Annotated in this window: 54 protein-coding genes (1 of these 54 cut by a window edge); 35 read left to right on the top strand and 19 right to left on the bottom strand. The window is 39.8% G+C overall.

Annotated features, from left to right (window positions below):
• Nucleotides 1–110: 110 nt before the first annotated feature.
• The 6 genes from J7E57_RS17865 to J7E57_RS17840 all read left to right on the top strand — a co-directional run bounded on the left by J7E57_RS17865 (nt 111) and on the right by J7E57_RS17840 (nt 9473).
• Complete coding sequence (locus J7E57_RS17865) at nt 111–707, top strand: RNA polymerase sigma factor (RefSeq protein WP_215131591.1); 597 nt, start codon at nt 111–113, stop codon at nt 705–707.
• A 164-nt stretch (nt 708–871) separates the two neighbouring features.
• The gene (locus J7E57_RS17860; protein ID WP_215131590.1) at nt 872–1864 is read left to right on the top strand and encodes a FecR family protein; all 993 of its coding nucleotides are present in this window, start codon (nt 872–874) and stop codon (nt 1862–1864) included.
• A gap of 181 nt (nt 1865–2045) precedes the next feature.
• The gene (locus tag J7E57_RS17855; RefSeq protein WP_215131589.1) at nt 2046–5429 is read left to right on the top strand and encodes a SusC/RagA family TonB-linked outer membrane protein; all 3384 of its coding nucleotides are present in this window, start codon (nt 2046–2048) and stop codon (nt 5427–5429) included.
• Nucleotides 5430–5440: 11 nt separating this feature from the next.
• Nucleotides 5441–6820 (top strand): RagB/SusD family nutrient uptake outer membrane protein, encoded by a 1380-nt coding sequence (locus J7E57_RS17850; RefSeq protein WP_215131587.1) that lies wholly within the window; start codon nt 5441–5443, stop codon nt 6818–6820.
• A gap of 39 nt (nt 6821–6859) precedes the next feature.
• A complete protein-coding gene (locus J7E57_RS17845; protein WP_215131586.1) occupies nt 6860–7981 on the top strand; it encodes a TlpA disulfide reductase family protein in 1122 nt (373 codons plus the stop codon).
• A gap of 4 nt (nt 7982–7985) precedes the next feature.
• Nucleotides 7986–9473, top strand: a complete 1488-nt coding sequence (locus J7E57_RS17840) for a redoxin domain-containing protein (RefSeq protein ID WP_215131585.1) — start codon at nt 7986–7988, stop codon at nt 9471–9473.
• Nucleotides 9474–9546: 73 nt separating this feature from the next.
• On the opposite strand, the gene J7E57_RS17835 is transcribed toward J7E57_RS17840, so the two are convergent.
• Together J7E57_RS17835 and J7E57_RS17830 are read right to left on the bottom strand one after the other, a co-directional pair.
• Complete coding sequence (locus tag J7E57_RS17835; RefSeq protein ID WP_215131584.1) at nt 9547–10209, bottom strand: Crp/Fnr family transcriptional regulator; 663 nt, start codon at nt 10207–10209, stop codon at nt 9547–9549.
• A gap of 72 nt (nt 10210–10281) precedes the next feature.
• Complete coding sequence (locus J7E57_RS17830) at nt 10282–10479, bottom strand: cold-shock protein (protein WP_215131582.1); 198 nt, start codon at nt 10477–10479, stop codon at nt 10282–10284.
• 378 nt (nt 10480–10857) lie between these two features.
• Between J7E57_RS17830 and J7E57_RS17825 the strand changes: the two genes are divergently transcribed.
• From J7E57_RS17825 to J7E57_RS17755, 15 genes are all read left to right on the top strand, one after another.
• Entirely contained in the window at nt 10858–10935 is a 78-nt protein-coding gene (locus J7E57_RS17825) for a potassium-transporting ATPase subunit F (RefSeq protein ID WP_082035969.1), read from the top strand.
• Nucleotides 10936–10974: 39 nt separating this feature from the next.
• Complete coding sequence (kdpA, locus tag J7E57_RS17820) at nt 10975–12693, top strand: potassium-transporting ATPase subunit KdpA (protein WP_215131581.1); 1719 nt, start codon at nt 10975–10977, stop codon at nt 12691–12693.
• 128 nt (nt 12694–12821) lie between these two features.
• Entirely contained in the window at nt 12822–14849 is a 2028-nt protein-coding gene (gene kdpB, locus J7E57_RS17815) for a potassium-transporting ATPase subunit KdpB (RefSeq protein ID WP_215131580.1), read from the top strand.
• A 104-nt stretch (nt 14850–14953) separates the two neighbouring features.
• Entirely contained in the window at nt 14954–15514 is a 561-nt protein-coding gene (locus J7E57_RS17810; protein WP_215131579.1) for a K(+)-transporting ATPase subunit C, read from the top strand.
• 172 nt (nt 15515–15686) lie between these two features.
• Nucleotides 15687–16757, top strand: a complete 1071-nt coding sequence (locus J7E57_RS17805; protein WP_215131578.1) for a porin — start codon at nt 15687–15689, stop codon at nt 16755–16757.
• Between the two features lie 145 nt (nt 16758–16902).
• On the top strand, nt 16903–17148 hold the full coding sequence (locus J7E57_RS17800) for a hypothetical protein (protein WP_215131577.1): 246 nt from the start codon (nt 16903–16905) through the stop codon (nt 17146–17148).
• Between the two features lie 7 nt (nt 17149–17155).
• Nucleotides 17156–18286 (top strand): sensor protein KdpD, encoded by a 1131-nt coding sequence (locus J7E57_RS17795; protein ID WP_215131576.1) that lies wholly within the window; start codon nt 17156–17158, stop codon nt 18284–18286.
• A 339-nt stretch (nt 18287–18625) separates the two neighbouring features.
• On the top strand, nt 18626–18985 hold the full coding sequence (locus J7E57_RS17790) for a hypothetical protein (RefSeq protein WP_215131575.1): 360 nt from the start codon (nt 18626–18628) through the stop codon (nt 18983–18985).
• A gap of 254 nt (nt 18986–19239) precedes the next feature.
• Nucleotides 19240–20034 carry an SDR family NAD(P)-dependent oxidoreductase gene (locus J7E57_RS17785; RefSeq protein WP_215131574.1) on the top strand — a complete coding sequence of 265 codons (795 nt, stop codon included), beginning with the start codon at nt 19240–19242 and terminating at the stop codon, nt 20032–20034.
• A gap of 158 nt (nt 20035–20192) precedes the next feature.
• Nucleotides 20193–21287 (top strand): hypothetical protein, encoded by a 1095-nt coding sequence (locus J7E57_RS17780; RefSeq protein WP_215131573.1) that lies wholly within the window; start codon nt 20193–20195, stop codon nt 21285–21287.
• Nucleotides 21288–21398: 111 nt separating this feature from the next.
• A complete protein-coding gene (locus J7E57_RS17775; RefSeq protein WP_251029963.1) occupies nt 21399–22001 on the top strand; it encodes an RNA polymerase sigma-70 factor in 603 nt (200 codons plus the stop codon).
• A 10-nt stretch (nt 22002–22011) separates the two neighbouring features.
• Nucleotides 22012–22971, top strand: coding sequence for a FecR family protein (locus J7E57_RS17770; RefSeq protein ID WP_215131572.1), 960 nt, complete (start codon nt 22012–22014; stop codon nt 22969–22971).
• Nucleotides 22971–24707 (top strand): STN and carboxypeptidase regulatory-like domain-containing protein, encoded by a 1737-nt coding sequence (locus J7E57_RS17765; RefSeq protein WP_215131571.1) that lies wholly within the window; start codon nt 22971–22973, stop codon nt 24705–24707. The genes J7E57_RS17770 and J7E57_RS17765 overlap by 1 nt, the downstream gene beginning before the upstream one ends.
• A gap of 594 nt (nt 24708–25301) precedes the next feature.
• Complete coding sequence (locus J7E57_RS17760) at nt 25302–25892, top strand: YdeI/OmpD-associated family protein (protein WP_215131570.1); 591 nt, start codon at nt 25302–25304, stop codon at nt 25890–25892.
• A gap of 52 nt (nt 25893–25944) precedes the next feature.
• A complete protein-coding gene (locus J7E57_RS17755; RefSeq protein ID WP_215131568.1) occupies nt 25945–26910 on the top strand; it encodes a helix-turn-helix transcriptional regulator in 966 nt (321 codons plus the stop codon).
• Between the two features lie 13 nt (nt 26911–26923).
• On the opposite strand, the gene J7E57_RS17750 is transcribed toward J7E57_RS17755, so the two are convergent.
• Together J7E57_RS17750 and J7E57_RS17745 are read right to left on the bottom strand one after the other, a co-directional pair.
• The gene (locus J7E57_RS17750; protein ID WP_215131567.1) at nt 26924–27394 is read right to left on the bottom strand and encodes a DinB family protein; all 471 of its coding nucleotides are present in this window, start codon (nt 27392–27394) and stop codon (nt 26924–26926) included.
• A 91-nt stretch (nt 27395–27485) separates the two neighbouring features.
• Complete coding sequence (locus J7E57_RS17745; RefSeq protein ID WP_215131566.1) at nt 27486–27878, bottom strand: winged helix-turn-helix transcriptional regulator; 393 nt, start codon at nt 27876–27878, stop codon at nt 27486–27488.
• Nucleotides 27879–27970: 92 nt separating this feature from the next.
• Between J7E57_RS17745 and J7E57_RS17740 the strand changes: the two genes are divergently transcribed.
• Nucleotides 27971–28711: an SDR family NAD(P)-dependent oxidoreductase gene (locus J7E57_RS17740; protein ID WP_215131565.1), complete on the top strand. Its 741-nt coding sequence runs from the start codon at nt 27971–27973 to the stop codon at nt 28709–28711.
• 53 nt (nt 28712–28764) lie between these two features.
• Here J7E57_RS17740 and J7E57_RS17735 read toward each other — a convergent pair whose 3' ends face one another.
• Together J7E57_RS17735 and J7E57_RS17730 are read right to left on the bottom strand one after the other, a co-directional pair.
• Complete coding sequence (locus tag J7E57_RS17735) at nt 28765–29475, bottom strand: LytR/AlgR family response regulator transcription factor (RefSeq protein WP_215131563.1); 711 nt, start codon at nt 29473–29475, stop codon at nt 28765–28767.
• A 17-nt stretch (nt 29476–29492) separates the two neighbouring features.
• A complete protein-coding gene (locus J7E57_RS17730) occupies nt 29493–30554 on the bottom strand; it encodes a sensor histidine kinase (protein WP_215131562.1) in 1062 nt (353 codons plus the stop codon).
• Between the two features lie 233 nt (nt 30555–30787).
• Here J7E57_RS17730 and J7E57_RS17725 point away from each other — a divergent pair, with 233 nt between their 5' ends.
• Nucleotides 30788–31246 carry a hypothetical protein gene (locus tag J7E57_RS17725; protein ID WP_215131560.1) on the top strand — a complete coding sequence of 153 codons (459 nt, stop codon included), beginning with the start codon at nt 30788–30790 and terminating at the stop codon, nt 31244–31246.
• A 122-nt stretch (nt 31247–31368) separates the two neighbouring features.
• Here J7E57_RS17725 and J7E57_RS17720 read toward each other — a convergent pair whose 3' ends face one another.
• Entirely contained in the window at nt 31369–32130 is a 762-nt protein-coding gene (locus J7E57_RS17720; protein ID WP_215131559.1) for a response regulator transcription factor, read from the bottom strand.
• An 85-nt stretch (nt 32131–32215) separates the two neighbouring features.
• On the opposite strand from J7E57_RS17720, the gene J7E57_RS17715 reads away from it, so the two are divergent.
• Together J7E57_RS17715 and J7E57_RS17710 are read left to right on the top strand one after the other, a co-directional pair.
• On the top strand, nt 32216–32464 hold the full coding sequence (locus J7E57_RS17715; RefSeq protein WP_215131558.1) for a hypothetical protein: 249 nt from the start codon (nt 32216–32218) through the stop codon (nt 32462–32464).
• Between the two features lie 5 nt (nt 32465–32469).
• Nucleotides 32470–33201: a DUF3667 domain-containing protein gene (locus tag J7E57_RS17710; protein ID WP_251029962.1), complete on the top strand. Its 732-nt coding sequence runs from the start codon at nt 32470–32472 to the stop codon at nt 33199–33201.
• An 83-nt stretch (nt 33202–33284) separates the two neighbouring features.
• On the opposite strand, the gene J7E57_RS17705 is transcribed toward J7E57_RS17710, so the two are convergent.
• The 6 genes from J7E57_RS17705 to J7E57_RS17680 all read right to left on the bottom strand — a co-directional run bounded on the left by J7E57_RS17705 (nt 33285) and on the right by J7E57_RS17680 (nt 39091).
• On the bottom strand, nt 33285–34838 hold the full coding sequence (locus J7E57_RS17705; protein WP_215131556.1) for an FAD-dependent monooxygenase: 1554 nt from the start codon (nt 34836–34838) through the stop codon (nt 33285–33287).
• Nucleotides 34839–34914: 76 nt separating this feature from the next.
• Complete coding sequence (locus J7E57_RS17700; protein WP_215131555.1) at nt 34915–35730, bottom strand: helix-turn-helix domain-containing protein; 816 nt, start codon at nt 35728–35730, stop codon at nt 34915–34917.
• Between the two features lie 201 nt (nt 35731–35931).
• Complete coding sequence (locus J7E57_RS17695) at nt 35932–37335, bottom strand: sensor histidine kinase (protein ID WP_251029961.1); 1404 nt, start codon at nt 37333–37335, stop codon at nt 35932–35934.
• Nucleotides 37271–37945 carry a response regulator transcription factor gene (locus J7E57_RS17690; protein ID WP_215131554.1) on the bottom strand — a complete coding sequence of 225 codons (675 nt, stop codon included), beginning with the start codon at nt 37943–37945 and terminating at the stop codon, nt 37271–37273. The genes J7E57_RS17695 and J7E57_RS17690 overlap by 65 nt, the downstream gene beginning before the upstream one ends.
• A gap of 5 nt (nt 37946–37950) precedes the next feature.
• Entirely contained in the window at nt 37951–38802 is an 852-nt protein-coding gene (locus J7E57_RS17685) for a hypothetical protein (protein ID WP_215131553.1), read from the bottom strand.
• Between the two features lie 4 nt (nt 38803–38806).
• The gene (locus J7E57_RS17680; RefSeq protein ID WP_215131552.1) at nt 38807–39091 is read right to left on the bottom strand and encodes a hypothetical protein; all 285 of its coding nucleotides are present in this window, start codon (nt 39089–39091) and stop codon (nt 38807–38809) included.
• A gap of 194 nt (nt 39092–39285) precedes the next feature.
• Here J7E57_RS17680 and J7E57_RS17675 point away from each other — a divergent pair, with 194 nt between their 5' ends.
• Together J7E57_RS17675 and J7E57_RS17670 are read left to right on the top strand one after the other, a co-directional pair.
• A complete protein-coding gene (locus J7E57_RS17675; protein WP_131030679.1) occupies nt 39286–40083 on the top strand; it encodes a DUF4382 domain-containing protein in 798 nt (265 codons plus the stop codon).
• 31 nt (nt 40084–40114) lie between these two features.
• Entirely contained in the window at nt 40115–40621 is a 507-nt protein-coding gene (locus tag J7E57_RS17670; RefSeq protein ID WP_215131550.1) for a hypothetical protein, read from the top strand.
• A gap of 51 nt (nt 40622–40672) precedes the next feature.
• Here the strand turns inward: J7E57_RS17670 and J7E57_RS17665 are convergent, their stop codons facing one another.
• From J7E57_RS17665 to J7E57_RS17655, 3 genes are all read right to left on the bottom strand, one after another.
• Nucleotides 40673–40843: a quinol oxidase subunit 4 gene (locus J7E57_RS17665; RefSeq protein WP_215131549.1), complete on the bottom strand. Its 171-nt coding sequence runs from the start codon at nt 40841–40843 to the stop codon at nt 40673–40675.
• A gap of 66 nt (nt 40844–40909) precedes the next feature.
• Nucleotides 40910–41401 carry a cupin domain-containing protein gene (locus J7E57_RS17660; protein WP_215131548.1) on the bottom strand — a complete coding sequence of 164 codons (492 nt, stop codon included), beginning with the start codon at nt 41399–41401 and terminating at the stop codon, nt 40910–40912.
• Between the two features lie 108 nt (nt 41402–41509).
• Nucleotides 41510–41761 (bottom strand): hypothetical protein, encoded by a 252-nt coding sequence (locus J7E57_RS17655; protein ID WP_215131547.1) that lies wholly within the window; start codon nt 41759–41761, stop codon nt 41510–41512.
• A 471-nt stretch (nt 41762–42232) separates the two neighbouring features.
• Between J7E57_RS17655 and J7E57_RS17650 the strand changes: the two genes are divergently transcribed.
• Nucleotides 42233–43108: an alpha/beta fold hydrolase gene (locus J7E57_RS17650; RefSeq protein ID WP_215131545.1), complete on the top strand. Its 876-nt coding sequence runs from the start codon at nt 42233–42235 to the stop codon at nt 43106–43108.
• 445 nt (nt 43109–43553) lie between these two features.
• On the opposite strand, the gene J7E57_RS17645 is transcribed toward J7E57_RS17650, so the two are convergent.
• The 3 genes from J7E57_RS17645 to J7E57_RS17635 form a co-directional block, all read right to left on the bottom strand.
• Nucleotides 43554–44669: an acyltransferase family protein gene (locus J7E57_RS17645; protein WP_215131544.1), complete on the bottom strand. Its 1116-nt coding sequence runs from the start codon at nt 44667–44669 to the stop codon at nt 43554–43556.
• 216 nt (nt 44670–44885) lie between these two features.
• On the bottom strand, nt 44886–45359 hold the full coding sequence (locus J7E57_RS17640; protein WP_215131543.1) for a hypothetical protein: 474 nt from the start codon (nt 45357–45359) through the stop codon (nt 44886–44888).
• A 63-nt stretch (nt 45360–45422) separates the two neighbouring features.
• Complete coding sequence (locus tag J7E57_RS17635) at nt 45423–45845, bottom strand: SMI1/KNR4 family protein (RefSeq protein ID WP_215131542.1); 423 nt, start codon at nt 45843–45845, stop codon at nt 45423–45425.
• A gap of 168 nt (nt 45846–46013) precedes the next feature.
• Here J7E57_RS17635 and J7E57_RS27475 point away from each other — a divergent pair, with 168 nt between their 5' ends.
• The 7 genes from J7E57_RS27475 to J7E57_RS17605 all read left to right on the top strand — a co-directional run.
• The gene (locus tag J7E57_RS27475; protein WP_371823070.1) at nt 46014–46331 is read left to right on the top strand and encodes a DUF6660 family protein; all 318 of its coding nucleotides are present in this window, start codon (nt 46014–46016) and stop codon (nt 46329–46331) included.
• A gap of 115 nt (nt 46332–46446) precedes the next feature.
• Nucleotides 46447–50823 carry a CusA/CzcA family heavy metal efflux RND transporter gene (locus tag J7E57_RS17630; protein WP_215131541.1) on the top strand — a complete coding sequence of 1459 codons (4377 nt, stop codon included), beginning with the start codon at nt 46447–46449 and terminating at the stop codon, nt 50821–50823.
• A 12-nt stretch (nt 50824–50835) separates the two neighbouring features.
• Nucleotides 50836–52005: an efflux RND transporter periplasmic adaptor subunit gene (locus J7E57_RS17625; RefSeq protein ID WP_215131539.1), complete on the top strand. Its 1170-nt coding sequence runs from the start codon at nt 50836–50838 to the stop codon at nt 52003–52005.
• A 125-nt stretch (nt 52006–52130) separates the two neighbouring features.
• Nucleotides 52131–52976, top strand: a complete 846-nt coding sequence (locus tag J7E57_RS17620; RefSeq protein WP_215131538.1) for a sugar phosphate isomerase/epimerase family protein — start codon at nt 52131–52133, stop codon at nt 52974–52976.
• Between the two features lie 218 nt (nt 52977–53194).
• Nucleotides 53195–54022, top strand: coding sequence for an AraC family transcriptional regulator (locus J7E57_RS17615; protein ID WP_215131537.1), 828 nt, complete (start codon nt 53195–53197; stop codon nt 54020–54022).
• Nucleotides 54023–54131: 109 nt separating this feature from the next.
• Complete coding sequence (locus tag J7E57_RS17610) at nt 54132–56597, top strand: outer membrane beta-barrel family protein (RefSeq protein WP_215131536.1); 2466 nt, start codon at nt 54132–54134, stop codon at nt 56595–56597.
• 292 nt (nt 56598–56889) lie between these two features.
• Nucleotides 56890–57671, top strand: the 5' portion of a protein-coding gene (locus J7E57_RS17605) for a Gfo/Idh/MocA family protein (RefSeq protein WP_215131535.1). 337 nt of this gene lie beyond the right edge of the window; only the first 782 of its 1119 coding nucleotides appear in the window; it begins with the start codon at nt 56890–56892; its stop codon lies off the right edge, out of view.

Genomic DNA, 57671 nt, shown 5'->3' with positions numbered 1-57671 from the left:
TCCTATGAGTTGTTTTTAAATTCAATGTTATTTAATGAATGAGATCTTTTTGCACTGCAAAAACACTTCGTTAACCAAGAAAACCTGCTTTGAAAATATTATATTAGTATATGCAAAATAAGGAATTGGGAGGGGAACGAGATTTAATGCTCAAAATAGCTGTTGGCGATCAACAGGCCTTTCGCTTGATCTTTGATGCTTATAAAAATAAGGTTTTTTCTTACGCCAACCGCTACCTTAAATCTAAAGAAAGAGCTGAAGAGATCGTTCAGGAAACCTTCCTTAAAATTTGGTTAAAAAGGGAAAATCTGAATGCCATTGAAAACTTTGGTGGCTACATTCGAAGAATTGCCGTTAACCTTACTTTAGACTTGCTTAGGGCTATTGCCGCTGAAAACAAAACATCAGACTTACAGAAAGTTGTGTGGAGCGAGCAGGACACAGGGACTGAAGATGCCATTATGCGGAAAGATGCGCAAAGCTACGTTGATCAATTACTGGCCAAACTCCCTAAGCAACAAGGATTGGTTTACCGCATGTGCCATATTGAAGGGATGAAACAAAAAGAAGTTGCAGAAATACTTCATATTGCACCCGCTACTGTTAAGGTTCATTTAAGAGAAGCCCTAAAAACATTGCGCACCATGGTTGGTGAAAATAATGCTGTACCACTCATCTCTTTCGTTTTTCTGGGACTATTAAAATAAGCGCTCCATCAATTCTATTGGATTTTGCTAAGATTTAAGTTGTTTTCTTAGTATTAGATTGTTTTTTTTTTAAAAAACTTTTTTTTGACTACCTCTTTTTGTGTTTCACAAACGTCAACTATTAAAACGAACAAAATAATATCTTTTCTATATCGCCCATTTGTATGAAAAATGAAGAAATAAGTGAACTTCTGGAGAAGTATGCTCAAAATACGATCTCCGAAGAAGAAAAGAGCGTTTTATTTAATCATCTTAACGCCTCAAGCAATGTTGAATTTGAAAAACGCTTAATGGAAAATGATTGGGATTTATTTCAATCAGACGAAACTATAACAGAAAGTAAGGCCAGTAAAATTTTTAATGAAATTGTGGGCGGGGAAGAAAAGAAGTCGTTTAAATTAAATTTTGGCTGGATAGGTTGGGCCGCTATATTATTAATTGCAGGTTTTTCTACTTTCTATTTTTTAAAGCCTGCAACACAGAAAATAACAGCTAAAGCCAATATAGCAGTTGTTAATGTAGTAGCAGACATAGAGCATAAAAAAATAGTATTACCGGATGGGAGTACAGTGATATTAAATAATGGTGCGGTTTTGCTGTATCCCCAACACTTTGATGGCGATACCAGAGAAGTTACACTTAAAGGAGAAGGATATTTTGATATTGTTCATGATTCGGCCAAGCCCTTTATCGTTTATGCTGGAAAAGTTAAAACAACTGTTTTGGGCACCGCTTTCAATATTAAAGCTATTGACGGACAGAAGGTTGTGGTAACGGTAACGCGTGGAAAAGTAAGTGTGCAGGATCATCAAAAGCTTTTAGGGGTACTTACACCTAATCAACAGCTAACCTTTGATGAAAAAAGAAAAATGCCAAGCCTGACCAAAGTGATATCGCAGGAAGTTGTCGACTGGCAGGCAAAAGATATTTTCTTTGAGGACATTACGATGAAAGATGCCATTGATCTACTAGCCAAACGATTTGGAACCAAAATTACATTTGTAGATGACCGGGGCAAAAATTGCCGTTTTACCACTACTTTTCAGAAGGGTGAAAGCCTCGATGAAATTTTGCAGGTTATTACTTCTTTTAATAATGCAGCATACGTAACCAAGGCCAATGAGATTTTTATTTCGGGCAAGGATTGTAATAATTAAATAATAAATATCAACTAAAACCAAACAAACCGAACTACATGAAAGAACTCTACTATTTCCACATTTGATGAAAAAATCTCCCTGTCCTTGCAAGACAGAGAGATAAAATTTGCACTGTTCCAGCTGGAATTGGAACAGCATGTATTAAACAATTTAGGCATCATTTAAAACATTTAAAATTATGAAATTTTCTGCACAATCAGCAGAGGGCGGGAATCCCTGTAAGAAATTTTTCGCTTCCAAAAAATCACGATATCTAATTCGTCAGATTATGCGTTTAAGCTTTGTATTAGCTATAATAACCTTTGCCACCTCTTCATTAATCTTTGCTTCTGATACCAAAGGTCAATCGATCTCCAATATAGAAGTAGTGCTTGGATTAAATCATGAGAGTGTATTCTCTGCTATTGAAAAAATTCAAAAGCAAACACCTTTTATTTTTATTTATAGAAATACCGATCTTAAAGAACTAAAGGAAATAAATATCCCGGTGCAAAAACGTACGGTTCAGGAACTGCTTGATGTGCTGTTTAACTCCAAACGTTTTAAAATAACGCAGTTAAATAACAGAATTTTAATTTCTTCGATAAAACCAGAAGTTAAAGCGGTGCCTGTTGACATCAGAATTTCTGGTATTGTGGTAGATGAAGATGGAGTTCCCATCCCAGGGGTTTCAATAATGTTGAAACAAAGTAATAAGGTGAGTACAGCGACTGATAGAAACGGCCAGTTTGGAATTAACCTTCCGGATGAGGGAACGAAAGTGTTGCTTTTTACTTGCATTGGTTATCAGAATGCAGAACAGGTTATTGGCTCAGAAAATTCGTACAAGATTGTAATGAAACCTTCGGTAGGCAGCCTGAATGAAGTACAGATTATTGGTTATGGCACTACAACCAGAAAAACGAGTACCGGATCTGTTGCATCCATTACTGCAAAAGAGATTGAAAAACAACCTGTTGGGAATCCATTAGCGGCACTATCGGGCAGAATGTCGGGCGTATTGATTGCCCAGAACAATGGTGTTCCGGGAGGAGCCGTTCAGGTGCAGATCAGAGGTCAAAATTCGCTTTCCCAAGGAGGAATTCCATTATACGTAATAGACGGTGTTCCGTTTACCAATTTTAATGGGGGCTCTCCTGCAACAGATAACTTAAATGCTTTTGGAACTTCGGGTGCTAGTGGAGGTTTAAGCCCTTTTAGTATGATCAATCCTTCTGATATTGAACGTATTGATATTTTGAAGGATGCCGATGCGACTTCGATTTATGGTTCCAGAGCAGCGAACGGGGTGGTTTTAATTACCACTAAAAAAGGAAAATCGGGAAAAGTAAAAATTGGATTCAACCTTAACACTGGCCTTACAGAGGTGAACCGTTTTATCCCTGTGTTAGATCTTGAACAATACCTGGCCCTGCGGACAGAAGCATTTAAAAATGATGGTGTAACGCCGAACAGTAACAATGCCCCAGATTTGACGGTATGGGACAGAAACAGCTCAACCGATTTCCAGAAAATGTTTATTGGGAACAGGGGCCACATAAATGAAATTCAGGCTTCAATGTCTGGTGGTAATGAGCAGACGCGCTTTTTCTTCAATTCTGCATACCGCAGAGAAAGTACCGTGTTTTTAGGCGATAACAATGACAAAAGATTCTCTTCGAGATTGAATTTAGACCATAACTCGCTAAATAAGAAATTTACCGCTTCGTTTTCTGTTAGCTATACTAATGACAATACCAATATACCAACCGAAGATGTTTCATCAGTTTATAATTTGCCACCAAACCTTCCTCTTTACGATGCTACAGGTAAATTATTTTGGTCTACAAATTACACTAACCCCTTGGCAACTTTACTAAAGCGATACAGCGGAGTAACTAATAACTTAATTGCTAATGCCAATTTGAAGTATACCATTTTACAAGGTTTAACGGCCAAAGCAAATTTTGGTTATACGAATACCAGGTTGGATCAGACGGCTACAAATCCGGCATCAGCTCAAAACCCGGCAAACAACCCAACAAGTTCTGCTGATTTCACTAATCTGAATGCCCAAAACTGGATTATCGAGCCAACGCTTGATTATGTTAAAAATATTGGTGGAGGAGTATTAACTGCGCTTATTGGAACAAGTTTTCAGCAAAACACATCCAATGGTCTTTATCTTTCCGGCACAAATTACAGTAACGAATCGTTATTGGGCACATTGGGTGCTGCCGGTACCACTACGGTAAGGTACAACAATATTGTAAAGTATAAATATAATGCCGTTTTTGCGAAGCTAAATTACAACTGGCGTGAAAAATACCTTTTTAATGCGACTTTTAGAAGGGATGGTTCATCACGGTTTGGCCCTAAAAACCGTTTTGGAAATTTTGGTGCCATTGGTGCAGGCTGGGTTTTCTCTCAAGAAGATTTTATAAAAGATAATTTATCATTCTTAAGCTTTGGTAAATTGCGGGGAAGTTATGGTACTACAGGTAACGATCAGATTTCTAACTACCTTTATCTGCCCTTATATTCTTCATCAACTGCTTATCTTGGCAATGCAGCAACAAATGTAGGTAATCTCCCAAATGAATTTATCCAGTGGGAAACCACCAAGAAAATGGAGTTTGCTATAGATCTAGGTTTTTTAAAGGACAGGATTTCTTTTACTGCCAATTATTACAGAAACAGGTCAGCAGATCAAATCACTTCTAATGCTCTGGCCAGTCAAAGTGGATACAACAGTTATACGTTGAATTTACCAGCAACAATTCAAAACAAAGGTCTGGAACTTGAACTGAATACCAGCAATGTGCTGACAAAAGATTTTTCGTGGAAAACCTCTGCTAACTTTACTTTTACCAGTAATAAAGTTACTGAATTTCCAGGTCTGGATAAATCATTTTATTCCTCAACTTATATTGTAGGGCAACCAATCAATGTCATCCGTTTGTATCATTTTCTCGGCGTTAACCCCGCCAATGGAGCAGCGATTTATGAGGACAAAGATGGTGATGGTAGTATTACCGCTAACGATCGTTATATTGCAGATTTGGGAACGCCATTTTTCGGAGGTTTCAACAATACTTTCACCTATAAAAATTTTGAACTGGGCATATTTTTTCAATTTAACCACCGTTTTGGGGTTACTCAAATTGTAAACAACAGACCTGGCGCACTTGGCAACCAAAACGACTATTGGCTGGGAAGATGGACACCAACAAACACAAATGCCAACCTACCGGGAGCGTCGGCGACAGCGGGATCAGTAATCGCTGCTTCCTATAACAATTTCACATCATCTGATGCAGTATATGGGGATGCTTCATATTTAAAACTGAGATCTGTAAACCTATCGTACTCTTTGCCTACCGAATGGTTAAAGCAGATTAAAATGTCTAACTGTAGCATCTTTATTCAAGGCCAGAATTTATATACATGGGCAAAGAATAAGTACATCTTAGACACAGAAACAACTATTCAGGGCGGGCCTCCGGGTTTAGGTACCGGTACAATCAGTCAGGTATTACCCCCACTAAGAACCATTGTATTTGGTGTTAACTGTTCATTTTAACTGATAAAATCATGAAAAAAATATATAGAAATTTCTTTTATAAAATATTGATCCTTACAATAGTCTCAACTGTTTCTTCCTGCAAAAAATTTGTAGAACTGGGCGCGCCGCCAACTCAGGTTTTGTTCGAAGATGCCTTTAAAACAGATGCCGCTGCACAGAGTGTTGTGATGGGCTTGTATTCATTTTCATCGCAGGCTACCAATGGGTTAATTACGTCGCTTACTTTTTATTCTGGAGTTTCTAGCGATGATCTGCAATACAATGCTAGTAATGTATTGATCCAGGAATTTGCGAATAATGCCATAACCAATACTAATGGCACAGCTAATACCATATGGGGAACAACTTACCAATTGGTTAAAAATGCTAATAACGCTATTAGTGGTCTCAGCGCTTCCACAACTTTGACCCCTTCTATAAAAAATCAGCTTTTGGGTGAAGCTAAATTTATGCGGGCGTTTGTGTATTTCCACCTCGTAAATCTATATGGAGATGTACCGTTACCATTAAAAGACGATTACTCGGCTTTTGAAAATGCAGTTTTGCCCCGTACATCAACAGCTAATGTTTATGTCCAAATTGTAAACGATTTAACAGAGGCACAAAGCCTATTGCCTACTGCTTATGTGGGCACATTTAGGGGCAGGGTAAATAAATATGCAGCAACAGCGCTTTTAGCTCGTGTTTACCTCTACCAAAAAGATTATGTAAATGCAGAAGCACAGGCTACACAGGTTATAGGTTCAGCGGTTTATACACTTCCGGCTCCAGAGGCGGCTTTTGTTAATACCAGTAATGAAATTATCTGGCAGATTGGTAATATTTCGGGTCTTTCTGTGCCTGGTGCTGCATATGTAACCTTGCCTTCGGTAATTCCAACTTATACGCTTGCAGATGTAACGTATCAAAGCTTTGAAAATACAACTGATTTACGCCGAACTAATTGGACAGTTACCAAAACAATTGGCGGGAAAACCTACTATGGTATAAGCAAATATAAAATAGGCACTGGAACTGGCAATGAATATAATGTTGCGCTTAGGTTTGCTGAACAATACCTGATCCGTGCTGAAGCCAGGGCACAGCAAAACAACCTTTCTGGCGCAAAAACAGATATCGATATGGTTAGAGCCAGGGCTGGCTTAGGTGGTGTTAGTGCTGCTTTAGATCAGGCGCAGATGTTAACAGCCATTGAACAAGAAAGAAAAGTAGAATTTTTTGGAGAATGGGGCCACCGCTGGTTCGATTTAAAAAGAACTGGTCGCGCAAATGTTGTAATTAGCGCATTAAAACCAACCTGGAAATCAACTTCCGTTTTATTCCCGATTCCACAGGCGCAAATCCTGATCAATACCAATTTAACTCAAAATCCAGGTTATCAAAATTAATTATTGGGAGCCTGTTTGGCTCCCATAACGATATCAATCATGAAAAAAACAATAAAATTAATAGCAACAGTTACCTTGGTCCTTTTGGTTGCAACTGCTTTTAACGTACAACGAGGATATAAATTAACGGGTAAGATAAAAGGGATAGATAAGGGATTAATTTATCTTTCGCATAACATTGGCGATAAAGAAATTAAGGATTCTACTGTTATTACTAATGGCAGTTTCGCTTTTAACGGTACAGTACCCGAGGTTAAAATGTATGCTTTAAAGCTTAAGGGTGGTAAGCAACAAAAAAACTTTCTTTTAGAAAATAAAGACATCTCGATAGTTGGCGATAAGGATTCGTTGTTTAAGGCCAAAGTGATCGGTTCGCCAGAAACCGATGTTTATTTTGGTTTTTATAATGGCCCTTGGAAATCGATAACCTCAAAAGCTGGTGATATTTACCGCCGTTTAGATAGTGCAAATCAAAAAGGTAAAGTAACCTTAAACCCGGCACAGCGTAAATCCTTCGATGATGAATTTAAAGCACTCGATGTGCTTAACCAAAATGCAATAAAAGCTTATGTAGAAGCAAATTCCTCTTCTGTAGCAGTTGCGGCAATTGTGGAAGACCGCTTTATTAATTATCCATATCCCGAGCAAGCAGCAGCCATGTATGCATTATTTGCCCCAGCGGTTAAAGTTTCATTTTACGGTAGAACCATAAAAGAAAGTTTAGCATTAACCAATAAAACTGCTCGGGGAAAACTGGCTCCAGATTTTGTAATGAATGATGTAGATGGAAAACCACTTAAACTTTCTGCACTTCGTGGAAAATATGTTTTAGTAGATTTTTGGGCAAGCTGGTGCGGTCCCTGCCGTAAAGAAAATCCGAACGTAGTTGCTGCCTACAAAAAATACCATGATAAAGGTTTCGAAATTTTGGGTGTATCGTTAGACAGTAAAAAAGAAGCCTGGCTAAAAGCAATTAGCGATGATGGTTTGGTATGGAAACATGTTTCTGAACTTAAAGGCTGGTCGAATACTGCAGCGGCATTGTACGGTGTAAAATCCGTTCCCGCTAGCTTTTTATTGGATAAGGATGGAAAAGTGGTTGCAAAAGATTTACGTGGAGAAGAATTGAATAACACATTATCAAACCTATTTAAAGATTAATCACATGAGCACACTAAATATCAGCAACAAAATGTTAAGATTGCTTTCTATCATCATTCTAGGAAGCGTTGGCGGTTTAAAAGCGCAAACCAAACCCGTAGATACAACGAGGATTTATCTAGACAAACTGGTAGCTTCGAAGGAACCTGCAGATAAAGTACTATTGGCAACCAAATTACAAAAACTGGCCGCTTCAGATCAGGAAAAAGATGTTGACCTGGCCATTAATTACTATTACCGGTTAAAAAACGTAAAAGCTTCCGATTCACTTGTTCAGGTTGAATTACAGAAGTTCCCTAAAGGTTCGAGAGCGAGGACGCAGGAAGCCAGCAAAATTTATGATGAGAAAACGGCACTGGCGAAAGAAAATGCCTATAAAATATGGATTAAGAAATTTCCGGTGTCGGGTTCTGGAGAAGAATTGATTGTGTACGATTATGCGGTATCGGCTATTGCTTCCGAATATGCCAAAGAAAAAAATGCGGCTAAGGCTATTGAGTATATTAACAAACTGCAGGTAGATTTTTGGAAAGGAAATGGGTTTGGTGGTATTGCAGAGGCTTTTTATAAAACCGGCGATTTAAAAAATGCAGCTGTATATTATAAAAAAGCCATGGAAAGTGCTAAAACTTATTATGATGGAAAGTTGCCTAACCAAAATTCATCCAAATTTGCCGCATCGGGTTACCCGGGTTTAACCATGACATATGCAGGTATTCTTTTCGAACAGAAAAAGTATAATGAAGCACTTATTTATGCCGATTTAGCAGCTAAAAATCCAAAAACTGCCTCTCCGAGATCGAATTTTCAATACGCCAAAATATTAATGGCATTGAATAAAAATCAGGAGGCTTATACTAAATTGGAGGAGGCCGTAAAATCGGGCAAGGCCAATGATGAAATGAGTAGTACCTTTAAAACACTTTATATCAAAGTAAAGGGAAGTGATGCGGGTTTCGATGCCTATGCTGCTGAAATCAGAAAAGGGATTCTCGCCAATCTACAGCAAAAACTCAATAAAGAAATCATTAATAAACCAGCTGTAGATTTTACATTAACCGATATTGAAGGCAAAAAAGTTACACTAAGCAGTTTAAAAGGTAAGGTGGTAATCCTCGATTTTTGGGCTACCTGGTGTGGGCCATGTAAGGCTTCTTTCCCTGCCATGCAAATGGCCGTTAATAAATATAAAGAAGATCCAAACGTGAAGTTTTTGTTTATTCATACCTGGGAGAAAACAGCCACCCCAACTCAAGATGCAAGCGATTATATTAAATCGCAGAAATATAGTTTCGAGGTATTAATGGATACTAAAGATCCTGATTCGAAAGCTAACAAGGTGGTTACTGATTATAAAGTATCGGGAATTCCTTCAAAATTTGTGATTGATCCTGCAGGGAACATCAGATTTAACCTGATGGGTTTTGATGGCAGCAATGAAGCTGCAGTAGATGAAATTTCGATGATGATTGATATGATTAAAAAAGGTTAAATCCTTCGTGTTTTACTAGAATTTTTAACCCTGTACAAATAACTGTACGGGGTTTGTTTTTTTAAAAGCGCCACTATTTCTCTATTAATACGGCAACATCGCGATGTACACTTTTATGCAGCTCTTTGCTTCTAACCCTGCTTAAGGTTTCTAATCTCATTCCTAAATAGCTTGCGAGATAGCGGAGCGGTATTTTGTTTAAGTCTACTTTTCCGCTTTCTGCCAGCTTTTGGTACCGCCGCAATGCATTGGGTATTCTGGCCAGTATAGATCTTTCGGATGCAGCATAGTAATGTACAGCTAACAGTTTTCGCCCGATAATGTTGGCTTCTTCGAAATGGGAATACGCATAGTCGATTAAAGTATAAGGAATGCGGATCAGCTCGCAATCTTCTAACGCCTGTAAATATTCTACAGAGTGGTTAGCTTGTAAATCAGGGTGACGAATAGCGCCTACAATATTATTTCCAAAACAAAACCAGGTGGTAATATCTTTGGTCCCATCTTTTATAAAACCACGAACAATGCCACTTTTTACAAAGTAAAGTGCTGCATTACTATCAACAGGGGAAACAATATGTTTATTCTTTCTGACTATGACCAGTGAGCAATGTTTTTCATACTGTGCAATAAGGCTATTGGAAAGCTTATGGTATTGTTCCATATACTGGAGAAGTGGCAGTACAAAAGAACTGTTGTTAGAATTGGGCATAATGTTATAAACTTTTAGGTTCAAAAAGTGATCTTTTTTGATAAATAATCATCCTGCTATTTTTATAATATACAAAAATAATATGAAAACGTGCATTTAAATATGTAATAATTGGCGAAGGTTGGTGGCCGTAAGCCCATGCGCCATTAGCTCGATTTTAAATTCTACCAGGTCGCCAGCAGTGATATTTTCATTAAGATTTGCTAAACAAAATGCAATTTCCTGTTCGTTTTCATCTTGTATAAGTCCAAAGCCAACCGATTGATCGATTTGTATTACCGTGCCCTTTCTCATTATACGTCTGTTTGCATTTAACTAACATACGTGTAATGTGGCTACAAAGTTTTTTGGCTCTCCTAGTCTTAGCGGGATGCTAAGACCAGCGTTAGGCTGTCGTTTCTTCTCAGCAATGACGAACTAATTTTTCCCAAATGAAAAAAACCTTTCCAAAATGGAAGGGTTTTTTTATGCCTAATTTAAATTTAAAAGCCTTTTTTGTTTGTAACTATTTGTAAATCATTTGTTTGTGATTTATTTTTCTTTTGTGGTATAAGAGTTGGCTAATGGCATGTAAAATCAATACAATCATGACCATACTCTTTTTTTTAATCCTAATCCTGCTCTGCTGGGCTACTTACAAATCAATCGACTGGTTCGAAAAAATCTAATATTATGATCGCATTATTTATTATCGCCATCGCCGTATTTATCTATATGATCTACGTGCTGATCAAACCCGAAAAATTTTAATCTTTTCTCCTGTACGGAGCGCAATTAACAAATCAAAAAATGAATACTGAATTAACAGGCATTATCGCCACCTTCCTGCTCACCCTGGTCATCGCAATACCATTGGGTAAATACCTGGCTAAGGTTTTTGCAGGAGAAAAAGTCTGGACAGATTTTTTAAAGCCATTGGAAACTGGTATTTACAAGCTTTCCGGAATCAATATTAAAGAACAAATGAACTGGAAACAGCAGTTAAAAGCACTGCTTACCATTAATATATTATGGTTATTTTACGGCTTTTTTGTACTCATCTTTCAGGATAAACTTCCATTCAATCCGGATGGCAACCCTGCGATGACGCCAGATTTGGCTTTTAACACCATTATCAGCTTTGTTGCCAACTGTAATCTGCAACATTATTCAGGCGAAAGTGGTGTAAGTTACCTTACCCAGCAATATGTGCTCATGTTTCTTCAGTTTGTAAGTGCGGCAACCGGTATTGCGGCTGCAGTAGTCCTTTTCAAAGCTTTTAGAGATAAAACAACAACTGAGCTCGGTAACTTTTGGGAGTTTTTTGTAAAATCTATTACCCGTTTATTGTTGCCCTTATCGCTTGTGGTTGCTTTAATCTTAACTTTTAATGGTACCCCGGCAAGCTATGAGGGTAAAGATCAATTTATTTCCCTACAAGGCGATACCGTCCATGTTTCGAGAGGACCTGCTGCTCAAATGATTGCCATTAAACATTTAGGCACTAATGGTGGAGGTTATTTTGGGGCCAATTCGGCACATCCATTTGAAAACCCAAGTTATTTTACCAATATGGTTGAGCTAATTGCGCAGGTAATCATTCCTATTGCAATGGTAATTGCATTTGGTTATTTCATCCGCAGGAAGAAACTAGCATGGACCATCTTTGGTGTTATGACCATCGGTCTGTTTATGCTGCTCATCCCGATGCTCAACTCTGAGCTAGGTGGTAATCCGGCATTGGCCAAAATGGGGATTTCCCAAACCACTGGTGCTATGGAAGGAAAGGAAGTCCGCTTTGGTCCCGCTGCCTCTGCTTACTGGGCTACTGTAACGACAATTATTTCTACCGGATCGGTAAATAGTATGCACGATAGTACAATGCCAATGTCAGGCACATGGCAATTACTGGGAATGATGATCAACTCATTCTATGGAGGTTGCGGTGTTGGTTTATTGAATTACTTCATTTACCTCATTGTTGCCGTATTTATTTCAGGCTTGATGGTGGGAAGAACACCGGAGTTTCTTGGGCATAAAGTAGAGGCTGGAGAGATTAAGATTGCGGCGATTATCACTTTGTTAAGTCCGTTTTTGATCCTTGCCGGAACAGCCATTGCAAGTTATGTTTTTACAAGTCATGGTGATGCCGCATGGGCAGTGCAACCTAAAAGCTGGCTCAATAACCCTGGTTTCCATGGATTCTCAGAAATGTTATATGAAATGACTTCATCCAACGCTAACAACGGCTCAGGGTTTGAAGGATTGGGCGATAACAATATCTTCTGGAATCTATCTACCGGTATTGTGATTTTCCTTGGTCGTTTTTTACCGATTATCGGCCCTGTTGCAATCGCTGGATTATTAGGTGCTAAAAAATTCATTCCTGAATCGGCCGGTACGCTTAAAACAGATACCAAAACCTTTGCCCTGATGACTTTTGCAGTTATTCTGGTACTGAACGCATTATCTTATTTCCCTGCCTTGGCACTAGGTCCTTTGGCAGAATATTTTACCATGCTTAAATAAATGAGAATTGTCACATTGATCCTGTCGAAATGCAGTTGTCAAAGGTCTTTCGACAAGCTCAGGATGACAGACCACACATAAATCTGTGAAATCAATTAAATCTGTGAAATCACATAATAAATAAAAAAATGAAACCCAATAATAAATTGTTCGAACCTGCCTTGGTGCAGACCGCACTAAAACAATCTTTCATCAAGCTCGATCCAAGGGTAATGGTCCGCAATCCGGTCATGTTTACCGTCGAAATCGGAACAATGGTAATGGCTTATGTGACTATATATTCTTTTAGTCATAGCGGACAAGGATCGCCTTTATACAATTTCTTCATCTTTTTAATTTTATTGCTTACTGTGCTGTTTGCAAACTTCGCCGAGGCCATTGCAGAGGCAAGAGGTAAAGCACAGGCTGATAGTCTCCGTAAAACAAGAGAAGAAACACCTGCAAAAGTACTATTGGCTAATGGAACCATCGAAATCCGTTCATCCAACCAGTTAAAAAAAGGCGATGTGTTTCTTTGCGAAACAGGCGATACCATTCCAACTGATGGAGAGATTATTGAAGGTATTGCCACTATTGACGAATCGGCCATTACCGGTGAGTCTGCTCCTGTAATTCGCGAATCAGGTGGTGATAAATCTTCGGTAACAGGTGGTACAAAAGTATTATCTGATGAGATTAAAGTTCAGGTGAGTACTGCCCCAGGCGAAAGCTTCTTAGATAAGATGATCGCCTTGGTTGAAGGTGCATCGCGTCAGAAAACACCAAACGAAATTGCTTTAACCATTTTACTGGCCAGTTTTACCCTGGTGTTTATCATCGTATGTGTAACGCTGAAACCTTTTGCCGATTATGCCAATACACCGATTACCATTGCCGCGCTGATCTCGCTGTTTGTATGTCTGATCCCAACCACCATAGGCGGACTTTTATCTGCCATTGGTATTGCCGGAATGGACAGGGCATTAAGAGCCAACGTAATTACCAAATCGGGTAAAGCGGTAGAAACTGCGGGTGATATTGATGTATTGCTTTTAGATAAAACTGGAACGATCACTATTGGTAACCGTAAAGCGACCAATTTTTATCCAACAGCAGGTGTAAACATTAAAGCTTTTACTGATGCCTGTTTGCTGAGCTCTTTGGCCGATGAAACCCCAGAGGGAAAATCAATCATAGAACTGGCTGCTGAGCAGGGTGTTAAATCTGACGGAACACCTCAGGGATCTACTTTTATCAAATTTACTGCCGAAACCCGCTCAAGCGGATTAGATACCCTTGACGGAAGAAGAATTAGAAAAGGGGCTTTCGATTCGATCAGGAATATCGTAGAAAAAGCTGGAAATATTTTTCCTTCCGATATCGAAAATCATGTAAAGGCCATTGCTACCAATGGAGGAACGCCACTTGTGGTGTCTGAAAATGAAAAAGCCCTTGGCGTAATCGAACTTCAGGATATTATTAAACCAGGGATCAGCGAACGTTTCGAACGTTTAAGGAAAATGGGTGTGAAAACCGTGATGGTTACGGGTGATAATCCATTAACAGCTAAATATATCGCAGAGAAAGCTGGTGTTGACGATTTTATTGCTGAGGCCAAACCCGAGGATAAAATGAACTACATCAAAGACGAACAGAACTTAGGTAAACTGGTAGCAATGATGGGAGATGGAACCAATGATGCGCCTGCCTTAGCACAGGCAGATGTTGGTGTAGCCATGAATAGTGGAACACAGGCTGCAAAAGAGGCTGGTAATATGGTCGATTTGGATAACGACCCAACTAAACTAATCGAGATTGTAGAAATTGGTAAACAGTTGCTAATTACACGTGGTACACTAACCACTTTCTCCATTGCGAATGATGTGGCCAAGTATTTCGCCATCGTTCCGGCATTGTTTATCGCTTCAATTCCTGCCTTGCAAAGCCTGAATATTATGGGGCTGCACTCACCAGAATCAGCTATCATGTCGGCTGTGATTTTTAACGCCATCATTATTCCAATCCTGATTCCACTGGCATTAAAAGGTGTGGCTTACAAACCTATCGGCGCAACTGCTTTATTGCGCAGAAACCTGTTTATATATGGTATTGGTGGTGTAGTAGCCCCATTTATTGGAATTAAAATAATCGATTTATTGGTCGGTCTATTTGTGTAAAGGAATCCGTCATTCCCGCGTATGCGGGAATCGTAATGCTAGAGCTTTAAGATTCCCAATCAAGTTGGGAATGACGCATCAAACAAAAAATTAAAATTATCATCATGAAAAAGTATATCATTCAATCTATCCGCTTAACCCTGGTACTATTGGTACTGTTATGCGTAATATATCCCATTACTGTGGCCTTTATTGGAAAAATGTCTAAAGGCAACGGTGGAGGAGAGAAAATCACCAAAAATGGTAAAACAGTTGGTTATGCGTTGCTGGGTCAATCGTTTACCAAACCGCAATATTTCTGGGGAAGACCATCAGCGGTTGCTTACAATGCAGCGGGTTCTGCAGGTTCTAACAAAGGGCCATCCAATCCCGATTATTTAAAGGAAGTGCAGTCTCGTATTGATACCTTATTAAAATACAATCCGGGCATCAAAAAAACAGATATCCCAGCCGATATGGTTACCGCATCAGGAAGCGGGCTTGATCCAAATATTTCGGAGCAAGGCGCCGCGATTCAGATCCAGAGGGTTGCAAAAGCCAGAAATATAGACGCGAAAAAGGTGAAAGAACTTATTGCCATGAATACCCTCAAACCATTTATGGGTGTTTTTGGCCCTTCGTCGGTAAATGTGTTGAAATTAAACCTTGCCCTTGATGAGCTTTAATGGTGGTTTAGCGAGAAATCGTCATCTCGACCGTAGTGTCCCAAAGGAACTCCTTCGGAAGAGAGATCTAATTAAACCCGTTTAAAGATCTCTCCATTTCACTGCGTTCCAGTCGAGATGACGATCGGACTATATCTTACCCAATAAAACAATCTGATAAAATAATATACAGATGAAAAAAATACTATTACTTGCCGCTACACTTACTACTACATTTTTTGCAAAAGCACAAGATGAACCTAAAATTAAAGTAATGGGTTATCTTGAGGCCTACTATGGATACGATTTTAACAAACCAGCCGATCATAACCGCCCGGGTTTTATTTATTCCCATAACCGTGCAAACGAGGTAAATCTGAACCTTGGATTTATTAAAGCGGCATACGATAGTGGGAATATCCGCGCAAACTTAGCGGTCATGGCCGGAACTTATGCCAATGCCAATCTTGCTGCCGAACCTGGGGTATTAAAAAATATCTTCGAGGCCAATGCAGGCGTAAAATTATTGAAGTCGGAAAACCTTTGGATTGACGCTGGAATCTTTTCTTCGCATATTGGTTTTGAAGGTGCGGTTTCGAAAGACTGTTGGGTACTCACTAGGAATATTTCTTCAGAGAATACCCCTTATTACGAGTCGGGTGCAAAAATTACCTATGGTACCAAAGATGGCAGATTTACAGCAACAGCACTTTACCTGAATGGATGGCAGCGCATTACGCGCCAAAATGGAAACAACAAACCTGCAGGCGGACTCCAATTAAGCTGGAAACCAACCGATAAGATCACAGTGAACTACAGTAATTATCTTGGAACTGAAGGTGTTGATTCGGTTAGGGTAAATAGGTTTTACCACAACATTTACGGCATTTTTCAGCTTACCGATAAATTTGGCGTAACCCTTGGATTTGATTACGGAACCCAGCAGAAACAAAAAGGTAGTGATGATAAAAATGAGGTAATCTCACCAGTAGCAATCCTACAGTATAAATTTGCACCGAAATGGGCTGTTGCCGGAAGATTCGAATATTATGAAGATAAAAACGGAATTTTTATTGCAACTGGAATGCCAGAAGGTTTTAAAACCAAGGGTTACTCGTTAAACCTTGATTATTCGCCCATAGCAAATGCAGTAATCAGATTGGAAGGAAAAGCCTATGATAGTAAAGACAAAATATTTGCAAGGGATGCAGCAGCGGTAAATGCCGATGCCACCCTCACCGCCAGTATCGCGGTATCGTTTTAAAATTTAATGGCGTTCGTCATTTCGAGCGGAGCAAAGCGCAGTCGAGAAATCTAATGCAGATCTCTCCATTGCGCTGCGCTTCAGTCGAGATGACGGCCAGTTTAGAAATGAAATTAACTTTTAAGATAATTCTTTAATAAAAACAATGCATCCATACATAGAAATTCTGTTCAGCCTGTTTCTGTCGGTATTGGGAATATTGATGATCAGAAAACTCAATTCTTTGAAAAGGAGAAGAACACCCAAGGTCAAGAGAAGTTATGCAACAAAAAAACAGATCAAACTGATTTCCAGGAAGATTTCACTTAAATTTATGATGGTATTATTTACCCTTATGATTGTTGCCATCACCATATTAATAGAAAAAGGAATAATGGTTGTTACCTGGTAAAAAGATCATGGAAGAAGAACAAAAAGAAGAATCGGTCAGGCACTTTTTGGATCTGGTTAAAAAATCCAGGCGCGGAAAGCTCAAAATTTATATCGGCATGAGTGCCGGTGTGGGCAAGACTTACCGTATGCTCCAGGAATCTCATGCGCTACTGCGAAATGGAGTCGATATTTGCATCGGTTATGTTGAAACCCACAAAAGAGCAGAAACAGAAGCCCTTGTTGCAGGCCTTCCCATTATTCCGCGGAGGAAAATTTTTTATCGAGGCAAGGAAATCGAAGAAATGGATTTGAAAGGAATTATGAACCGCCATCCTGAGATTGTTATTGTTGATGAACTTGCTCATACCAATACCGAGGGCAGCAAAAATACTAAACGCTGGCAAGATGTTTTCGATCTGCTCGAGGCGGGGATCAGTGTGATCTCGGCTGTTAATATTCAGCACCTGGAAAGCATTAATGAGGAAATTGAGCAGATTACCGGAATAGTGGTTACCGAACGTATCCCAGATAAGATATTGGAAATTGCCGATGAAATCGTAAACATCGACCTTACCGCCGACGAATTGGTTACCCGCCTTAAAGAAGGCAAAATTTATGATCAATCAAAAATTGAAAGGGCACTTGGCAATTTTTTTCAGTCTGATAAAATTCTTCAGTTACGCGAACTGGCCTTAAAAGAAGTGGTGCACCAGGTAGAACGGAAAATCCAGACCGAAATTCCAAAATCAATCAAACTTCGGCCTGAACGTTTTTTAGCCTGTATTTCTTCTAATGCAGAAACCGCAGGAGTGGTGATCCGGAAAACAGCAAGGCTGGCCTCCTATTATCGATCGCCATGGATTGTACTGTATGTGCAGAGCGATAGTGAAAGCATGGAACGTATTAAACTCGATAAACAGCGCCATCTGATTAATCATTTTAAACTGGCTACCGAGCTTGGGGCCGAAGTGATCAAAGTAAAGAGTAATGCGATAACCAAAACCATCATTGATATTGCAAACGAGAAAGAAATTACCACCATTTGTATTGGGAAACCCCATCTTAATATATTCCAGGTCATTCTGCGTACTGCGGTTTTTAATGGTTTATTAAAAAATTTAGCAATGAAAGACATCGATCTGGTTATTCTCTCTTAAAAAAGATGATCAATGTAATAGCCCTTCGACTACGCTCAGGGTGACATTCTAGGAGTATTGAATGTGGCATGGCAGAACCTTTGTTCATAAACCCGACAGCAGCGACAGCCCCGAATTTTTCAATGAGGGCTATAGCGAATGGCGGGACTGCAGGTTGCCAAGAACTGCTACAATTCATTTTCTGATCGTAAAAGATCATCCCACTACTATTTTAGTGTTTAAAATCCGTGTACATCTGTCGCTAAAAACGCTTAAATTAATGGTAGTAAGCTTTTCTCAAATTAGTCAAAACTATATGCCATAAGCCGGGTTGAAATAATAAGACTTAAGGAAAGCGATATGGAAAAAAAAGATACTAAAACACGTTTGATTAATGAGATTACTACTACAGGATTGCAAACTGTGGCGAAGAAACTAGGTGCTTTGGCAAGTAAGGCACAGATTAGAAAGGGTATTTCTAAAAACATTAGTTTAATTGACGAATTACTATGCATTGCGCTGATTAAAAACAAAGATTCGTCGAAAAGGATACAACAGTATATAGAGTTTGTTGGCCTGGGGGTTATTGCAGCCCATACCTTTTATAGCGGCTTTAAAAAGAGAAAAAGGTTATTGATTTTCGAAGGCGTTTTTCTTACGGCTGCTCTTGGAGGGGTACTATTGGCAACCCAGCCTAAAAGCTGTAAAGTAAAAGATTAATCAATGACGCCGTTTATTGAACAGGCCCGAAGGCTGTTTTTGTGTTTGCAATTAATAGCATCGCATTAATTATCTTTTTATAGCTATTCTCATATTATAATCATTAATTTTCTGCAGAATTAACTTTTTGTCCTTACCTGGCAGTTCATTTTTTAGCATACTTCTATGACACTTCTCAGCCAGAAAATTGTTCAGTTTGTATCACCCGTAGGGCAATTAAAATTTTATCGTAAACATTATTTAAAAATCAAAGAATGGATTTACAGTTAAAACATAAAACAGCTTTTATAAGTGGCTCTACCGCTGGGATCGGATTCGCAATTGCTGAAAGTTTATTAAAAGAAGGTGTAAAAGTAATCATCAATGGCCGGTCGCAAAGCAGTGTTGATGATGCCGTGAAATCGCTGCAAGGTATTGCTGGGAATGAATTTATTTCAGGAATAGCTGCTGATTTTTCTAAAGCCGATGAAGTAAGTAGCCTAATCGATAAACTTCCGGAGATAGATATTCTGATCAACAACGCAGGCATTTTTGAACCTAAAGCTTTTGAAGATATCAGTGATGAAGATTGGTTTAGGTTTTTCGAAGTCAACGTAATGAGTGGGATCAGGTTATCGCGGCAGCTATTTCCCAAGATGTTAAAGAAAAATTGGGGGAGGATTATTTTTATCTCCAGCGAATCGGCAGTGTTTATCCCAGATGAAATGATCCACTATGGCATGACTAAAACTGCACAGCTGGCGGTTAGCCGTGGTTTGGCAGAATTAACCCAAGGTACCGGGGTAACCGTCAATTCAATTTTGCCAGGCCCTACCAAATCAAAAGGGGTAGGTGTTTTTATTGAAGATTTAGCCAAAAATGGAAACATCACTATTGCTGAGGTAGAAGCCGATTTCTTTAAGAACATGCGGTCCACTTCCTTACTGCAACGCTTTCTTGATGTGAGTGAAATTGCAAATGCGGTTACTTTTTATGTAAGTTCGTTAGCCTCCGGAACCAATGGGGCTGCCATTAGGGTGGAAGGCGGTTTGGTGAGATCGATATTGTAGCTGATTTAGGCGTTTATATTATGTTAGTGAACTTTTAATTTATCGTTTTCAGCTGCTAAAAAAAGACTTTTAATAATATTGGGGAGCACTGAAATATTTTTTTGCCGCACGTAGGGGTAAGTGTCGTGTTTGTTGTCTCATTTTAAAATTAGACAGAAATGGACACAACTTCGACAAAAATTAAAAACCGCTTTACGGCATGCATCAATTTCAAAAAAGCATCCGGTGTTAAAGCATTAGGTTTAGCTATACTATTAAGCACAGGTTTAAATGGTTTTGCACAAGAAGGCAAAAAAGGTAAAGTAAATGTGGGTTTTGTATACCCGGTAAGCACAAACGGAACCCATGCAGCACTAGATACAAATGTATTTTCTTTAAACATTTTGGTTGGTGTTTCGGCAGCAGAAAAAGGGCTCTCATTTGCAGGCCTTTCCAATATCGTGCGTAAAAATGCAAGCGGTACACAGTTCGCAGGTTTTTCTAACCACATTGGTGGCAAAGCAAGTGGGGCACAGTTTGCGGGTTTTATCAATACTTATGGTGGAGGGAATGGGGCCGCTATTGCAGGTTTCGCCAATATCTCAAAAGAGAACAGTGGTGCGCAGGTAGCTGGTTTTATGAACTGGACTTCGAAAAATGTTTCTGCCGTGCAGGTTGCAGGTTTTATGAATAAAGCCGCCGACGTAAAAGGATCGCAAATTGCAGGTTTTATCAATGTGGCAAAGAAAGTGAAAGGCGTTCAGCTTGCTGGTTTTATTAACGTGGCCGATAGCAGTGATTATCCGATTGGGATTATTAATATTGTTAAAAATGGCGAGAAAAGCATTGCTTTAACTACCAACCAGAATTTAACTACCATGGCCACATTCAGATCGGGCGGGAAAGTATTATATGGTATTATCGGCGCTGGTTATAACTTTAAAAATAAAGATGAGGTTTATGCTTTCGAAGCAGGTTTAGGCGCTCACTTTTTTCAATCAGAACACTTTAGGCTAAATGCAGAACTTACCGCGGGTTCATTGCAAAACTTTAAACGTGGCAATTATTTCAAATCTACCTTTCAGTTACTGCCTTCGCTTAGGATAGGTCAGAATTTAGAAATTTTTGCAGGGCCATCGTTCAATTTTGTATCAACCAATACCGAAGAAGGAAAAACCCTACAGAAACACTATGTGAAAAGCTGGGATAGAAAAGACGATACCTTACATGCCCTGTTTTTAGGTTATACAGGTGGTTTGGCAATTAGTTTTTAAAAATGAATTATTGAATGACTGAATTTTGAATGAGGGAATGATTGAGTTTTGCATACATCCAACACTTACTCAATAATCATTCAAAATTCAATAATTAATAAACATATATATTTGATTACAATTAAACCCGTGGAATTAACAGTAGTAGCTTCCGAAATCAGCCATCAATACCATGATGATATCGCATTTGAACATTTGTTCAAAACGCATTACAATGCACTGCACGCTTATGCTCAGGTGATTTTAAAAGATGAAGATGTTGCTGAAGAAATTGTACAGGGAATGTTCTTAAAGTTTTGGGAAAAAAGAGAAAACCTTAAAATACAATCTATAAAAGCATACCTCTACAAGTGTGTTTACAACGATAGTTTAAACTACATTAAACAGGAAAAAACCAAAAGCAAATACCAGGAATTTACGGTACACACCATGAATACAGAACATGAACCTGCTGCTGCAAAAATCGAATTTACTGAACTACAGCAGCATTTAAGAGATGCCCTGAACCATTTACCAGAACAATGCCGCACCATTTTTCAAATGAGCAGGTTCGAAGAATTGAAATACCGCGAAATTGCCGATCATTTAGGGCTATCAATCAAAACGGTAGAAAATCAAATGGGAAAGGCTTTAAGGATTTTAAGACTAAAACTTGCCGATTTCCTGGTGTTTATTTTACTCGGATTATGGTATTACAACGATTTTTTTAATTAGAAGAAAGCGCATGACTGATGAATTATTGATAAAGATTCTTCTAAAAGAAAGTACTATAGAAGAAAACGAAAAGGTAGAAAAGTGGCTAAACGCTGCCGAAGCCAATAAAAAACATTTTACCCAGTTAGAAACCATATGGCAGGTAAGCAACACCCTAAAAAACGAAAACAAAAGGGATGAAGAGCAGGCATGGGCAAGTTTTAAGGCGAGAAGAGCAGATTTAAAACAGCAAGGTAACAACGGTAAGGGGTTAAATGTTGCTAAAGTTTGGCTAAGGATGGCTGCGGTATTGTTTATTGCCGTTGGGGGATGGATCGCATATAGTTTATACGGCCCCGGAAAATATACCGAACTCACGGCTACCTACCAGGTACGTACCGAAACCTTACCTGATGGATCGGCGCTTACCTTAAACAAGAATTCCAAAATAAGCTATGCCACTAACTTTAAAAACAACAGAAAACTGAAGTTGGAACAAGGTGACGTGTTTTTTGATGTAGCCAAAGATAAAACGCATCCTTTTGTAATCGATATCGAAAAGATAAGTGTAGAAGTAGTAGGTACCTCGTTCAATATTAAGCATATAAAAAAGGATACCGAAATTAACGTAGAAACCGGAATTGTGAAGGTGCGCATGGCCAATGATGAAATTAAGCTTTATAAAGGTGAAAAAATCCACATCGACGGCAATACCCGTAAACTGGTAAAAGAACAAAGCACCGATCAGCTTTACAACTATTACAGAACCAGATTAATTCAGGGCAATAACCTTCCGTTATGGAAACTGGTTAACACTTTAAATGAAGCCTACGGAAGTAATATTATGTTAGATGATAAAGTTAAAGATTTAACCATTACCACCACTTTCAAAATGGATTCGTTAAATGATATTCTGATCGTTACCTGTGAAACTTTAAATTTAAACTTGACCCGTAATGGCAACACCATTTTGTTGTCTGCTAAAAAATAATGAAGACAGGACTAATTATTTTATTGCTCTTTATTTCGGGCTATTGTAGCGCACAGGTTACCACAGTCGATTATAGAAGGAATTTATCCAAAGGAATAAGCTTAAATGTTAAGCAGGAACGGGTTGGCAATGTTTTGCAGATGATAAGCAAAGCTGGCGGATTCTATTTTTCTTACAACGGCGTGCTGTTCAGGCAGGATAGTCTGGTTAGCCTGAATGTTAAAAATGTTCCGGTACGTGAAGTTTTAGATCAGCTATTTGATGGTAAGGTAGATTATAAAGAAAATGCCGAATACATTATTCTTCGCTATGCCGTAAATCATTTAACAATAGAAGCAGAACACATTGCTAATGGCGACAATGAATATGCAATAAGCGGTTATGTAGTTGATACCCGAACAGGCAATAAAGTTAAACAGGCCAGTGTTTACGAAAAAAAACTGCTTCAGGCTGCACTTACAGATAACAATGGTTATTTTACATTGCGTTTTAGAGGCGAGCACAATGGCGTAATTTTAACGGCAAGTAAAGAAACCTATCGCGATACAGCCCTGGTTTTCCTGGCTGACATCAATATAAAACCTGAGAAATACGAAGATCCGGACAAAGAGAAAGGCGCATTTTTTACCAACACATTTGGAGGGCGGGGTATATGGCGTTTTTTGCTTTCCTCAAAGCAACGCATCCAGAATCTTAATATTCCTGATTTTTTGGCACAGACACCATTTCAGGCATCGTTTACCCCTGGCTTAAGTTCGCATGGCAGCATGAGTTCTAGTGTGGTAAACAAGGCATCTTTAAATGTACTTGGTGGTTATACTGCCGGAACAAATGGTTTTGAAATAGCGGGTGCGTTTAATTTAACCAAAGGCGATATTAAAAAGATTCAGGTAGCGGGCTTGTTCAATGTAGTTGGCGGATCAGTAAAAGGCACTCAATTTTCGGGTGCCTACAACGATGTAAATATGAATGTAGATGGTTTGCAGGTGACCGGTTTATTAAATAGGGTAGAAAGTAAGGTTAGAGGAGCGCAATTGGCCGGGGTGGGCAATCTTGCTGGCAAAGATGTTAAAGGAGTGCAAGTAGCCGGACTGATTAATGTGAGTAAAAATACCACAGGGGTTCAGCTGGCAGGTGTATTGAATAAAACCTCAGGCCGTTTAAAGGGTATGCAGCTTGCCGGATTGGTTAATCAAGCTAAAAACATGGACGGTTTTCAACTGGCTGTGGTAAATCTGGCCGATTCATCATCGGGTATCAGTATCGGGTTGATCAACCTATCCAATAATGGCTACCGCAAAATAACAGTATATAACAACGAGGTAATCAATACCAACATCGCCTTTAAAACCGGAAATGCCAAATTATATACCTTATTAATTGCGGGTAAAAATTTTTCAGATACTGCCCAAGCATTTACTTTTGGATTAGGCCTTGGTCATGATTTTATATTAAACAAACGCTTTGCTATCTCCGCCGAAGGAACCATTCAATCCATATATCTCGGCAATTTTGAAGAAGCAAACAACCTCTATAGGCTCCAGGCAAACCTGCAGTTTAATGCTTTGTCGAGACTTGCTTTTTTTGCAGGACCTGCGTATTCATATTACGTGAAGGGAGAGGCTATTCCTGGCGAAAAATATAAAAAAGAATTGGCTCCTGCCTGGCATCATAGCTTTAGGAACGGCACACAAGGTTGGCTAGGCTGGAACTTTGGTGTTGTAGTTTCACTGTAGATTTTGCCTGATTTATAGTCCCTTAATTAGCCGTAATTAGGAAGTGTTTCATCAACTTTTGTTATATTTGATTACCAATTTAATCTTATGTTATTATTCGCGGTTCCCTTATATTTTATTGCCTTTTTTGGTTGGATCCTTTACACCGCCATAATAAAGAAAACCTTAAAGCAACATATGCCTATGGTTTATTTTGGTGGGGTATTTAGTCTTATCTGGATTGTGATTATAACGATCGCATATATTTAATGCATCAACTTCTGTCGGCGTCTTTACTTTAAAAGCGACGCAAAGTTTGGTTGCACCCAGATGCCTATGCTACCCGAAGCCATCTGATTGTGGCCATTTCGGAGGCATAAGCCAATTAATATATCCATTACTTTTCCACGGCAGGATGTACACCTGTATTATCCAGATAAAGAAGGAGACCTGCCTCAAACAGAATGAAAATTGTTTTCTAAGGGTTTTTATATTTATAAAAGATATAATCAACACTGCCATAGGGTTGTCACCGGGCTTGCTAAATTTGTTGCATAATTAAAAATAATTTATGTTCAAAATGTTCATAAAAATTATTTTACTGATTGCGAAATAGTGGAAAACAAAGTAAAAGATATAGGAACTTTTTGTCCCGTCAACATCAAAGAATGGCGGGACTGGTTGGCCGCCCATCATGATCTTAAATCGTCGGTTTGGCTTGTTTATGGCAAGAAGGGTTCTGGTTTGCCAAGCATTACCTGGAGTGAAGCTGTAGATGAGGCCCTTTGTTTCGGCTGGATAGACAGTATAAAAAAGCCCATAGATAGGGAGAGGTTTATGCAGTTTTTCTGTAAACGGAAACCCAATAGTGTCTGGTCGAAAATCAATAAGGAAAAGGTACAGCGCCTGTTGGCACAAGATCTTATCGAGAAAGCAGGTTTAGCAGTCATTAAAAGGGCAAAACAAAATGGATCATGGGCAGCTTTGGATGCAGTAGAAACACTTAAAATACCTAAAGATTTAGCTGCAGAATTTAAAGACAGAAAAGAGGCAAAGATTTTTTTTCTTGGCCTAAGTAAATCCACTAAGAAAGCCATCTTACAATGGATCTTAATGGCAAAAAAAGCAGAAACCCGGCAAAACAGAATTCTTGAATTTGTAAAATCTTCATCAGAAAACGGATTGCCTAAGCAATTTCTCCGCTAAGGGGCAAGCCATATAAATTAGCTGTTTAATTAAATACCCAACATTTTTAAAAATGGATATTACCAAAAGATTTGACCGGATATTACAGATATTTTTTCTATTGCAATCTAAATCTGTAGTAACTACTGAAGAATTACAAAAGCGGTTCGAAATCAGTATAAGAACGATCTACAGGGATTTAAAAGCCCTTGAGATTGCCGGCATTCCTATCGTAAATGAATCAGGATCTGGCTATTCGATTATGGAAGGCTTTAGGTTACAGCCATCAAGGTTTAGTCAGGAAGAAATTCTCAGCTTAATGGTTGCCGAAAAAGTGATGCAGAAACATGAAACCGAGTTTATTAAAAAACATTTTGAGGTAGCACTTATCAAAATAAAAAGTTCTTTTCAGGTGCATCAAAAAAGAGATTTCCTGCATTTAGAAGACACAATACATCTTAAAAACGATTTTAAATCTAATGATTACCTGCCTAACATTATCGATGTTTTACTCAATAGCACCTTAAAGAAAAAAATAACCCATATCAATTATCTCAAAGGCGGTGATATTCATCCGATAGGAAGATCAGTAGAGCCAATCGGCGTATTCTACGAACACAGTCTTTGGTATTTTTTAGCCTATTGCCATTTAAGGAAAGATTACCGCAATTTTAGGTTAGACAGGATTAAAAAAGTTCTGGTGCTTGAAGAAAACTTTACTATTGCACACCCACCAATTAACGAATTCAGGGATAAAAGTCTATCTGAAAATGTGATGAAAGTCGAAATTAGGGTAGACCGGAAGTATGCACATTTTCTATATTGGGAACGGCAGATTTTCGGATTTACAGGCGAAGAAATTTCAGGTGATTTTGTGGTCATGTATTTCGACTGTTCCCTATCTGTTGTTTCTTTTGTCCGCTGGTTTGTTAAATTTGTTGATGTTGCCGAGATTATAGAACCAGCCCATTTAAACAACGAGCTGATTGAAATAATGGAAGCTGGTTTAAAGAGAATAAAAACAAAAGCGCTTTTTTAAGCGCTTTTGTTTTTTAATAACGGTCCCAGAAAAATGGAGGCTCAATACCTAAGGCCCTTAAATACACAAAGCCCTGGCCACGGTGGTGTATTTCGTTATCAATGAAATACAAAAGGTGGCTAATAATCGAAAACTCGTACTGCCCGAATAATTTAATTGTTTCATGAAGCTGATTTTCAGCGATTTGGTTAAAATATTCCACAATTTTTGGGGTATCCTCATCCCATTTTGCTAGTAGTTCTTCTTTGTTATTAAGCGGAAGATCATGACTAAAGGGAGCTGTTTCTCTTGTGACCATTTCTTTTAAACCAGGAACATTAATCGATACCAACTCTTTAATTAATGCAGAAAAAGGCCTCATTCCACCGATCGAAAATTCGAATAATTCTTTCTCGGGAAATTTTTCAATGGTTTTTCTGGTTAGTTTTCTGTGGCCTAACCAATGCTGTAATAATTCGCTTTTAGTAATCATAGTTGCTGACATCTTGTTATATTAATTTAATAGAACAAAACTAAGGCTGGCCTATGACAGCTGTTTGTCAGTCGAAAAACGGGATATTATTTTTATTGAAAATTTATTTGTCTTGCAATACGCTAGCAGATAAATCTTGTGTTTGGTTAATGTGCTTCCGGTACATATTGCCCCAGTCAGACATCGCATCCAGCATTGGTTTCATGGTACGGCCCAAATCGGTAAGGCGATATTCTACCCTTGGTGGCACTTCAGGAAAAACAACCCGGGTAATAATCTGGTCTTTCTCCAGTTCTCTTAACTGGGCCACCAACATCCTTTCTGATATGCCGATAATGTCTTTTTTAAGTTCACCATATCGCATGGTGCCATAAGAAAGGCGGCACAATATAGCGGGTTTCCACCTTCCACCGATTACCGCCAGCGACGAGGACATGCCACAGCTGTCGATCATCATTTTTTCGTTCAAAGCATTGGTTGATGTTTCTTTTCTCATTTCTTACTTTTTTGTTAGTACCTAACAATTTGTTGCTTACCTGCAAATGTAAAGTATCTCTTTTACTTTAGCATAAAATTTAAAAAATACAGATGAAAAAATTAACAGATAAAATTGCGTTGGTAACAGGAGGAAGCAGGGGCATAGGTGCAGCAATTGTAAAAAGATTAGCCGCAGAAGGTGCGAAAGTGGTATTTACATATGCCAATTCACCAGAAAAAGCTTCGGCCGTAGTGGCTGAGGTTGAAGCTGCGGGTGGGCTTGCTGTAGCATTAAAAGCAAGCAGTACCGTACCAGCTGAAGTAACTGGCGCAGTAGCTAAAACAATCGCCGATTTTGGCCACATTGATATCCTGATCAATAATGCCGGTATTTACATTGGCAAAGCATTTGAAGAACATACACTTGAAGACTATAACGAAATTATGGCCGTTAATGTACAAGCAGTTTTTGTGGCAGCTTTGGCTGCGGTAAAAGGCATGCCTGGAGGTGGCCGGATCATTACCATTGGCAGCAATATGGGTGATAATGCTGTTGGTCCTGAAACCACTTTGTATACCATGAGTAAATCGGCCCTTCAGGGTTTTACACGCGGTTTAGCACGCGATCTTGGTGCCCGAAAAATTACGGTAAACCTGATTCAGCCCGGACCAATCAATACCGATATGAATCCCGCAGATACACCATTGGCTGATTTCTTGAGAACCCGTATGGCTTTGCCAGATTATGGAACGGTAGAAGATATTGCATCATTTGTAAGCTTTATTGCAAGCGAAGAAGCCAGATACATCACCGGTTCGTTTTTAACAATCGACGGTGGGTTGAACGCATAAAGCGATCGCCAATAAGCCAGGCTTTGGTCGGGGCGGCAAAGCCCGGCCAAAGTTTATCTGCTTAAATTAATCTTTTGCTCCAATGTTTCACGATAGTTCCGCCCGATCGGGATTTGGTGAGTGCCGATGATTATCCGGTTGTGGGCTATTCGTGTAATTACCTTGTGGGCTACTAAAAACGATTTGTGTACCCGGATAAAAAGCGGAGCCGGGAACATTTCCTGTACCATCTTTATCGATCCCTTAATCACAATCCTTTCTATTGCAGTATGAATAATAGCATAATCTTTTAAACCCTGGATATGCGTAATCTGGTCGAAATAAAGTTTAATCCTTTTTACCCCACTTTTAACGAAGATGAACTCTGGTTCAGGTACACCTGTTTCCAGTTTGTTATCCTGTAATTTAAGCGCAAGAAAATCTTTTACCTTATCCATTGCCGCAGAAAATCTTGGAAAAGAAATCGGTTTAAGTAAAAAATCGATTACCCCAAGTTCAAACCCTTCAAAGGCATAATTGCGGTAAGCAGTGGTAAAAATGGTAAGTGGAGGATCTGATAATTGTTTTAAGAAGTCAATTCCTGTTATTTCAGGCATTTCAATATCCAGTAATAATACATCAGCTCTATTATTTTCTAAATAATATAAGGCTTCCCCTGCATGGCTAAACAATGATACTGAATATAGATTTTCAGTTCTTTTCAGGTAACCTGCCAATATTTCTAGGGCAAGGGGCTCATCATCTATCACAATAACATTTAACATGCTTTCAATTGTTTAATCTACAGTTCAATGATCAATTTAACGCTAAAAGTATTTTTTTTATCCTCGAGCGCCAACTGGTGCCGATTGGGATAAAGTAGTTCGAGCCGGTTTCGCAAATTGCTCAGGCCAATACCTCCGTTCCTTTTATCGCTGGTTGATGATGGTTTGAAATTTTCGATAAAGAAAGAAAATGTTTTCCCCTCCAGTGCGATATTTATCTTTAACCAACCGTTTTCAGGTTGTTTGCTCAGCCCATGTTTAAACGCATTTTCGACCAGTGGAAGCAATAACAATGGGGCAATTTCAGCGCCATTTAATGATGTATTGTTATTCAACGTAATATTTGCAGCCCCACTAAATCTTAACCGCTCTAATTCGATATAACTGTTCAGATAGCTGATCTCTTTTTCTAACGATACCTTTTCGTCGTTGCTGTCGTACAACATATATTCCATCATTTCTGATAGTTTAAGTACAATATCTGGTGCAAGCTCCGATTTTTTAAGGGTTAGTGCATACAGGTTATTCAATACATTAAACAGAAAATGTGGGTTTACCTGCGCACGCAGAAAATTAAGCTCTGCATTTAATTTTTCTACTGTTATCCTTTGAATAGTAAGTTGTTGGCCATACCAGTCGATACTTAGTTTAAGCGCGAGCATTAAACCCAGGTACCATAGCGTACTAAAAAAATTGTACGATAGGGTTTCCATTAAGTGGCTGTTGCGCATAGGCCCGACCACATAACCATACAGATAGTAATCAAACAGACTTTGCGCCGTTAAATATCCAATTACCGAAATAAGGACCAATCCAAAATAGACGAAGTATCGTTTTTTAAGTAAGAATCTGGGTAAAAAGTAATGGAGGTTAAGGTAAGCGATGATAATGAGCAGGGCAATCCTACCGCTTACGCAGGCAATAAAATAGGGCATGCTGGCCTTATAAATCAGGTATTTTTTCTCATAAATAAAGAACCCCGTAATGAGAAGCCAATACGCAACATGGATCAAAACATATTTTAATGAAACGCTGCGGTTAGAAAACGGCAGTTTAAGCGGTTTATCCAGTGAATCCATTTTTGTGGGTAATGATCAATCGATGGTACGGGTTATGCCGTTGATAATAAAGGAAACGAAAAACATTTAACCTGCAAAATTATATCGACAAACGACACAAATAGTAGATGAATATAATGATAAAAATACTCATATCTATTATTCCGGTTATTGGTCTATTATTTTTCTGTTGCCCTCCTCAATAACTTAATATTGTGTAGAAAGAATCAATTTTTTCAATAAAAACTTGTAATATGAAACAAATCAAATTCAATTGGGCGTTTATTAAGATATTTGCGCTGGTTACACTGTGCTTTACCACATTTGGTTTTACCTCTAAATTTGGGTTAGACAGCTACGAAATTTATCTAAACAACAAACTCATTTTAAAGCAGGCTGTAAACCAGCCTTTGAGTTTAAGGATGCTGAAACTGGGTACGGCTAAAGAAAGCGATCAGTTGCGGATTAACTACAGGCATTGTACTACCGAAAAGGGTGTAGGTACCGATCGAATCATTTTTTTAAAAGATGATAAAGGAAATATATTGAAGAAATGGGCTTTTGCCAATGCCACCAGTCCGGATTTAAATATGACAATAGCGGTAAAAGAACTCTTGCAGTTAGAAAAGAAAAATGCCAACCGCGAATTGAGCCTTCAATACACAGCCAGAGAACTTCCTAAGGGCGAAACCCTAGCTATTCTGCGTCTTTAAGCATTTTTAGTGTTGTTAAATACTAATGCGTTCGGATTAAATTTCTGGGCGCATTTTTAGTTTAATATATTATTCAAAGTGCTTCGGAATCGAAATCACAATCATTCTTTGGTTGACGTTAACTAAATCATTTTGCTGTTAACTGCACGTGAAAGTGCTTCAACCATATTACTCACTTCCAATCGTTCAAAAATCCGTCGCCTGTAATACTTTACGGTATCAGGGGCAACAAATATTTTTTTGGCAATTTGGTTAATGGTTAAACCTTGGGCGTGCAATTGCAATATTTCGATTTCCCTCTTGCTGAGTTTTGGTTTCTGTGATTTCTGCCAGCTTTTACTTTCGATATTTAGCTCCCACAGATCATCAGTGCCTTGTTTGTAAATGCAGATGTTACCCGCCTGCTGATGGTGCGAGATGGAGACAATACACATCGCTTTCCACATTTTACCTTCGCCAGTTAAAAACAAGGGGGTAAGTTTATGATTAATCAACGTGGGTTTACCTTCCCGGTTAATCAGATGAAAATCGTAAGTGATACTATAGTATTTTTTTTCTTCATCAGGTAATTTGGCAAAAAAATCGAATCCCGTTTCGTTAATCAGACTCAATAATGCAAGATCCTTTTCAGGTACATTTTTAAAATAAAATTCATAGCCTAAACCCAATACTTCTTCGGGCGAATAACCACATAAAAATATAGGATTTTCTGAAACATACTCAAAGGCCATTTTTTCGTAATCGATTACGTATATGCCTTCGTAGGTTAAACGCGCAAAAGCTTTTATAGTTTCCATGTAATCCTGCTGCTGGAGAAGGTCTTCAGTCGATATTTTTTCAACCTTATTCTTAGTAAGCAAAGCGGAGGTAATAGTATCTTTCATTTAAGGGATGGCTTAATAGCAAATTTACACTAAAGTGTAGCCTTTGAAAGTATTTTTGTGCCCACTTTTATAGAAAAGATTTTGAATGACGAAAAAATGGTCTGAATTAAGCTTGGCAGAATTAAATAAAACCAAGTCGAAGTTAAAAGGTGCCTTAATTGGATTTATCATATTTGGAGTGCTTATTTCTTTAGCCTTGTTTTTTCTCAAGGCAAAATTGGTATTATTCATCCCAGCAATGGTGCTGCCCATCACCTGGTTGCCTATTTACATCTCCTTAAAATCGGTAAATGATGAGATCAGATTACGTGATGCAACAAATATTAACCAATAAATTATATGCATCCTGATCTAATAAATTGCAGAAACTGCAGCCATGTTGTAAATGATGATTTTTGCGGCCGTTGTGGTCAGCCGGCGCATGTTAAAAGGGTAGATGCGCACTATATTCTACATGAAATACAACATATTCTACATTTCGAAAAAGGAATATTGTTTACCGTAAAAGAACTGCTCATCAGACCTGGCCAAAATATCAGAACATTCATTACCGAGAACCGCAGCCGCTTGGTAAAGCCAGTTATATTTATCATTATCAGTTCGTTAATTTATACCGTAATTAGTCATTTCTTTCATCTTGAAGAAGGCTATGTTGCATATACCGAGGTAAAAAAAACTAGTGTTAGTTTAATTTTCGATTGGGTACAGGGCCATTATGGTTATGCCAATATTTTAATGGGTGTTTGCATTTCCCTATGGTTAAAACTATTTTTTAAAAAATACAGCTATAACTTTTTCGAAATATTGATTCTGCTGTGTTTTGTTATGGGGATTGGCATGTTAATCATTTCTGTTTTTGCCATTGCCGAAGGACTTAGCAAAATCAGTTTGATGAAAGTTTCGGGTATTGTAGGAGCAGCCTACAGTACTTGGGCGATAGCACAGTTTTTTAACGGGAAAAAAGCAGTAAACTATTTAAAAGCAATTATTGCATATAGCCTGGGGATGTTAACATTTGGGCTTTTGTTAGTGCTTTTTGGAGTTTTAATCGATGTGTTGATCAAACATTAAACAGGCGTGAAATTTCCATATTTTAGCATGATCGCTATCAAAAATAGATGAGACTTAGAACTTATGATCATCCTTTTTTTATGTTAATCAATATGCTGATTTACAAACCACCTTGCCATTACTTTTTGCAGTTCGCTAATTTCTACCACATTATTAGTAGCCCAGGCTACAATTCCATCAGGGCGGATCAATGCCGCACATAACCCAAATGGATTTTTCGCATGAGTCGAAATATAATCGATCTGATTGTATTCACTAGCCAACTTTTTCAGTGAGGTATCATGGTTAAAACTGAGCAGTATGCCCCGGCCATTATGCATCAGTTCGCCAATTTTTGTTCCATTTTCAAATTTAAAATTAGGAACACTGCAACCAACCAGCGGATGCTTTCCACCAAGATTAATTTGAGTAGAAACACCCCAAACCCTGCCCGCAAAATAGGTGGCGCCATCAACGGTATTGATGAGGTCGGTAATAATTGCGTGTAATGCGCGGGCGTTAGGATCAGGTTTCATAATTGCTGCCTGAGCACGAGACCAGTTGAGTACTTGCGCACCAATTGGATGTCGCTCTGTACCATAACTATCCAATAAACCTTCAGGAGCTTTTCCGTAGATGGTGGCTGCAAGTTTCCAACCCAGATTCATGGCATCACCCAAACCCAGGTTAAGCCCCTGGCCACCTAAAGGTGCATGAATATGCGCAGCATCGCCAGCTAAAAGTATGCGGCCGTTGCGGTAGCTTGTAGCTTGCCTTGCGCGGTCGGTCCAGGTGCTTGCAATATGGAGCGTACTGATGGTAACATCGGTGTTTGAAACACGGCGCAGTACGTCTTGCAGATGTTCTCGTGTAACTGGCTTTGCCGAACCATGAAATGCACCACCATCAAAATCCTGTATGGCCAGATAACCTGGCTGCGATTGCATGTACATCCCTGTTGGCGTTACGTTTCGTCCTGGTTTAAGCAGCTCTGGACTGAGGATGTCTACCTTAGCTGAGTAACCCGTAAATTCAGGCTCGGTTCCGGCGAATTCGAAACCGCCCGTTTTGCGTACCACACTCCGGCTGCCATCGCAGCCTACAAGCCATTTACTTTCGAAAGATTGCCCACCCGCCTCTACAGTTACGCCTTCGTTATTTTGATGGAAGCCTGTAACGGCAAAACCTCGTTTAATTTCGACACCCAAGATTGCTGCGCGCTGTGAAAGTACCTTTTCCAGCTCCTCCATTTCAGTAATTAAACTGGTAGGTGTAGACCCTGGCAGGCGATATTTCCATTGTGTGGTATCAATATCGCCGTCGTGAAATGGAATACCGGCGAAGTGACCTGCCTGGCGACGTGGCCCCTGCACGGCATTTTGGTGAGGATTTTTAAGGTGTTTATGTATTTCCAGTTCTTGCAGTAAACCACGGCGATAAAGCGCTCCAATTGTTGGTGCCGACAAGCCGCGGATACCGAAGGGAAGCTGTTTTAAAGGCGAGTGAGCCTCCAGTGTTTTTTCGAGTATCAAAACCGAACATTTAGCTAAAGCCAATTCGCAGGCCAGGAACAGGCCTACAGGGCCGGCACCAGAAATAATAACATCGTAAAAAGTAGGTGTGTGTGTGGGTTTTTTATTTTTAAGTGTTGTGTTCATATCGTATGATTAAAACACAAAATTCTGGAATGCTTAGGCATTAGGCTTGTATAAACGCGACAATCCTCCGTTGGGTTCAGGATGAGAGATTAAGCAGGTCGTTGTTTAACACTTGTTTGCCTTTTTTTGCCTTTCGGGCGAATGCCGCAGGGCTAGTGCCACTATAACGTTTAAATTCTCTACTCAAGTGAGGTTGATCAGTATAACCAAACTCATGCGCCAAACTGGCCAGGTTGGCATCTGGATTATGCCCCAATTGGTTGCGTACCTGCTCAAAACGCATCAGTCCCGATACATCTTTAACCGTATGGCCTGAAGATCGTTTAAAGTTCCTTTCCAATGTGCGCACTGTTACGTGGGCCGCCGTCGCAACCTCGCTCACAGGTATAGTACCCTTTGCTTCCTGCATTGCCATTCCAGCTTTGAACAACATGCTGTTCGCAGCAACGTGCGTCCTTGCCTGTAAGAAATATTGCTTTACTGTTGCCACCGCCTTATCTATTTTTCCATCAAGAATAAATGCGCTCAGTTTGGGTTGGAGCTGGGCCATGGGGTGCTCAAATAGATGTAATCCATGTTTGTTGGATGGGAGACCGAGCAAATCGAATACAGTCCATGGAAAGCACCTGATCCCAATGATCTCAAAACGGTTTTTCGTGTAAAAAATAGCAGGCTGATTAAGTAATCCCATCATAAAAGGTGAGGGTAAGGGTTGCAATTCACCATTGGAAGAAATGTTACAGCCGCTTCCAAAGTGAAAAATGATCTCTGCGTAACCATCAGGTACAACTTCAAAGCTTGATAGTTCTGCTCCAGATACTCTTCTGTTGTACCAAAAGCACTTTATCGTATCCTGCAGCTCCTCTGGAGGTTCGAATTCTTGATGATGCATTTTTAATGGCGGCATATTCGAGGGGATTGTATGCAAGTATAGTGCTTATTACACTTATTTCAATTGGCTAAAACTTCGCAATGATTTTCGCTTTCTGATTTGTTGAAAAGAATGGCTAATGATTATATTCGGTTACCAGAATTAATTATTGGATGTAAAAAAGACACTTCTTATGAAAAATTTATTGCCAAACTTCCAGCACTAGGTTATAGATTTGTTATTGCGTTGCTCTATTTCGAAAATAACTTTAAAACTTGCTCCTTCCCCCGGTATTGAATGCACCTCAACCGTTAAGTTAAGGTAATTCGCTATGCTTTTTACAATGGCAAGTCCTAAGCCATAGCCCGCATTTTCGGCATGACCAGTTTTTTTAAAACGGTCAAATACATGTGGTATATCTTCTGCCTTAATGCCTTGGCCACTATCGCTAACCTGAATGGAATAATAACCTTTTTCAAGATGATCAGAAATCTGTATACTACCATTTTCTTTGTTAAACTTAATGGCATTGTTAATTAAGTTATAAAAGAGCTGAAATAGAAGATCATGATTGATGTTGCTTAAACGTTTGTTATGGCTAAGGTCGATGTTGATCTGAATGTTTTTTTCCTCGAGCCTATGGCTTATTTCTTCCACTATTTCATTAAAGAGGGTTTGCGGTTCTATCTCATCCTGTTTGGAGAATTGTTCATTTTCTATTCTCGAGATGAGTAGGAGCGAACGCGATATTTTCTTTAACCGCTCCAGTGTTTTCATCATATCAACAATGTGTTCTTGTACCGCTTCGGATGCCGATTCTTCGGTAAGCAGGTTTTCCATCTTGTTTTGTAATATACTAATGGGCGTCATAAACTCATGCGAGGCATTGGCGGTAAATTCCCGCTCCTTTTCAAAAGCCTCGTTGATCTGGTCCATTAACGAAATGAGCGAATGATCGAGGTATTTAAAGTCTTGTGTACTGGTGTTAATATGGCCATGTTTCTTTTTAAAGGGAAACCGGCTATTGGTTAGCCTTAATTTGATAATCTGACCAAGCGGTTTAATTAACTGCCGGGTAAAAATCAAATCTATAATAATGCTTAGGGCAATAAGTATGATGAGCACGTATAAAGCAAAACGTTGGAGCGCATCGTTATAAAGGTTGATGCTGGCCGTGGTTTTACCGATTTCTAAGAGATAGTTTTTTTGGTTTTTTTGAAAAGTAAAACTCAGTACCCGATACGCGATGGTATCTTGTTCTACAATACGTTTGGTATCGCGTATGGTATCTAATTTAAGTGTTTGTGCTACTGTTTCGAGTGCAATGTATTCATCTTTCAGCATGGTGTAGCTTCCATAACTGTTATCCCCTTCGAAGTAATAATCTATTCCCTTTTTATTGATATTTTGGAGTACTTTTTTCTGTTGGTTTCTAAGTGAAAAGTTGGTGTAGTTAGAAGCGATCTGCCCGATCAGAAAAGGAAGCAACAGGATAAACAGACCTACAATGGCAAGTTTAGATCCGGTAATAAATAAAGTAAGTTTAGTAGATAGTTTCAAATTACTTTTTAATTCTATAACCAACGCCTCTAACAGTTTCCAGCCATTCGGTAGGGGCGTAACCATTTAATTTCTTCCTGATATTTTTAATGTGTGCATCAATGTAGTTCGAGTCGTAATCATCATCAACAAAGTTGCCCCAAATATGTTCGCTTAATTGCATCCGGGTAAGCACCCTATTTTTATGCAGTAAAAGGTAGCTTAAAAGATCAAATTCTTTGCGCGAAAGTTCAATCAGCTCTTCTTCAAAAAATACAAAACGTTTTTGCAGATCGATGTTAAAGTTTCCGAGCGGAATTAACTCCTCGGCCACTTTAAATTTTCGCCTGGCAATGGCCTGCATCCGCGATTGAAGTTCGGGTAAAAAGAAAGGCTTCGCTAAATAATCGTCTGCGCCCATGTCTAAGCCCGCCACCCGGTCTTCTAATTTTCCTCTGGCCGTAAGAATAATGTAAGCCGCATCTGGGTTGCTTTTCTTCGCCTTGCTGAGCAGTTCAAAGCCATCACCATCTGGCAAGCCCAAATCAATCAGTACATAATCGTATTGGTTTAGCTCTAGTTTATTAAAACCCTGTTTAAAACTATGGGCCAGATCGCACAAGAAGAAAGCCTTTTTAAGAAACTTTTCCATTTCAAAAGCAAGCGTTTTTTCATCTTCTATGATCAGTACCTTCATGCGGATTAAAATTGATAATAAACTGCTAAACCAAAGAATGATTGTTGATGTTTTACATTTTCTTCTTTTCTGTTTCCAAGTATGGAGAATTGATAACTGGCCTCTGCAAGGAAATTTCCATTACTCCAGTTTAAAGGTAACTTAAAATTGTAAGACAATAATTTAAACTGATTGACTGTGTTTTCAACTACCTCGGTGGTACTCCCGTTAACGATTCCGGGAGCGGTATCACTTTTCCCCTTTCCATTCCCATTAGCGTTCTGCCTTTTGTTTTTTTCGATGATATAGGTTTCGTAAAAGTGGGTGGTACCTGCTGTAATCTCTACAGCCGGCGTAATTGAAATAAGATTCTTTTCGTTGAACACCGTTCCCAGGTCGATTTCTTTTGAATTTCCAAAACTGATAAATCCATCGGTTTGCTTTCCGAAAGCCAAATCGAGACTAAGATCTGTTTTAAACCAAGGCCATTGGTAGGCGGCCGATGCATTGATGTTGTTGTTATTGGATGCCTGGAGCAAGGGCGAATTAGTAGGAAAAAAAGAATGGGTATAAGCTAGTCCGGCGGTAAATTTTTCATTAAAATCATAATCGTAACCTACGCCCAAATCTGTTTCCGAAATGGTTGAACCATAATTTAAGAGCTTATAACCACCGCCCGAAAAATATAAACCGCTTGGAAACCGTAAGGTAGCGTTAAAGAGTACATATGGATATTTTTCAGGGGTAACCTGGCCGTAATAATTAATGTTGCTATTGTACATGGCCGCAAGTGTAAGCGTAGCTTTTGTCGAATCTTGCTGTGCCTTTACATTCGATATCACCAAAAATAAGAAGAAAATTAAGAGACGGATGCGCATATATTTATGGCCTTTTAATCTTAGGTTTAATAATCTTGATGGGTTTTACCTTTACATTGGGCTTTACCGCCATGGGTTTTACCTGTCTTTTAGCTTTTGGTACTTCTTTGATCTGAAGTGGCTCTGGTTTTTGATTTTCGGGCTGTTTGTCTTTTTTTTCTTTATCCTGTTTTTTAATCAGTTCTTCCTGCTGATTTGAAACAGTTAAAGCGGTAGGATTTTGTTGCAGGGCAAAAACACCCGATAACGGGGCAATTGCCAGGCAAAAAATAACGGCGAATCGGATCATTTTATAAATATAAAAAAAGTTTACCCCCTAAGAGGTAAACCCTACCTAAAAACCACCATACATGGTGCGCTCACATTTCAAAAGTAGAATGGCAACATGAAATTAAGATGAAAAAAATAAATTTTAAATTTCATGTTGGTTTCATCTTCGGCCCTCAACTTTGAAGCGTAAAACTTTAAATAAAATCTACAGTTATGAAAACAAATTTTGTAAATACCATTTTAGCCGTCTTCGTTGTAATCGGGATGACTGCTTTTTATGGATGTAAAAAAAATGAATCAAGCCAGGGAACAACTAAAGTTCAGATTAAAATGACCGATGCCCCGGGTAACTTCGATAAGATTAATTTAAGTGTAAAAGAGATTGTACTGGTATCGGGCGATAAACCTTATGTATTTGCAGCAAGTGCAGGTATATTCGATATTCTTGATTTTAGGATCGGTACAAGTAATCCTGATATTTTGGTTGCTTCAGGTGAAATGCCTTCAGGTGAAATTACCGAAATCAGACTGGTACTTAACGAAACCGGAAATACAATTGTGGTAAATGGGGTTCAACAGGAACTTAAAACGCCAAGTGCACAAACATCAGGCTGGAAGGTGAAATTAACCGCTAATCCTGAATTGGTTGAAGGCGCTGCTTATACACTTTTATTAGACTTTGATGCGGCGAAATCTATCGTAAGCACCGGAAACGGAAAATATTTATTAAAACCAGTGGTACGTGGAATTACAGCAGCAACTACCGGATTAATTTCGGGAACTGTTTTGCCTTTAGCAAGTCATCCTGAAGTTTTGGTTATTGCTGGTACAGATACTGTGGGTACCGTTGCCGATCCTTTAACAGGTAAATTTACAGTTGGTGGCTTATCTTCAGGTACCTACTCAGTTAAATTTGCACCGGTTGTTGGTTATAGAGATAGTACCATTACTGCTGTTAAAGTGGCTTTAGGTCAAAACACTTCGTTGGGCACGGTTACTTTAAAACAGTAAACCCCAATTATTCATATCTAAATTTAAAACGATGAAAAAGCTATTCTTGCTGTTGTTACTCGTGGTAAGCAGCAGCCTTACTTTTAAAGCTCAGGCTCAGGTAAGTGTAAACATAAATCTTGGGGCGCAGCCTGCATGGGGGCCGACCGGCTATGATTATGTAGATTATTATTACCTGCCCGATATTGAGAGCTATTATTATGTGCCTAAAAAACAGTTTATTTATATGGGTGCAGGAGGCTGGGTTTTTACCACATCGCTTCCACCGAGATATAGCGGATATGATTTATATAACGGCTACAAGGTCGTAATTAACTCACGTCAACCTTACCGTTATTTTAAGACCCACAAAGTAAAATATGCCAAATTTAAAGGCAACCATGGGCAATCGGCAATCGGGAAAAGCAAAGGACAAAAATATTCACCGGCTAAGGGTAATGCCAAGGTTTATAAAGGCGATAAAGGAAAACCCTCACAGCATTTTAATAAAGGAAACGGAAATGGCAAAGGCCATGGAAACGGTAAGGGAAAACATTAGTTGTTTGTGTAATAAAGAAAGAAACCCTCCAAATTTGGAGGGTTTTCTTTTTTAATTTCTTTTTTGTTGCCCTGGAGCAAAAGGTCTGGCCGATTTTGAACCTGTTCCTTTTTTGGCTTGCCCTGGAGGAACTTTGCCGCTATTACCAGCAGTTCTGGCACTATAACAAGCACTGGTAAGCAGCATTACCGATAATGCGACAATAAGATATATCTGTTTCATAATAATAAGTAAGCGATAACTGTGCCAATTGCTGTTATCTTTTTTATTAATCAAGTCATGAATTTACTATCCCAGAAAATCCTTGGGGTAGGTTTGCTGATTGTATTTCAAATCCATCGCTTTTAAAAAAGCTTTCCGCTCCGCTGTTAATTCAGGAATGGGTAGCGTTTGCCCAGGAAGAACAGTCGTACCTATTTCCTGAAATAGATTTTCCAGTCCGGCGGGTACTACCGTGCAAAGCAATCGTGCAGGTTTTTCGGAGGTATTCTTAAAGCAATGGATGGCTCCGCCAAGAGGGATATTTACAAAGCCATCTTTTGAAACGATTTGTTTGCCATTTTCTGTTTTAAACTCCACTTCTCCATCCAGTACATGGAACATTTCCTGTATATCGGGATGAGCATGTGGTGGTGGACCACCACCCGGAGGGACAGTCATTTCAATTACTGCATAATTGCCACTGGTTTGCTCACCAGAAATGATGATCCTGTAATTACCCCCTGCTATGCCTAAATACTCGCCTTCATTTTTATTAATGATTGTGATATTAGATTCCATGTTGCTTAGATTTTCGCTGTATATTTTTATTCTTCAACCCATCGGCCAGGATTATCCAGGATATGTGGGATATTATTCTGCCGTTAATTGATAATCCGCTATCATCCTTTATTTCAATCCTCTTTCTTTTAAAAGATTTTCTAATTCTTTGTTGTCATATTTCGAATTATTTGCCAATTTATAGATGAAAAACAAAGGGATGAGTGTCAAAAATCCTAAACTGTTTTTCATAACGCTGTAAAATATAACACCAATCAGAGAGCCAATTAATACTGCATTGGTTATGGCTGCTGATTTCTTTTTTTTTGCTTCTTGCAACAGTTCTTCATCTGTTAATTCCTTTAGATTTTTTTGTTCCATTTTGCCTGGTTTTTGAGCGTAATCCCCTGTGGGTAATGCTCAAATATACGAGATAGACGCAACTACTAAAAGCGTTAGATCAGGTTTAATTAAAAAAAAAACTCTTTCAATCAGCTTAATCAAAAGGTTATTTAACTAAGTCTTTCGACAAGCTACTATTGACAGATTCCAAAAGAAAGGTCGTCATCTCGACCGGAGCAACGCGGAGTGGAGAGATCTTTTGACTATGTTTAAAAGATCTCTCCACTGCGGTCGAGATGACGATTTCACTCGACCTAAAATACACTAAAAATTCTCATGTCATTTATATTGATTTTTAGACAATAAATTTTCTAAGCGTATAGGCATCAACTTCAAATCCGTAATGTCGCAATTTGCCACTGAAGTTGTCGTTTTTACGTCGCGTTAAAGCCCCGAATGAACTGCATATTTGTATCGTTAATATCGTTCAAACTAAATTAAAATAGCTTTATGAAAAATTTATTCCAAATGGGTAATATCCTTAAATCAGTACTACTTTTTGCAATCATCATGTTTGCAGCAGCTCAATCAAAAGCGCAACAACTTAAGCCTGCCGAGAGCGGTTATGCACCGGTTAATGGCCTTAAAGTTTATTACGAAGTATACGGTGAGGGTAAACCTCTCATCTTACTGCATGGTGCTTTTATGACCATCGAAACAAACTGGGGGCAATTAATACCCGAATTATCGAAAACCAGAAAAGTAATCGCCGTCGAATTGCAGGGGCATGGACACACACCTTTTTCTGATCGTAAATTAGATCAGGCTGCGCTGGCCAGTGATGTGGAAGGTGTAATGAATCATTTAAAAGTAGACAGTGCTGATGTTGTAGGGTACAGTATGGGTGGCTCTATAGCTTATAAATTGGCCATACAAAGCCCTAAACGCGTAAAAAAATTAGTAATTATTTCTTCAACTTATAAAAGTACTGGCTGGAGACCTGAAATAGCGGATGCATTTAAAAATATGAAACCTGAAATGTTTGCAAATACACCTATGAAAACGGCATATGATGCCGTAGCGCCTGACAAAACAAAATGGACAAAATTTATAGAACAGATGATTGTTTTTGCCGGGACAACATTCGACATGGGCGACGCCAATATTGCGAAAATTACTTCACCTGTATTAATCATCGCAGGAGATAATGATGGCCTGGATAAAGTAGAGCTGAGTAAAACCTACCAATTACTGGGTGGTGACAAATTTGCCGATATGGGGTCGATGCCAAAATCTCATTTGGCCATTGTTCCTGGCCAGGGGCATGTGAGCCTAATGATGCAGACGAAAACCATATTGGCTTATCTGAATGATTTTTTAAAGTAATATAGACCAAAAGAAGAGTCTATGTCACAAGTTGTGATTCCTTCGAACTTGTCACGTTGTCCAAAGGACTCCTACGGAGAGCTTCTTGATGAATCGGGACAAGTAGTCGAAACGCTTTACGGGGTATTTAAATGCCCTTCGATAGACTATCAATGACAGACTCCAATAGGATGATCGTCATTGCGAGGAACGAAGATAACCGAACGGAGTGAGCTCATGAATGCCTTTAAAAGCAACTGCAAAAAATGAATAATCTTAATGCACACGCTGATAGCGATCGTTGTAAGATTGCTTCGTCGGCTGAAAAAGCCTTCTCGCAATGACGATTCTTCGCAGCCTATCACTGCAAAAATACGCTGTCATCTATATTGATTTTTATACAAATTAACCCTCAGAATGACAATTTTATATTTATGATACAACCTCTTTAAAGCCTAACCCGATCTTAGGCAAACTTTTTCCGCAACCATTTGCGCACTGGCTCATCATACCATTTCAATGCGACATAGGCCAAAACAATGCTGCTTATTAAAATGAGCAGGGCATAAGGCCATGCCTGAATGATGGTTGTGCCTTTATGGTTACTGATCCAAGCCACGTAAAAATAAACCAGTGGATAATGTACCAGGTAAAGTGGATAGGATATATCGCCTAAAAATTTGCATATCTTATGCTCTCTTTGCGTTTGCAGTACGCCACTGGCGCCAATATACACAATGAGTGGGAACACGATGATAATGCAGACAGATTCATAAGTCCCGTTCATCCAAAGATGCTCTGCACCGCCAATGCGTGGCATATAAAGTACTAGCGCCACCAAAAGGCTGCACCATAAAAAGGCATTTTTAATTCGGGTGGGCTTTGCAATACGCGAAAGTAACAAACCTGCAAAGAAAGGGTATAGGGTGCGGGTAAAGCCAATACGCACTTGTTCTACATTCAGTGTCCATCCGCCACTTACATCGCCGTTTGTAATGGCCAGCTGTGCCAATGCGATGGCCGCAATAACCACTAAGATACTTAAGGCCGTTTTAGAAAACTTCCTGACCCACACCGCATAAAGAATGTTGGCAATGTATTCAAAAAACAACGACCAGCCCACACTATTCATGGGATGCATCTCTTGCCAGCCACGTATATCAAGCGATAGCGGTATTGGCAGGATGGTGTAGCCAATAAACAGCACCAGCAGCATCTTCCAAAGCGGAATGGTATGGATGAGGGGCCATATGGTAGAATCTGTAAAATAGAATCCGATAGCGCCAAGGGTCATCCCCAAAATTACCATGGGTTGCAAACGTATAATACGGCGTTTGAAAAAGCTGCCTACACTCATTTTGTTCCATCGGTCGTCATAAGCGTAGCCCATTACAAAACCCGATAATAAAAAGAAAAAATCTACAGCCAGATAGCCATGGTTCACCAGGATGTCAAGGTGCCCGGTGCCTAAGGGCTCGGTTAGGTGAAAGGTGACAACGATTATAGCTGCGACACCGCGAAGGCCATCTAATATAGGGTAATGTGGCTTGGTGGCCAGCTCATTATTTAGGTTAGTACGCATGTAAGGGCTTGTAAAAATAGCAAGCCATAAAAATAACCAAGATTCTTTACCCCATAACTTTGCATCTATAATGATACGTAATACATTAAGGCTGCGTGAAGAGATTGATGGATAAGCCGATTCGGAACATTGTTTTAGGACTGTTAAAACTTGAATGAGCTGAGTGTTTGGATAACAACAAGGCTTCTTTTGAAAGTCATTTCATTGGATAAGAAACTACCACTCGCTTTCTAACATTCTATCGATAACCCAAGGCACCATGATTTCAATTTCAATCTGAATCAGATCATTTTTATCTTTAAAGTAGGTTAGATCATCGCCCTTGGTGAAACCGATTTTAAAAGAATCTGTTACAGGATTTAGTTTAATTGCTTGTGAGCCATTAAGTGAGACTAAACAATCAGTGCCTTCAAAGCTTCCTTTAAAATGAAATATTACACTATAGCGGTGTGTACCGTCATTTTCTTTACACATTCGCCAAACCTCACTTTCTTTGTGGTAATCTACACCAAGTTGATTGAATAAACGTTTAACCTGCTTTGGGAATATGTTGCCTCTGTTCTGAATATAATTCAGGCAATCATTACAATTACAATCCTCTGCACTACCATTTTCAACGGCAGCATAGGTTGATCTCGTGTATTCGTGATCAACTGTTAAAACCCAATCTTTAAACGTAAGTATGATCATTGGCGTTATAGTCTAATTCTCTTTTCTAACGTTAGGTCGGTTTGTTAGTGATATGTAATTTAATTATTCAAACCATACTTTTCGGTTTTCTAAACGTTCTAAAAAATCGGTAAAAGAAATTCCTATTTCAATATGTGCTTCTTCCTCGATTAGGAAGGGAGATAACACAAATCTTAAACTATTATCAGTTAATCGTTCTATTGCAATGTATTCTCCACCACCATTTCCCCCAATTGCTAATGTGTTCGGTAAATACTCAAAAATTTGATAGTCGATATTCATTTCAATTACTTCGTCGAAGTCCCAAAGTCTAACATATTGCTCCCCAATAAAGCCTTCAAGTCCCGAATAATTTAAAGCAAAAGTTTTATAATCGTTAGGAAGTTTGAAGTTTATTATTTTTTCAGCTTCCTCAAAAGTGGTCTTTGGTTTGTTGGCCCGTTTGGTAAAATTATATTTTGTTAGTATTTCTTCAAATCTTTCCATACAGATAGGGCATGATTATTAATTTAGTTCCACAAGATATTAATTTCATTGGGAGTGGTTATCAATTAATAAATAGACAGTTGGTTTTTTAACCATCAAAACAGGACAGGAATTAAAATGAAAACGGGCTTTATGAATTAAAAACATTAATCATTACATTTGCCCTTAGTGAAAAACTTTGTATTCCTTTTTTCTCTTTATCTGATCCTTCTGGGCCTAATGCCCTGCCAGGACAAAGAAGATATGGTTTCCAAGTCTCACACAGAAAGCACTGTGCACAGCGATCAATCAAAAGCTGAGCATATGCATGGAGAATCCTGTCCGCCATTCTGCAGCTGTGCCTGCTGCTCTGTCGGTCAGCACTTTCCAACCGAAAAGTTAACAGATCTGATTGTTCCGGTATTCCGTAAACCATACCCGGTTTTCCAGTGCTCGGCATTGAAAAAACAACCACTCGATATCTGGCAACCGCCTAAACTCGTTTAATCAATTTTTTATCTCATGGAGCTATCCATGAAAAGCATGCTTTTTTACATGCACAATTTTGCACCATGAGGTGCAATGATGCCCTGCTATTTATTGATTTTTGATTTAAACGACAATGCTGAACAGAATAATACAATTCTCCATCAGGCAGAAACTGCTGGTGGGAATTATGATACTGGCGCTGATTGCCTGGGGCATATACTCCCTTAGGCAGCTGCCCATAGATGCCCTTCCCGATATTACCAATAACCAGGTCCAGATTATTACCTCTTCACCAAGCAACGGCGCAGAAGATATCGAGCGCTTTGTAACCTATCCGGTAGAGCAAACCATGGCCACAATTCCCGGAATAGAAGAAATCCGTTCCTTTAGCAGATTCGGCCTTTCAGTTGTAACAGTGGTGTTTAAGGAAAATGTAGAGATTTACTGGGCCCGCCAACAGGTGAGCGAAAGGCTTGCCGAAGTAGAAAGAGCCATTCCAAAGGGGATCGGCATACCCGAGGTTGCACCATTAACAACAGGACTGGGAGAGATTTACCAGTACGTAATCCATCCCAAAAAAGGATATGAAAAAAAATATGATGCCACCGAGCTCCGCACCATTCAAGACTGGATTGTTCGCCGCCAGCTTCTGGGCGTAGAGGGTATAGCAGATGTAAGCAGCTTTGGGGGATACCTCAAACAGTATGAGATTGCTCTTAATCCCGACAAACTCAGAAGTATGGATATCTCCATCAGCGACATTTTTAGGGCACTTGAAAAAAATAACCAGAACACTGGCGGATCTTACATCGATAAGAAACCCAATGCCTATTTTATCAGGAGCGAGGGACTCATCAACAGTATCGAGGACATTGAGAACATCGTTGTACGGACCAATGAGAATAGCATTCCCGTGCTGATCCGAAATGTAGCTGAAGTGAGGATAGGTGCGGCCACCAGGTATGGTGCCATGACCAGAAACGATCAGGGCGAGGTAGTAGGGGCGGTAGTGATGATGCTAAAAGGTGCCAACTCTTCAAAGGTTATTGCAAATGTAAAAACCCGGATGGACCAGATTGCAAAGAATCTTCCAGAGGGCGTGGTTATTGAGCCATTCCTCGACCGCACAAAACTAGTCGACAGTGCCATTGGTACGGTGACCAAAAACCTGGCAGAAGGCGCATTGATTGTGATCTTTGTACTGGTACTGCTTTTGGGGAATTTCCGTGCCGGACTGATTGTGGCCTCGGTTATTCCACTTGCTATGCTTTTTGCCATATGCCTGATGAACCTTTTTGGCGTCAGCGGAAACCTGATGAGCCTTGGCGCTATAGACTTTGGGTTAATCGTAGATGGAGCGGTAATTATAGTGGAGGCATCTCTCCACCATCTGGGTATCCGAAAAAACAAAAACAGGTTAAGCCAGCAGGAAATGGATGCAGAGATTTTTGAATCTGCTTCCAAGATCCGTAACAGTGCCGCTTTCGGCGAAATCATTATCCTCATCGTTTACCTGCCGATTCTGGCACTGGTTGGTATAGAAGGTAAAATGTTCAGGCCAATGGCCCAAACGGTGACTTTTGCTATCCTTGGCGCTTTTATCTTGTCGTTAACTTATGTGCCGATGATGAGCGCGCTGTTTCTAAACAAAACCATCAGCACCAAAAGAAATGTCTCAGACAGGATCATGTCTTTTTTTCAAAGCGTGTATACCCCAATGCTCAATTTTGCGATTCGGGCAAGGGTGGCCGTTGTAGGCATTGCAATAGGGTTATTTGCCATTTGCCTCATTATTTTCAATTACCTGGGCGCCGAATTTATTCCCACGCTAGAGGAGGGCGACTTTGCCGTAGAAACCAGGGTGCTTACCGGGAGCAGTCTTTCTCAGACCATTGAGGCAGCTACACGGGCTGCGAAGGTATTAAAGGCAAATTTTCCTGAAGTAAAAGAGGTGATCGGAAAGATTGGCTCTAGCGAAATTCCAACCGACCCTATGCCGGTAGAAGCCTGTGACCTGATCATTATCTTAAAGGATAAAGGCGACTGGACAAATGCTTCGACCAGAGACGAGCTTGCGGGAAAGATGCAGGCCAAGCTTGAGCAGTATATTCCTGGGGTTACTTTCGGTTTCCAGCAGCCCATTCAGATGCGTTTTAATGAGCTAATGACGGGGGCAAGACAGGATGTGGTAATAAAGGTTTATGGAGAGGATTTTTCGAAACTCAGTACCTATGCAGCTAAGATTGGTACTATAGCCAGAAAAATCGAAGGTGCTGAGGATATTTATGTGGAACAAGCTTCGGGACTTCCACAGGTTATCATTAAATTCCATAGAGAAAAGATTGCGCAGTTCGGACTGAACATCGAAGATGTGAATACGGCTATCCGCTCGGGATTTGCAGGAGAGGTAGCTGGCCTTGTATTCGAGGGCGAAAAGCGATTCGATATGGTTGTACGCCTGGAAAAAGAAAACAGGCAGTCGCTTGAGGATGTGAAGAACCTGTTCGTAACTGCACCCAATGGCAACCAGATTCCGCTGGAACAGCTGGCTGATATCCAGTACAGGGAAGGGCCAAACCAGATCCAGCGCGATGATGCAAAGCGACGGATTACCGTTGGCTTTAATGTAAGGGGAAGGGATGTGGAAAGTATTGTAAAGGAAATCCAGCAGAAGATTGATGCAGAGGTTAAGTTTTTACCGGGTTATTATCCAACCTTTGGCGGTACTTTTGAGAACCTGCAAGCAGCCACCAAAAGATTGGGTATTGCCGTACCATTGGCACTATTGCTCATTTTACTGTTGCTTTATCTTACTTTTTCATCAATTAAACATGCGCTTTTAATTTTTACCGCAATTCCATTGTCGGCCATTGGTGGCGTATTTGCCCTATGGGTACGGGGTATGCCGTTTAGTATCTCCGCAGGCATAGGTTTTATTGCGCTTTTTGGTGTAGCGGTACTGAATGGTATTGTGCTTATCAGTGAATTTAACAGGTTAAAAAAAGGAGGAATGAACGATATTCTCGAAATTATCAGAACAGGAACTTCGGTCAGGCTTCGCCCGGTGATTATGACAGCCCTTGTGGCCTCTCTGGGCTTTCTTCCTATGGCCATCTCGGGCGGAAGCGGTGCTGAGGTACAGCGTCCATTGGCAACGGTTGTTATCGGAGGACTGATCTCTGCTACACTGCTGACCCTTTTAGTACTTCCAGTGCTTTATATCTGGGTAGAAAAAATGGGCCGCAAAAAAGTAAGAATTGCTCCGGTAGCAGGCATAATTGTTATGTCTATTACCTTGTTTGGCTTGCAGCCTGCTAAGGCCCAAACTGCGTTAACCCTTGAACAGGCAGTATCTTCGGCATTGGAAAACAACAGGGCGATTAGCGGGGCTAACCTTGGTGTAGGGCTGCAACAGGCACTCAGGAAAAGCGCCTTCGAAATGCCCAAAACTGAAGTGTCTATGCTCTATGGACAGTACAACAGCCTGATCAAAAACGACAACAACTTTACCATTTCGCAAAGCATTCCCTTCCCAACGCTTTTCGCCGCAAATGCTGCATTAGGGGATGAACGTATCAAATCAGGCCTGCTTCAGATGGCTTCAAGTAAAAACGAACTCATTTTTCAGGTGAAGACGGTTTACACCAATCTTCAGTACCTCTATTCGAAGGAAAAACTGCTGCTCGAGCAAGACAGCATCTATAAGGGTTTTGTAAAATCAGCTGCGCTAAAGTACAAAACGGGTGAGGGCAACCTGCTTGAAAAGGTAGCCGCAGAGACACAACTTAAAGATGTGCAGAACCTGCTCGATCAAGACCGTTCTGATATCGAAATTTATAAAACGCAGCTGGCTACGCTTCTTGGCAGGAGTGAGCTACCCCTAATCGCCGACAAGTTTTTAATGGAAACACCCGAGATCTCGATCGGAGATACGGCTCTTCTAAATGAAAATCCAGCCATTGCCTATTTCAGGCAACAGATTGTGATTGCGGAAAAACAGCGAAAAGTAGAGCTTGCTAAAGCAATGCCCGATTTTACCCTGGGCTATTTCAACCAGTCGCTAACCGGTTTTCAAAACGTTAACGGCAGCGATGTTTTCTTTGGCCGCGACAAACGTTTTCAGGGCTTTCAGGTGGGGCTTTCCATTCCGCTATTTTACAGCGCCTATTCTGCGAAGGCAAAGGCCGCATCCATTAACAGGGATATTGCCTCGAACGACCTGGAGCTCCATCAGCGAAAACTAACAGGCCAGTACCAGCAAGCCCTGGGCGAATACCTGAAAAACAGGAAACGTTACGACTATTTTATCACTTCGGCGCTAGCCAATGCGGCACTGATATTAAAAAATAGCCGCATTGCCTACCAGAACGGAGAAATAGGCTATTCGGAATACCTGTTAAACCTTAAACAGGCAAATGGTATTTACGAGGGGCGCCTGATGGCTCTGCTCCAGCTAAGCCAGAGCATCAACCAGATTGAATTTTTAACCGGTAACAACAACTCATTTTAAAGCATAAATCTCATGAGATCCATATATAAATATCTTATCCTGCTGTCCTTTCCATTTTATCTGGCTGGCTGTAGCAGCCCTAGTGCAGAAAAGGAACCCGAAAAAGAGACCGTTCACGAAGAGAGCGATATTGTAACCCTTACCCCAGAGCAGCACAAACTATCAGAAATTACCCTGGGAGAAATTGAGTTGAAGGAATTAAGCGGAACAACGAAAGTAAACGGTATGCTTGATCTTCCCCCGCAAAGCCTGGTATCTATTTCCACACCGCTGGAAGGTATTGTAAAAAGTACTGATATGCTACAGGGAAAACGGGTAGCCAAAGGGGCGCTCGTAGCCGTAATGCAGAATCCGGAATTCATTCAGATGCAACAAGACTACCTGGACTATAAAAGCCAGCTGCAGTTTTTAAAGCAGGAGCTCGATCGCCAGGAAGAATTGGCAAAGGAAAACGTAAATTCCAAAAAAGCACTTCAGAAAGCAAGGAGCGAATACCAGAGTGTGAGTGCAAGATTGCTGGGGCAGCGTTCAAAACTTTCCATTATGAACATCAGTTTTGCGGCACTGGAAAAAGGACAGATCCAGAAAACCTTTAACCTCTATACACCAATGGCGGGTTACGTTACGCAGGTGAATACCAATATAGGTGCCTTTGCCAGCACCACTGATGTATTGTTCAAAATTGCCGATACCGAGCACCTGCATGCAGAGCTTACGGTATTTGAAAAGGATGTACCCAAGCTTAAGCTGGGGCAGAAAGTTCGCTTTGTACTGGCCAATGAAGAAAAAGAACGCATGGCTACAGTTTACCTCATCGGCAGAGAAATTAGCAAAGAGCGTACCGTGCAAATTCACTGCCACCTGGATAAGGAGGATACACAGTTGCTTCCTGGCATGTACCTTAAGGCTTATGTAGAAAGTGGAATGAACAAGGTTGAAGCACTACCCGATGCGGCTATTGTTGAGTTTGAAGGCAAAAAGTTCGTGTTTATAGACCAGCCTGCTGGTAAGGGCCTGAACACTTACCGGTACAAGATGATGGAGGTAAAAACAGGTGTTGCCGAAAATGGCTACACCCAGGTTTCTTTTGCTGGGCAGATCAATAATATGAAGGTGGTGACAAAAGGTGCCTACGATCTGTTGAGCAAGGTAAAGAATGCTGATGAAGGTGAGGGGCATTAGATGTTGAAGCTTTATAGCTGGCAGAAATTGATGCCGTAAATAACCATTCATTTTTTTAAAAGATCTGTTCGCACGTTTGAACTGCACCAATTTAAATATTAACTTTAGTCGCCAGATAAATTAAGATGACTACAAGAAGAAATTTTTTACAAACAGGAATATTGGGGCTAACTGCGGCAACGCTGGTCAACGCCCCGTCAGTTTTTGCAGCGCCTGCTAAAGGTAATGTCGCGGGTAAAGACGCTTTTAAATTAGCAATTGCCGGTTATAGCTTCCTTAACTTTAACCTTGACGAATCGCTTAAAATGATGAAAAGGGTTGATGTACATTACCTCTGTATTAAAGACTTTCATTTGCCTTTTAAAAGTACAGCAGAAGAAATTGCTGCCTTTCATGCTAAACTTAAGGATAATAACGTAGTAGGATATGCTGTAGGCCCTATATACACCAAAAATAAAGAAGAGATCGACAATGCATTCGATTATGCAAAAAGGGTTGGTGTTGATTTGTTGATCGGAATTCCAGCGCATGCTGACCTGGAGTATGTTGCCCAAAAGACAAAAGAATATAATATTCGGTATGCCATTCATAATCACGGACCTCAGGATAAACTATATCCAAATGCAGAAAGCATCTACAATCTCATTAAAAACCTGGATCAACGTGTTGGTATATGCTTTGATATGGGGCATAACAAAAGAGATGGGCGCGATTCGGTTGCAGACCTTCAGAAATTCTCGAAACGTATTTTCGATATGCATTTAAAGAATGTAACTGTAGCAGCAAATGAAGGTACCACTTGTGAACTCGGTCGCGGCGTAATTGATATCCCTGCATTCGTAAAAATGCTGAGAAAGGTCAATTACCAGGGCTGCTGTAGTTTAGAGTATGAAAAAGACATGAAAGATCCCCTGGCAGGAATAGCTGAATCTGTTGGCTATTTTAGGGGTGTTTGCGATGGTACCCGTTAGTTCTGTTTGCAATTAATGATAAATTCATAATTGATATGCGGTCTTTTCCTTCGACCGCATATCAATTTATACCCCTGTTTGGAAAGGATCTGTGCGCGTAATCTTACTAGGAGCTATACTTGAATGATACTATATTTGTGAAAACCATTAATGCGAAGAATTCAATACATGCAATTTACGATTTTGCAGCGGGTTCTGCAGAAGTCTAAATTTAGCACATGAGCATGCCGATTATCGTTAAAAACAAGATTCAGGAAAATAGGATGCTCAAGGTGTCGCCATTTAGAAAAGGCGTACGCATCACTACACCGCACAAGCACAATAGCTATTTCGAAATCATCTACCTTTCCAGCGGAAGCGGTTTTCATTACATAGACTCGCAGGCTTATGAGATCTTTCCTAATAGTGTTTTTTTTGTAAGGAAGGAACAAATGCATTACTGGGAGCTTACATCTGAACCAGAGGGCTATGTTGCCATCATTAAAAAGGGCTTTATTGATCAGAGTATTGACAAAGAGATTAGCAGGCTATTACTGCAATTGAGCAGGAATGCCGTTCTGCAATTGAAAAATGCATCAGCCCTTAATAAGATCTTTCAATTGCTTGTAGATGAGGTTGATGGAGCTGATCATTCATCTCATACTGTTGTAGAAGGATTATTAAAGGCATTGTTGGGGAAAATCCAATCGGAAGGCGAACTATTGCCTGCAGGTAGAAAGCAGGATGGCAATGGCCTGTGTTATCAGTTCCGTGAAATTCTGAGCCAGGAAAAACAGTTAAAAAACAGTGTTGCCCATTATGCCGGTAAATTGAATACCTCTCCACAGAACCTCAATCTGGCATGTAAGAAAGAAATGAATACCGCTGCTTCGGTGGTACTTTCAGAATTTATTATCAATGAAGCTAAACGTTTGTTGATCTATACCGATAACACGGTTGCCGAAATAAGCTTTGACCTCAGTTTCAATGATGCATCACATTTTGTGAAGTATTTTAAGCGATTCACAGGTTTCACACCCCAAAATTATCGGGCAAGCCTTGTTTAATACCATACTATTTTCAAATGTACCGTGAGAAAAAGAATTTTACCTGCTTCTTTGCGGTATTTAATATCCATTAACAATAGAAGATCTTTAATCATTTTTTATACCGTTCATGCAACTCTCCAGATCCATCGCGCTTCTTTTACTTGTTTTTTTTAGCCAAACCATCAAGGCTCAAAATGTTACCCTTAAGGGCATTCTAATCGATCAGCAGACCAAACAACCGCTCGAATACGCCAGTATGGCGCTCTTAAAAAAAACAGATTCGACAGTAGTTGGAGGTGTATTAACCAGGCCTAATGGTGCATTTGAGATCAGTAAGCTTCAGATTGGCCAATATGTATTGAAAATAGCTTACATCGGTTATAAGAACAGGTTTATTCCTGTAAACATTAATGATACAAGAATAGTTAACCTGGGTTCGGTTACGCTTACACCAACCAGCGAGTTGTTAAGTCAGGTGAACATTAGCAGTGGAAAGGTAAATGCCTCCAATAAGATCGACAAACAATCTTACCGCGCAGACCAGTTTGAAAGTGCAAAAGGTGGAACCGCAATTGATGTGTTAAAGAACCTGCCTTCTGTTGCTGTTAACGGAGAGGGACAGATCAGTGTTCGGGGATCAACCGGATTTCTTGTGCTCGTGAACGGCAAGCCCGTACTTACCGATGCGCAGACTGTTTTAAGCCAGTTACCTGCAAACAGCCTCGAGAATATAGAACTGATTACCTCTCCTTCGGCAAAATATGATCCTGATGGAAAGGCCGGTATTATCAATATTGTTACCAAGAAAGGTGCTAACGATGGATTTACCTTGACAGCCAATGCCCAGGCCGGACTTCCAAGTACAACTGACTATGACAATAAGGAAAAGCCCAAGCGCTTTGGGGGCGATGTTACGCTGAACTTCAGAAAAGATAAATGGGATATTTCTGTAGGTGGAAATTATCTTAGAAATGATAATGCGGGCTACCGCGAAGGAGATGTGTTTACCAAGAATTTTACCAATAATACCATTACACGTTTTCCCTCGAACGGTGAACGTAGTTTTGATAAATATAATTATGCAGGCAGACTATCTGCCATTTATACCCTGGATAAAAACAACTCTTTTTCTGTTGGTTTTTTTAGTGGAAAGCGTTATCAGGCCCGTCTTGCAGACCTGATTTACACCAATAGTACCTCAGATCTTTCAACAGGGCTTCCCATTAAGTCAACCACTTATTACAATTCTAACCTGCAGACAAAAGATGGCACTTTTACGCTGGGCAATCTGGATTATAGCCATACTTTTGCGGATAAATCCTCATTGACAGCCTCGTTGTTATATGAAAATGCAAATCTTTATGGAAATACCAGGAACAGAAATCTTGGTTATCCCAATACAGCCGATACTATACAGTACGTTTTTAATCCATATAAGAACCCGATAAATGGTTACAGGTTTAAGTTAGATTACGCCATTAATGTTGGTAAAGGGAAACTCGAAAGCGGTTATCAGTTCAGATACGATACCCAGGATGGACAATTTGAATATTTTGTAAGCCCTGCCATTTCGCAGCCGGATGCCAACAGGTTTAGAGGGAGTGCAAGCGCAAAAAACCAGATCCATTCGGTTTATTCGCAGTATTCGGGCAAACAGGATAAACTGGAATATATTGGAGGACTGCGTTACGAATATGCCACCAGAAGGTTAAATCTTTCTTACGATCCTGCAGTTCATGAGCTAGACCTTTCTAACCTTTTCCCCTCCCTGAACCTGCTTTACAATGTTAATGATGGGCTGAAGTTAAAGGCTGGCTATTCAAGAAGGATCCAGCGTACTAATAATTATGAGCTTAACCCTATACCTGAAAGAGAACACTCCGAAACATTAGAACAGGGTGACCCAGACCTAAAACCATCTTTTATCGATCTTGTAGAACTCGGACTGACCAGAACCTTCAAAAAGGGCTCCTTTTTTACAACCCTCTACTATCAGAATATCAAAAATCCAATACAGCGTGTAAACAGTGTTTATGCAGATACGATCTTGAACCGGGTATTTACAAATGCAGAAAAAGCACGTTCTTTTGGTCTGGAGTTAGGGGCCAATCTCCAACCTGTTAAATGGTGGAGCCTATACCTCGGCGGTAACGTTTATAATTATAAGGTATCTGGGGATTTAAATGTGCTGGGCAGCAGTTCGGTAGTAAATAATGCGAACTGGGTATTCTCTATAAATGCCAATACCAGTTTTAAACTGAACAAAACCTGGAGTGTGCAGGGAAATGTGAATTATTTATCAAAGCGACCGACTGCGCAGGGCGAAGATTCAAAATTTCTGGTTCCGAATACCGCTGTTAAGAAAACATTTATGGATGGACGTTTTTCTGCAACCCTACAGTGGCAGAATATGGATCTTGGCATGAACCAATCAAACAGACAACGGATAACAACATTTGGAAAAGATTTTTACACCACCACCAACTATATTTATGAAACCGATGTGTTCATCCTGAATTTCAGCTTTAACCTGAACAAACTTATCGGTAAATCCAAACTTCCTACCAGCGAATTCGGCGATAAAGAATTTTAAGGTGGCAGACTATGGGTTTCTGCGGAAGATCATCCCCCAGTGGGTCTATGTTGCCAGCTTTCCAAAAATAGAATGGAAGTTGCTAAACACCTGAAAGGAATTGGGAGATTTTTGAGATTAAAATGTAATTATTTTGTAGTTTAGACAAGGCCGCAAATCATATCGTGAAAACTAAATGTAACTGGCAGGTGTTTGGTATCATGAAGTAAATCAGTTAATTAAGCGGTGAAATTGGGTAATGGCACATATTGCTTAAATTTTTGCTAATTAGGTACATAGCTACAGGATAAATATGAATACCAGAAGAGATTTTTTACAAAAAATGGGTGCATCAGCATTGATGCTGCAATTGGGATCGATATCGGCATTTGCGAACGCTTTTGATCAGATCGAACAGCCTTACCAGGGTAGGGTGCTCCGAGTAGCCATTATGGGTTTAGGTGGATATGGCAGCCGTGTAGCAGAGGCTATGAAAGCCTGTACCAAGGCGAAACTGGTCGGTGTAATTAGCGGTACGCCGTCAAAAATTAAAGAATGGCAAACGAAGTACAACATCCCCGAAAAGAATTGTTATAACTACGATAACTTCGATCAGGTAAAAAATAATCCGGATATAGATGCGATTTATGTGATTACGCCAAATGCACTGCACCATAGTCAGGTTATCCGTGTAGCAAAAGCAGGAAAACATGCCATATGCGAGAAACCGATGGCATTGAATGCCAAAGAGGGACAAGAGATGATTGATGCTTGTAAAAAAGCAAACGTAAAGTTACTGGTTGGCTATAGGCTGCATTTTGAACCCCGTACACTAGAGGTGATCCGAATGAGAAATGCGGGCGATTTCGGTAAGATCAGGTTTTTCCAGGGACAATGTGGTTTTAAAATAGGCGATCCTACGCAATGGCGATTAAACAAAGCGCTTGCCGGCGGGGGATCAATGATGGATATTGGAATCTATGCAATTAACGGGGCCAGGTATATGCTGGGCGAAGAGCCGATCTGGGTGACGGCCCAGGAAACCAAGACCGACCCCGTAAAATTTAAAGAAGGTGTGGATGAAACCATACAATT

The organism is Pedobacter sp. ISL-64, from assembly GCF_018613605.1.
GTDB lineage: Bacteria > Bacteroidota > Bacteroidia > Sphingobacteriales > Sphingobacteriaceae > Pedobacter.
This window is presented reverse-complemented; position numbering and strand designations above follow the sequence as displayed.

Coding starts and splice junctions, on each gene's coding strand:
- J7E57_RS17865 (WP_215131591.1), top strand. CDS start 111: ATGCAAAATAAGGAATTGGGAGGGGAACGAGATTTAATGCTCAAAATA.
- J7E57_RS17790 (WP_215131575.1), top strand. CDS start 18,626: ATGGAAAAAAAAGATACTAAAACACGTTTGATTAATGAGATTACTACT.
- J7E57_RS17635 (WP_215131542.1), bottom strand. CDS start 45,845: ATGGAAAGATTTGAAGAAATACTAACAAAATATAATTTTACCAAACGG.
- J7E57_RS17830 (WP_215131582.1), bottom strand. CDS start 10,479: ATGAGAAAGGGCACGGTAATACAAATCGATCAATCGGTTGGCTTTGGA.
- J7E57_RS17720 (WP_215131559.1), bottom strand. CDS start 32,130: ATGAAAGATACTATTACCTCCGCTTTGCTTACTAAGAATAAGGTTGAA.
- J7E57_RS17755 (WP_215131568.1), top strand. CDS start 25,945: ATGGATATTACCAAAAGATTTGACCGGATATTACAGATATTTTTTCTA.
- J7E57_RS17680 (WP_215131552.1), bottom strand. CDS start 39,091: ATGATCCGATTCGCCGTTATTTTTTGCCTGGCAATTGCCCCGTTATCG.
- J7E57_RS17735 (WP_215131563.1), bottom strand. CDS start 29,475: ATGTTAAATGTTATTGTGATAGATGATGAGCCCCTTGCCCTAGAAATA.
- J7E57_RS17810 (WP_215131579.1), top strand. CDS start 14,954: ATGAAAAAGTATATCATTCAATCTATCCGCTTAACCCTGGTACTATTG.
- J7E57_RS17840 (WP_215131585.1), top strand. CDS start 7,986: ATGAGCACACTAAATATCAGCAACAAAATGTTAAGATTGCTTTCTATC.
- J7E57_RS17620 (WP_215131538.1), top strand. CDS start 52,131: ATGACTACAAGAAGAAATTTTTTACAAACAGGAATATTGGGGCTAACT.
- J7E57_RS17695 (WP_251029961.1), bottom strand. CDS start 37,335: ATGGTTACGCCCCTACCGAATGGCTGGAAACTGTTAGAGGCGTTGGTT.
- J7E57_RS17630 (WP_215131541.1), top strand. CDS start 46,447: ATGCTGAACAGAATAATACAATTCTCCATCAGGCAGAAACTGCTGGTG.
- kdpA (WP_215131581.1), top strand. CDS start 10,975: ATGAATACTGAATTAACAGGCATTATCGCCACCTTCCTGCTCACCCTG.
- J7E57_RS17660 (WP_215131548.1), bottom strand. CDS start 41,401: ATGGAATCTAATATCACAATCATTAATAAAAATGAAGGCGAGTATTTA.
- J7E57_RS17855 (WP_215131589.1), top strand. CDS start 2,046: ATGAAATTTTCTGCACAATCAGCAGAGGGCGGGAATCCCTGTAAGAAA.
- J7E57_RS17610 (WP_215131536.1), top strand. CDS start 54,132: ATGCAACTCTCCAGATCCATCGCGCTTCTTTTACTTGTTTTTTTTAGC.
- J7E57_RS17800 (WP_215131577.1), top strand. CDS start 16,903: ATGCATCCATACATAGAAATTCTGTTCAGCCTGTTTCTGTCGGTATTG.
- J7E57_RS17780 (WP_215131573.1), top strand. CDS start 20,193: ATGGACACAACTTCGACAAAAATTAAAAACCGCTTTACGGCATGCATC.
- J7E57_RS17765 (WP_215131571.1), top strand. CDS start 22,971: ATGAAGACAGGACTAATTATTTTATTGCTCTTTATTTCGGGCTATTGT.
- kdpB (WP_215131580.1), top strand. CDS start 12,822: ATGAAACCCAATAATAAATTGTTCGAACCTGCCTTGGTGCAGACCGCA.
- J7E57_RS17685 (WP_215131553.1), bottom strand. CDS start 38,802: ATGCGCATCCGTCTCTTAATTTTCTTCTTATTTTTGGTGATATCGAAT.
- J7E57_RS17770 (WP_215131572.1), top strand. CDS start 22,012: ATGACTGATGAATTATTGATAAAGATTCTTCTAAAAGAAAGTACTATA.
- J7E57_RS17740 (WP_215131565.1), top strand. CDS start 27,971: ATGAAAAAATTAACAGATAAAATTGCGTTGGTAACAGGAGGAAGCAGG.
- J7E57_RS17710 (WP_251029962.1), top strand. CDS start 32,470: ATGCATCCTGATCTAATAAATTGCAGAAACTGCAGCCATGTTGTAAAT.
- J7E57_RS17675 (WP_131030679.1), top strand. CDS start 39,286: ATGAAAACAAATTTTGTAAATACCATTTTAGCCGTCTTCGTTGTAATC.
- J7E57_RS17725 (WP_215131560.1), top strand. CDS start 30,788: ATGAAACAAATCAAATTCAATTGGGCGTTTATTAAGATATTTGCGCTG.
- J7E57_RS17670 (WP_215131550.1), top strand. CDS start 40,115: ATGAAAAAGCTATTCTTGCTGTTGTTACTCGTGGTAAGCAGCAGCCTT.
- J7E57_RS17640 (WP_215131543.1), bottom strand. CDS start 45,359: ATGATCATACTTACGTTTAAAGATTGGGTTTTAACAGTTGATCACGAA.
- J7E57_RS17650 (WP_215131545.1), top strand. CDS start 42,233: ATGAAAAATTTATTCCAAATGGGTAATATCCTTAAATCAGTACTACTT.
- J7E57_RS17850 (WP_215131587.1), top strand. CDS start 5,441: ATGAAAAAAATATATAGAAATTTCTTTTATAAAATATTGATCCTTACA.
- J7E57_RS17860 (WP_215131590.1), top strand. CDS start 872: ATGAAAAATGAAGAAATAAGTGAACTTCTGGAGAAGTATGCTCAAAAT.
- J7E57_RS17805 (WP_215131578.1), top strand. CDS start 15,687: ATGAAAAAAATACTATTACTTGCCGCTACACTTACTACTACATTTTTT.
- J7E57_RS17730 (WP_215131562.1), bottom strand. CDS start 30,554: ATGGATTCACTGGATAAACCGCTTAAACTGCCGTTTTCTAACCGCAGC.
- J7E57_RS17750 (WP_215131567.1), bottom strand. CDS start 27,394: ATGTCAGCAACTATGATTACTAAAAGCGAATTATTACAGCATTGGTTA.
- J7E57_RS17785 (WP_215131574.1), top strand. CDS start 19,240: ATGGATTTACAGTTAAAACATAAAACAGCTTTTATAAGTGGCTCTACC.
- J7E57_RS17615 (WP_215131537.1), top strand. CDS start 53,195: ATGAGCATGCCGATTATCGTTAAAAACAAGATTCAGGAAAATAGGATG.
- J7E57_RS17825 (WP_082035969.1), top strand. CDS start 10,858: ATGATCGCATTATTTATTATCGCCATCGCCGTATTTATCTATATGATC.
- J7E57_RS17655 (WP_215131547.1), bottom strand. CDS start 41,761: ATGGAACAAAAAAATCTAAAGGAATTAACAGATGAAGAACTGTTGCAA.
- J7E57_RS17795 (WP_215131576.1), top strand. CDS start 17,156: ATGGAAGAAGAACAAAAAGAAGAATCGGTCAGGCACTTTTTGGATCTG.
- J7E57_RS17690 (WP_215131554.1), bottom strand. CDS start 37,945: ATGAAGGTACTGATCATAGAAGATGAAAAAACGCTTGCTTTTGAAATG.
- J7E57_RS17645 (WP_215131544.1), bottom strand. CDS start 44,669: ATGCGTACTAACCTAAATAATGAGCTGGCCACCAAGCCACATTACCCT.
- J7E57_RS17705 (WP_215131556.1), bottom strand. CDS start 34,838: ATGAACACAACACTTAAAAATAAAAAACCCACACACACACCTACTTTT.
- J7E57_RS17845 (WP_215131586.1), top strand. CDS start 6,860: ATGAAAAAAACAATAAAATTAATAGCAACAGTTACCTTGGTCCTTTTG.
- J7E57_RS17700 (WP_215131555.1), bottom strand. CDS start 35,730: ATGCATCATCAAGAATTCGAACCTCCAGAGGAGCTGCAGGATACGATA.
- J7E57_RS17715 (WP_215131558.1), top strand. CDS start 32,216: ATGACGAAAAAATGGTCTGAATTAAGCTTGGCAGAATTAAATAAAACC.
- J7E57_RS17665 (WP_215131549.1), bottom strand. CDS start 40,843: ATGAAACAGATATATCTTATTGTCGCATTATCGGTAATGCTGCTTACC.
- J7E57_RS17625 (WP_215131539.1), top strand. CDS start 50,836: ATGAGATCCATATATAAATATCTTATCCTGCTGTCCTTTCCATTTTAT.
- J7E57_RS17745 (WP_215131566.1), bottom strand. CDS start 27,878: ATGAGAAAAGAAACATCAACCAATGCTTTGAACGAAAAAATGATGATC.